This is a genomic window from Pandoraea fibrosis (assembly GCF_000807775.2).
Lineage (GTDB): Bacteria > Pseudomonadota > Gammaproteobacteria > Burkholderiales > Burkholderiaceae > Pandoraea > Pandoraea fibrosis.
On record NZ_CP047385.1, the window covers coordinates 3281715 to 3339385 of the forward strand.

At 64.3% G+C, this 57671-nt stretch carries 43 protein-coding genes (2 of these 43 cut by a window edge); 26 read left to right on the top strand and 17 right to left on the bottom strand.

The features are described from left to right. The 3 genes from PI93_RS14510 to PI93_RS14520 all read left to right on the top strand — a co-directional run. Positions 1–65, top strand: the final stretch of a protein-coding gene (locus tag PI93_RS14510) for a hypothetical protein (RefSeq protein ID WP_144400167.1). Its footprint begins 511 nt before the window's first position; only the last 65 of its 576 coding nucleotides appear in the window; its start codon lies beyond the left edge, outside the window; it ends in the stop codon at positions 63–65. Positions 66–296: 231 nt separating this feature from the next. Next, positions 297–971: a response regulator transcription factor gene (locus PI93_RS14515; RefSeq protein ID WP_039365914.1), complete on the top strand. Its 675-nt coding sequence runs from the start codon at positions 297–299 to the stop codon at positions 969–971. Positions 972–1015: 44 nt separating this feature from the next. Further along, positions 1016–4387, top strand: a complete 3372-nt coding sequence (locus PI93_RS14520; protein ID WP_039365912.1) for a hybrid sensor histidine kinase/response regulator — start codon at positions 1016–1018, stop codon at positions 4385–4387. Between the two features lie 49 nt (positions 4388–4436). On the opposite strand, the gene PI93_RS14525 is transcribed toward PI93_RS14520, so the two are convergent. Next, on the bottom strand, positions 4437–5342 hold the full coding sequence (locus tag PI93_RS14525) for a LysR family transcriptional regulator (protein ID WP_039365910.1): 906 nt from the start codon (positions 5340–5342) through the stop codon (positions 4437–4439). A 113-nt stretch (positions 5343–5455) separates the two neighbouring features. Here PI93_RS14525 and hmgA point away from each other — a divergent pair, with 113 nt between their 5' ends. Then, positions 5456–6775, top strand: a complete 1320-nt coding sequence (gene hmgA, locus PI93_RS14530; RefSeq protein ID WP_039365908.1) for a homogentisate 1,2-dioxygenase — start codon at positions 5456–5458, stop codon at positions 6773–6775. A 106-nt stretch (positions 6776–6881) separates the two neighbouring features. Next, positions 6882–8171, top strand: coding sequence for a fumarylacetoacetase (fahA, locus tag PI93_RS14535; protein ID WP_039365906.1), 1290 nt, complete (start codon positions 6882–6884; stop codon positions 8169–8171). 473 nt (positions 8172–8644) lie between these two features. Here fahA and ydiK read toward each other — a convergent pair whose 3' ends face one another. The 3 genes from ydiK to astE form a co-directional block, all read right to left on the bottom strand. Beyond that, positions 8645–9814, bottom strand: coding sequence for an AI-2E family transporter YdiK (ydiK, locus tag PI93_RS14540; RefSeq protein ID WP_039365904.1), 1170 nt, complete (start codon positions 9812–9814; stop codon positions 8645–8647). 130 nt (positions 9815–9944) lie between these two features. Further along, positions 9945–11834, bottom strand: coding sequence for a hypothetical protein (locus PI93_RS14545; protein WP_144400166.1), 1890 nt, complete (start codon positions 11832–11834; stop codon positions 9945–9947). A 268-nt stretch (positions 11835–12102) separates the two neighbouring features. Beyond that, complete coding sequence (gene astE, locus PI93_RS14550) at positions 12103–13146, bottom strand: succinylglutamate desuccinylase (RefSeq protein ID WP_052240384.1); 1044 nt, start codon at positions 13144–13146, stop codon at positions 12103–12105. 210 nt (positions 13147–13356) lie between these two features. On the opposite strand from astE, the gene astD reads away from it, so the two are divergent. The 6 genes from astD to PI93_RS14580 all read left to right on the top strand — a co-directional run bounded on the left by astD (position 13357) and on the right by PI93_RS14580 (position 18151). After that, positions 13357–14838 (top strand): succinylglutamate-semialdehyde dehydrogenase, encoded by a 1482-nt coding sequence (gene astD / locus PI93_RS14555; RefSeq protein ID WP_039366180.1) that lies wholly within the window; start codon positions 13357–13359, stop codon positions 14836–14838. A gap of 45 nt (positions 14839–14883) precedes the next feature. After that, entirely contained in the window at positions 14884–16248 is a 1365-nt protein-coding gene (gene astB / locus PI93_RS14560) for an N-succinylarginine dihydrolase (RefSeq protein WP_039365900.1), read from the top strand. A 67-nt stretch (positions 16249–16315) separates the two neighbouring features. Beyond that, on the top strand, positions 16316–16885 hold the full coding sequence (locus PI93_RS14565; RefSeq protein ID WP_039365898.1) for an NADPH-dependent FMN reductase: 570 nt from the start codon (positions 16316–16318) through the stop codon (positions 16883–16885). Positions 16886–17084: 199 nt separating this feature from the next. Further along, complete coding sequence (locus tag PI93_RS14570; protein ID WP_052240410.1) at positions 17085–17387, top strand: DUF1488 family protein; 303 nt, start codon at positions 17085–17087, stop codon at positions 17385–17387. A 173-nt stretch (positions 17388–17560) separates the two neighbouring features. Further along, complete coding sequence (locus PI93_RS14575; RefSeq protein ID WP_039365896.1) at positions 17561–17770, top strand: DUF2964 family protein; 210 nt, start codon at positions 17561–17563, stop codon at positions 17768–17770. Between the two features lie 189 nt (positions 17771–17959). Next, positions 17960–18151, top strand: a complete 192-nt coding sequence (locus tag PI93_RS14580; RefSeq protein ID WP_039365894.1) for a DUF2964 family protein — start codon at positions 17960–17962, stop codon at positions 18149–18151. A 65-nt stretch (positions 18152–18216) separates the two neighbouring features. Here the strand turns inward: PI93_RS14580 and PI93_RS14585 are convergent, their stop codons facing one another. After that, the gene (locus PI93_RS14585) at positions 18217–18954 is read right to left on the bottom strand and encodes a class I SAM-dependent methyltransferase (protein ID WP_039366177.1); all 738 of its coding nucleotides are present in this window, start codon (positions 18952–18954) and stop codon (positions 18217–18219) included. A 401-nt stretch (positions 18955–19355) separates the two neighbouring features. On the opposite strand from PI93_RS14585, the gene PI93_RS14590 reads away from it, so the two are divergent. Continuing rightward, on the top strand, positions 19356–20543 hold the full coding sequence (locus tag PI93_RS14590) for a TIGR03862 family flavoprotein (protein ID WP_052240409.1): 1188 nt from the start codon (positions 19356–19358) through the stop codon (positions 20541–20543). A 63-nt stretch (positions 20544–20606) separates the two neighbouring features. Here PI93_RS14590 and PI93_RS14595 read toward each other — a convergent pair whose 3' ends face one another. The 4 genes from PI93_RS14595 to PI93_RS14610 form a co-directional block, all read right to left on the bottom strand. Continuing rightward, positions 20607–21770 carry a methyltransferase gene (locus PI93_RS14595; RefSeq protein ID WP_039365892.1) on the bottom strand — a complete coding sequence of 388 codons (1164 nt, stop codon included), beginning with the start codon at positions 21768–21770 and terminating at the stop codon, positions 20607–20609. A 102-nt stretch (positions 21771–21872) separates the two neighbouring features. Next, positions 21873–23816 carry an FUSC family protein gene (locus tag PI93_RS14600; RefSeq protein WP_052240383.1) on the bottom strand — a complete coding sequence of 648 codons (1944 nt, stop codon included), beginning with the start codon at positions 23814–23816 and terminating at the stop codon, positions 21873–21875. Positions 23817–23847: 31 nt separating this feature from the next. Beyond that, positions 23848–24498 (bottom strand): HAD-IB family hydrolase, encoded by a 651-nt coding sequence (locus PI93_RS14605; RefSeq protein ID WP_039365890.1) that lies wholly within the window; start codon positions 24496–24498, stop codon positions 23848–23850. Between the two features lie 6 nt (positions 24499–24504). Next, positions 24505–24771, bottom strand: coding sequence for a hypothetical protein (locus PI93_RS14610; RefSeq protein ID WP_144400165.1), 267 nt, complete (start codon positions 24769–24771; stop codon positions 24505–24507). A 424-nt stretch (positions 24772–25195) separates the two neighbouring features. Here PI93_RS14610 and bcsB point away from each other — a divergent pair, with 424 nt between their 5' ends. From bcsB to PI93_RS14655, 9 genes are all read left to right on the top strand, one after another. Next, positions 25196–27424 carry a cellulose biosynthesis cyclic di-GMP-binding regulatory protein BcsB gene (bcsB, locus tag PI93_RS14615; RefSeq protein WP_158453250.1) on the top strand — a complete coding sequence of 743 codons (2229 nt, stop codon included), beginning with the start codon at positions 25196–25198 and terminating at the stop codon, positions 27422–27424. Next, the gene (gene bcsZ, locus PI93_RS14620; protein ID WP_039365884.1) at positions 27425–28648 is read left to right on the top strand and encodes a cellulose synthase complex periplasmic endoglucanase BcsZ; all 1224 of its coding nucleotides are present in this window, start codon (positions 27425–27427) and stop codon (positions 28646–28648) included. Next, the gene (locus PI93_RS14625; RefSeq protein ID WP_158453249.1) at positions 28633–30396 is read left to right on the top strand and encodes a tetratricopeptide repeat protein; all 1764 of its coding nucleotides are present in this window, start codon (positions 28633–28635) and stop codon (positions 30394–30396) included. The genes bcsZ and PI93_RS14625 overlap by 16 nt, the downstream gene beginning before the upstream one ends. Before the next feature lie 3 nt (positions 30397–30399). After that, the gene (locus PI93_RS14630; protein ID WP_039365880.1) at positions 30400–32490 is read left to right on the top strand and encodes a cellulose biosynthesis protein BcsC; all 2091 of its coding nucleotides are present in this window, start codon (positions 30400–30402) and stop codon (positions 32488–32490) included. Positions 32491–32567: 77 nt separating this feature from the next. Further along, positions 32568–33344 carry a cellulose synthase operon protein YhjQ/BcsQ gene (locus PI93_RS14635; protein ID WP_039365878.1) on the top strand — a complete coding sequence of 259 codons (777 nt, stop codon included), beginning with the start codon at positions 32568–32570 and terminating at the stop codon, positions 33342–33344. Next, positions 33341–35998 (top strand): UDP-forming cellulose synthase catalytic subunit, encoded by a 2658-nt coding sequence (gene bcsA / locus PI93_RS14640; protein ID WP_039365875.1) that lies wholly within the window; start codon positions 33341–33343, stop codon positions 35996–35998. The genes PI93_RS14635 and bcsA overlap by 4 nt, the downstream gene beginning before the upstream one ends. A 125-nt stretch (positions 35999–36123) precedes the next feature. Beyond that, positions 36124–37776, top strand: coding sequence for a cellulose biosynthesis protein BcsG (gene bcsG, locus PI93_RS14645; RefSeq protein ID WP_039365873.1), 1653 nt, complete (start codon positions 36124–36126; stop codon positions 37774–37776). A 118-nt stretch (positions 37777–37894) separates the two neighbouring features. After that, complete coding sequence (locus PI93_RS14650; protein WP_039365871.1) at positions 37895–38893, top strand: aldo/keto reductase; 999 nt, start codon at positions 37895–37897, stop codon at positions 38891–38893. 47 nt (positions 38894–38940) lie between these two features. Continuing rightward, positions 38941–39876, top strand: coding sequence for a universal stress protein (locus PI93_RS14655; protein WP_039365870.1), 936 nt, complete (start codon positions 38941–38943; stop codon positions 39874–39876). A 59-nt stretch (positions 39877–39935) separates the two neighbouring features. Here PI93_RS14655 and PI93_RS14660 read toward each other — a convergent pair whose 3' ends face one another. Together PI93_RS14660 and PI93_RS14665 are read right to left on the bottom strand one after the other, a co-directional pair. Beyond that, the gene (locus PI93_RS14660) at positions 39936–40937 is read right to left on the bottom strand and encodes a cation diffusion facilitator family transporter (RefSeq protein ID WP_080759010.1); all 1002 of its coding nucleotides are present in this window, start codon (positions 40935–40937) and stop codon (positions 39936–39938) included. Positions 40938–41001: 64 nt separating this feature from the next. Next, positions 41002–42261: an NAD(P)/FAD-dependent oxidoreductase gene (locus tag PI93_RS14665; protein ID WP_039365867.1), complete on the bottom strand. Its 1260-nt coding sequence runs from the start codon at positions 42259–42261 to the stop codon at positions 41002–41004. 296 nt (positions 42262–42557) lie between these two features. On the opposite strand from PI93_RS14665, the gene PI93_RS14670 reads away from it, so the two are divergent. Next, the gene (locus PI93_RS14670) at positions 42558–43814 is read left to right on the top strand and encodes an MFS transporter (protein ID WP_052240382.1); all 1257 of its coding nucleotides are present in this window, start codon (positions 42558–42560) and stop codon (positions 43812–43814) included. Between the two features lie 63 nt (positions 43815–43877). On the opposite strand, the gene PI93_RS14675 is transcribed toward PI93_RS14670, so the two are convergent. Genes PI93_RS14675 through PI93_RS14690 form a run of 4 tightly spaced genes read right to left on the bottom strand, consistent with a single transcriptional unit; the run spans position 43878 to position 50477 of the window. Continuing rightward, positions 43878–44528 carry a TetR/AcrR family transcriptional regulator gene (locus PI93_RS14675; protein WP_080759009.1) on the bottom strand — a complete coding sequence of 217 codons (651 nt, stop codon included), beginning with the start codon at positions 44526–44528 and terminating at the stop codon, positions 43878–43880. Then, complete coding sequence (locus tag PI93_RS14680) at positions 44525–46102, bottom strand: efflux transporter outer membrane subunit (protein ID WP_080759008.1); 1578 nt, start codon at positions 46100–46102, stop codon at positions 44525–44527. The genes PI93_RS14675 and PI93_RS14680 overlap by 4 nt, the downstream gene beginning before the upstream one ends. After that, on the bottom strand, positions 46099–49296 hold the full coding sequence (locus PI93_RS14685; protein ID WP_052240380.1) for an efflux RND transporter permease subunit: 3198 nt from the start codon (positions 49294–49296) through the stop codon (positions 46099–46101). The genes PI93_RS14680 and PI93_RS14685 overlap by 4 nt, the downstream gene beginning before the upstream one ends. Then, the gene (locus PI93_RS14690; RefSeq protein WP_039366161.1) at positions 49293–50477 is read right to left on the bottom strand and encodes an efflux RND transporter periplasmic adaptor subunit; all 1185 of its coding nucleotides are present in this window, start codon (positions 50475–50477) and stop codon (positions 49293–49295) included. Before PI93_RS14690 ends, PI93_RS14685 begins: the two co-directional genes overlap by 4 nt. A 660-nt stretch (positions 50478–51137) precedes the next feature. Here PI93_RS14690 and phbB point away from each other — a divergent pair. Beyond that, positions 51138–51881, top strand: coding sequence for an acetoacetyl-CoA reductase (phbB, locus tag PI93_RS14695; protein WP_039365865.1), 744 nt, complete (start codon positions 51138–51140; stop codon positions 51879–51881). Positions 51882–51932: 51 nt separating this feature from the next. Then, positions 51933–52523, top strand: a complete 591-nt coding sequence (locus PI93_RS14700; protein ID WP_039365863.1) for a hypothetical protein — start codon at positions 51933–51935, stop codon at positions 52521–52523. Here PI93_RS14700 and PI93_RS14705 read toward each other — a convergent pair. Continuing rightward, complete coding sequence (locus tag PI93_RS14705; protein WP_039366159.1) at positions 52505–54280, bottom strand: PHA/PHB synthase family protein; 1776 nt, start codon at positions 54278–54280, stop codon at positions 52505–52507. The two genes, PI93_RS14700 and PI93_RS14705, sit on opposite strands and share 19 nt — an antisense overlap. A gap of 331 nt (positions 54281–54611) precedes the next feature. After that, a complete protein-coding gene (locus PI93_RS14710; protein WP_039365861.1) occupies positions 54612–55292 on the bottom strand; it encodes a phosphatase PAP2 family protein in 681 nt (226 codons plus the stop codon). 261 nt (positions 55293–55553) lie between these two features. On the opposite strand from PI93_RS14710, the gene PI93_RS14715 reads away from it, so the two are divergent. Next, positions 55554–56705, top strand: coding sequence for an acyltransferase family protein (locus tag PI93_RS14715; protein ID WP_039365859.1), 1152 nt, complete (start codon positions 55554–55556; stop codon positions 56703–56705). A 239-nt stretch (positions 56706–56944) separates the two neighbouring features. After that, positions 56945–57671, top strand: the 5' portion of a protein-coding gene (locus PI93_RS14720) for a M23 family metallopeptidase (protein ID WP_080759006.1). The gene runs 215 nt beyond the window's last position; the window shows 727 of its 942 coding nt (coding positions 1–727); the start codon lies at positions 56945–56947; its stop codon lies off the right edge, out of view.

Consider the following 57671-nt stretch of genomic DNA (forward strand, 5'->3'; position numbering starts at 1 on the left):
GGCACAAGACGTGCTCCGCGTGGACGACGGTAGACAGCACAAGAGCGGCAGATGTCGCCGGATAACGATGGGACTGCTGGGTACCGGTGGGTCGCCCGGAGCGCGTGGTGGAGACGGCGATACGTCGGACCGTCAGGTCCAGCCAAGGTCGCACAGTAACAAACGAGGTCACCCTTTTCGTGACCAATGCGTGTGTCGACTCGACGCACCTTCCTCTTTTGGGAAGCCATGACGCGTAGACACGGCGAAGGATCGCGCGCGCCCACGGCTGACTTCTTTTAAAAGGATTCTGCAAAATGATGGTAAAGATTCTTATCGCGGACGATCACCCGATCATCGCCTCCACGCTGCGTGAAATGCTCTCGCCGGACCCGGGCTTTCATGTGCTGCCCCCCGTCACCAACTCGACGGAACTGTTCAAGGCATTGGAGACCAATTCGGTCGACGTGCTGATCACCGACTACTGCATGCCCGGCGGCACCTTTGGCGATGGCCTGGTCATGATCAACCGGGTGCGCCGCAAATACCCGGACGTGAAGATCATTGTGTTCACGTCGATCGAACAGCCCGCCATCATCCATGCGCTCGATAGTTGCGGTGTGCTCGGTGTGATGACCAAGTCCGACGACCTGCGCGAGATCACGGTGTGCGTGGAGCGTTGCCGACGCGGCATGAGCTATCGCGGCGGGCGCGCGGAGCAGATTCTCGAAGAGCAGATGCGTCGCAAGCCGACCGCGCGTCGCCCGTTGTCGCCCAAGGAAATGGAAGTGTTGCGTATGTATCTCGACGGCCTGAATGTGTCGCAGATCGCCGATGCGCTCAAGCGTTCCGCCAAGACGATCAACAACCAGAAGCGTATGGCGATGAGCAAGCTGGGATGCCGTACCGACATGGAACTGTTCAAGCTCCACGTATCGAGCCCGGTTCAGTTTTCGCGCGACGGCGAAGTTGAAGCGCCGAGCGCCGTCTGAGTTCGTCTCGATACCCGACGTTGGAGTCTATGCCCGACAGAACGATGACGCGTGACATCGCGATTGCCGGCCGCCTGCTCCGTGGCGGGGGCCTGTTGGCATTGCTTTTTGGACTGTCTGTCTGGGCTGCGGCCGTCTCATACGGATTGTTCGGCATGGTGTGGCAAGGCGCCCAGAAGACGGCAGCCTTTTTCGCCACCGTCGGGCATGAGGTTCGCGATGTCGAAATTTTCAACGAGCAGGCCAGCAGCATGGCGCAAGCCACACTGGCAAGTTCGGTTCGCCCGGGCGGCGTCACGCAATCGCTCACTGAGAGAATTCTGAAGCCGCTGCTCGCGATGCCGGAGGGCACCGCGAAGCGCGTTGTCGGCGCCGGTTGGGACGATGAATTTCAGATCGTCAAGCTGGCGGATATTGCCCCTGAACGTGCGGAGGTATTGGCGCGACTCACGCTTCGGCTGATGAATCTCGACGCCAATTTCTGGAGCGCACTCGGCGGGCAGGACGAAACCTTCATCATCTCGGCGGACGGTGCTTTTGCCGCATACCGAACGAGCACCGATATGACGTCGGTGAGTGCAGACGGTCTCGCGCAAGACGCACGGTCGATGCTCTCGGAAATCAACAAGGTCGAACGTTACGCGGCACGTGTGCATGCCGGGCAAGATGGTCCCTTCTGGACCTACAACTACCAAAATGTCATCACCCACGAGACGGTCGTTTCGAGCTTCGTGCCGATCCGTGATCTCGACGGGCATTTGATGCTCTATGTCGGCACCAGCATGGCGCCCGACCGAATCATTCCCCCGCGTCTGCGAACGCTGGAGCACACGGGCGAAGCGCTCCAGTTGGTGTCGCCAGACGGCTTCGTCGTGGCGAGCGCCGGCGCGTCACTCTCGCCGTTGGGGCCATTGCGCACGATCGTCACGTTGCCTATGTTCGGCGATGCGCAAATGGTCTTGCGGCATGACGGCGAACGCGTCGTCTTCGAGCGCCATCTCGCGTCGTCGCCGTGGTTCGTGCGCTACGCCGTTCGACCCGTGGACCTGTTGCAGCAAAGCGCCACGCTGCTGATTGGCGCAACGTTGCTGCTGTTTCTGTATGCGGCTGGAATTTACGCGGGGATGCGCTACATGCGCCAGCGAATTATCGAGCCGGCCCGCCGCCGCACGACAGCGCTTCTGGAGCGCGATGCGTTTACGCAAACCCTCATCGAGACAGCTCCCGTTGGCATGGCGATCATCGATCCGTTCGAACCCGCCATGGTGATGAGCAATCCGGCGTATGCCGGCACGGTCGATCTGCTGCGGCATCTGGGCGACGGTGAACTGGCGCGCATGTACCGGCAATTGCACAGTGGTGTGGTGGCGCGCCCGGTTCGGCGTTTGCTCAGTGCGCTTGACGACGCGGGCGAGCGCCACTATGCGGTGAGTTTCGTTGACACGGTGTTCCGCGAGCAGCCGGTGCTGATCGGCACGCTGTCCGACGTCACGGAGCAACGCCGCTTCGAACTTGAGCAACGCAAGGCGCGTCTTGCTGCCGAGAGTGCCAACCGCGCCAAAGACGTCTTCCTGACGACGGTGAGCCATGAAATGCGCACGCCGCTGTATGGCACGCTGGCGTCGATCGAATTGCTGAGTGCGCAAAATCTCGGTGACGATCATCGCTATTACGTCGACGTGATGGAAAGCTCGACACGTAACTTGCTCGATCTCATCAACGATCTGCTCGATTATTCGCGTATTCAGGTCGGTCGTTTCGAATTGAATTCCCGCGACTGTTCGCTGCTCAAGGAGCTCGAAGCGGTTGGATTGTCGTTCACGGGGCGTGCGCGATTGCAGGGCCTCACCCTCGATTGGATGATCGACCCTCAACTCTCACGGGCGGTCCACACCGACGCGCTGCGACTGGGACAAGTCGTCACGAACCTCGTCGGCAACGCCATCAAGTTCACCGAGAAAGGTCATGTTGCGTTCAGTGCGATGGTCTCGCGCGCGGACGCGCAGGGCTGCGATGTGGTCTTTACGGTGAGCGACAGCGGTGTCGGGATCGCGTCGGCTGATTTGGCCGATTTGTTCCGGCCGTTCGGCAAGAGCACCAATGAGCCCGGCATGCAGCACGGCACCGGTCTGGGACTGGCGATTTCGCATCAGTTTGTCGGCATGCTGGGCGGGGCGTTGCAGGTCGAGAGTCAGGAAGGGGCGGGCACCACGATGCGCTTCACGCTCCATCTGCCCTGGGCGCCGGACAGCACGGCGGTACTGGCACCGGCCACCGGAGAGACGTTCGCTTATGTCAGCGGGCTCGTTCGCCGGCATTGGTATCTCGATGCCCTGATTCGCCGTGCCGGCTACACGCCGGTGAGATACGACGACGCCGTTGCGTGGTCCTCCGGCAGTGGCCGCATGCAGGATGCGGGCTTGCTCATGTTCGCCGATGAGTGGCCGGTACGTGGCATGGCCGGCGCCGAGGTCTATTTGTTGCGTGCGACGCCCGTCGATCGTCTGAGCGGTAGCGCGCCCGTCTGGCCGCGCGATATCGCGTTGTTCCAGCAGGCAGAGCTTTGGGATGCGTTGGGCACGGTGACATCGCCGGGCGACGCCGAGAGCGAACTGACGGCATCAGGGGGTGGGAGTGCGCGCACGCGCGTCAAACCACTGGCCGGTTGGTACGTGCTCGTTGCCGACGATCATCCGATCAGCGGCATGTTGCTATCGCGCCAACTGGAGGGGTTGGGCGCGATGGTCGATTGCTATCACGATCCGCGTGAGGCGCTGGACGCCTTCGACGCCGAGTCGCACATGCTGGTGATCACCGACGCGAACATGCCGCATTTGTCCGGACATGCACTGGCCACCGAGATCAAGGCGCGTGCGCCGCACGTCCCCGTGGTGGTGGCAACGGCCGACGTGACCTTGCGTCACGACCGCGAAGCCGACTCGCCGTTCGATGCCGTCGTCTACAAGCCGGTCGATGCGCGTTCTTTGTTGCGCGTCATTGAACTGGTGCGAGGTCGTTATCCATCGCTTTGCGTCGAGATTGCGCCACTGCCTGCGTCGTCACGCGTGCTGGAAGGAGACGCGACGGCGCCTCCCGATACGACGTCGACGAAGGACTGGCGGTTGCCACTGCCGGAAATGCTCGACACGTTCGTCAAGATTGCAGATCAGGACATTGCCAACTGCCGCACTGCGCTGGCCGAGTTATCGCGGGACGAGTTGCGTCACTCAGCGCATCGTCTGCGCGGTGGTTTCATGGCGTTTGGCCTGAGTCCGCTGGCATCGCTGGCGGCGCAGGTGGAGCATCTGGCGCCGCAGGCATCGGCGGGACAGATGGAGGCTGCGTTCGACGCGCTCGATGCGGCATGGAATGATTGGTTACGCGCCCAAGGGCAAGCCATTGCCAGCGACGCCTGAGTAGGATTTCAGGCGTCGCATCTCGTTATTCGACTATTTAGCTATCTGGCTATTCGACGAAGTGTTCTGAAATCAACTGGCGCAGCCATTGATTTCCGGCGTCCTGATGGTAGCGACGGTGCCAGAACACATTCGTTTGCAGCGCGGGCAGGCGAAGCGGCGGCTTGACGAACCGAAGGCCGAACGGCGCGGCCGCGCGCTCGGCAAACTTCTGCGGCACGGTGACCACCAGATCATTGGCGCTCACCACATACGGCACAGCGATGAAGTGAGGGACCCAGAAATTGGCGTCTGCGCCAAAGCCCGCTTGCGCGAGGAGTTGATTCACGCGCGCATACGGGTTGTCGCCGGTGGCCACGAACAGGTGACGCGCCGCCTGAAACTCCGCCAGCCCCGCCCGGGGTGTGTCAAGCGCATGTCCAATGCGGAACATGCTCACATATCGCTGACTAAACAACCGGCGTTGGAAAAAGGGCCCGGTGAGATCGTCGAACGCACCTACCGCAAGATCGATGCGACCTGCCGCCATGGCCTCTTTCAGATCGGGCAACGTCGTGCGCACGGTGCTGATCCGAACACCCGGAGCCAGTCGCGTACACAGATCGACGAGCGCAGGCATGAAGTACACCTCCCCGACATCCGTCATCGCCAGCGTGAACTCGCGCTGACTGCTCGCAGGATCGAATGCCTCCCGGTGATTGATGGCCCGGGAGATGCCGGCCAGCGCGACCGAGACCGGCTCGGCCAACGCCTCGGCAAAGGGCGTGGGCTGCATCCCGTTGCCAGTGCGCGTGAACAGTTCGTCCTCGAACGTCTGCCGCAGGCGCGCTAATCCGTTGCTCACGGCGGGTTGGGACAATCCCAACTCCCGTGCCGCCTGCGAAATGCTCCGATGGGTAAGCACCGCATGAAAGACGACCAGCAAGTTCAAATCGACGTCGCGTAAGGAAATCATGGGGGAGTCGTATTATTCATGTTGTGAATATAGTGGATTTGTCTATTTATATCGCAAAATGTGGTCGCTTGTCGGACAATGATTCCATTCGAAATCAGGAGACGAGGCCATTCATGCGCCAAGCAGACCAAATTCAGGGGGAACTGGGCTATCTGTCCGGTTTTGCCAACGAGTTCGCGACTGAGGCGTTGCCCGGCGCGCTGCCCATCGGGCAGAACTCGCCGCAACGTGCGCCCTACGGCCTCTATGCGGAACAACTCTCGGGTACGGCGTTCACGGCACCGCGCGGTCATAACCGCCGTTCGTGGGTATACCGCATTCGTCCCGCCGCGATGCACAAGCCGTTTGTCGCTGTCGAGCAGTCGCGCTGGCTGAGCCGATTCGACGAGGTGCCTACGCCGCCGAACCAGATGCGCTGGGACCCGCTGCCGATGCCGGAGGCGCCGACCGATTTTGTCGATGGCATGGTCACAATGGCCGGCAACGGCAGCCCGGCCGCCGCACACGGTTGCGGTATTCACCTGTACGCCGCCAACAAATCGATGGAAGGGCGTTTCTTCTACAACGCCGATGGCGAACTGCTGATCGTGCCGCAGGAAGGGCGCTTGCGCATTGCCACCGAGTTTGGCGTGCTGGACGTTGAGCCCTACGAGATCGTCGTGTTGCCGCGTGGCGTGCGTTTTCGCGTCACGCTGCTTGACGGCCGTGCACGCGGCTACGTTTGCGAGAACTACGGCGCGTTGTTCCGTCTGCCGGATCTGGGACCGATCGGCTCGAACGGTCTGGCGAATCCGCGCGACTTCCTGACACCGGTTGCGGCTTATGAGGACATCGAGGGCGACTTCGAACTGGTGGCCAAATTCGCAGGGGCGTTGTGGCGCGCGGATATCGGCCATTCGCCGCTCGATGTCGTGGCATGGCATGGCAACTATGCACCGTACAAGTACGATTTGCGCCGTTTCAACACGATCGGGTCGATCAGCTATGACCACCCGGACCCGTCGATCTTTCTGGTGCTGCAATCGCAAAGCAATGCGCCCGGTGTCGACGATATCGACTTCGTGATCTTCCCGCCGCGCTGGCTGGCGATGGAGAACTCGTTCCGTCCGCCCTGGTTCCACCGCAATGTCGCCAGCGAGTTCATGGGCCTCATTCAGGGCGTGTACGACGCCAAGGCCGAGGGTTTCGTGCCGGGCGGCGCGAGCCTGCACAATTGCATGTCCGGCCACGGTCCCGATGCAGACACGTTCGAGAAGGCCTCTGCTGCCGACACGAGCAAACCGCATAAGGTCGATGCGACGATGGCTTTCATGTTCGAGACGCCGGCGGTCATTCGTCCGACGCGCTTCGCACTGGAGACCAAGCAGTTGCAGGACAACTACTACACGTGCTGGCAAGGTCTGAAGAAGCACTTCAACCCGAACCAGAAGTAAGTCAACGCCATCGCGCCACGACTTCACCCATATTTCTGATGCGGCCGGCCTCGCGCACCCGATGCGCAGGGCCGGCCGACGCGCTACCTCGAACAAGGAATTCCACATGTCCGCACTCCCGCAAAGCTGGGTCGCGTCTGCCAACACCGGCGTGACCGACTTCCCGCTGCAAAATCTGCCGTATGGCGTGTTCAGCACCGCATCGCAACCGACGCCGCGCGTTGGCGTGGCCATCGGCGATCAGGTGCTCGATCTGGCCGCCCTCGAGGCCGCTGGCGTGCTCAAGGCGGGCGATACCGATACGGCCGTCTTTGCTCAACCTTCCATCAACGCCTTCGTTTCGCTGGGCAGTGCCGCCTGGCGTGCCACGCGCGCGCGACTGACGTCGCTCCTCGTCGCGCAGGGGGACGGTGCCCTGCGCGATAACGCTACGTTGCGCGCTCAAGCGCTCGTGCCGCTTGCCGATGCCACGTTGCATCTGCCCGTGCAGGTGCCGGGTTACACCGACTTTTATTCGTCGAAAGAGCATGCGACCAATGTGGGCACAATGTTCCGTGACCCGGCCAACGCGCTGTTGCCGAACTGGTTGGAGATCCCCATCGGTTACAACGGCCGCGCCAGCTCGGTGGTCGTGAGCGGCACGCCGCTGCATCGCCCGAACGGACAGATCAAGCTGCCCGACCAGCCCCGCCCGATTTTCGATGGCTGTCGCAAGCTCGACTTCGAGTTGGAAACCGGCTTCATCGTCGGTCGCGACACGTCGCTGGGCGAGTCGCTGAGCGTGGAAGCCGCCGAGGCCGCCATCTTCGGCATGGTGGTGCTCAACGACTGGTCGGCGCGCGATCTGCAGCAATGGGAATACGTGCCGCTCGGCCCCTTCAACGCGAAGACGTTCGGTACGTCCATCTCCCCGTGGGTGGTGACAATGGAAGCCCTCGAGCCATTCCGCGTCGCCGGTCCTGTGCAAGACCCGCAACCGTTGTCGTATCTGCAGCAGCAGGGCAAGCATGCATTCGACATCGAACTGGAAGTACTGATGCAGGCCGAGGGCGACGCCCAACCGACGTCCATTTGCCGCACCAATTTCCGCCACATGTACTGGAGCATGGCCCAGCAGTTCGCGCACCACACGGTGTCGGGCTGCAATGTTCGCGTTGGCGATCTGATGGGCTCGGGCACGATCAGTGGCCCGACGCCGGATTCCTTCGGAAGCCTGTTGGAGTTGACCTGGAACGGTAAGCACCCGATCACGCTCTCCGGCGGGGCGAAGCGCACGTTCATCGAAGACGGTGACACCGTCGTGATGGCGGGCTGGTGTCAGGGCGACGGCTACCGCATCGGCTTCGGTGAGGTCTCGGGCAAGATCTTGCCTGCGAAGGCGAAGTCTGCGGGGTAAGCGCAGTCGGCACAGCGCCCGGGATCGCACCGGGCGCGCCGAGACAAGCCCTTGAAACGCGTTGTGCCGGTTCGCCGGCCGACGCGTTTGTCTTTGGTGGCTCGCTTCAGGGTTCGCATGCACCGTGACGACCCGGACATGGCATTGGCAAGCGTTGCCACCAGGGATCGGCGCGCCTCGCGCTCAGGCCCGCACTCACGCGACAGCGAGTGGGAGTGTAGGCGAGTTCGTTGCCGACCCGGCGCAACAGGGGCGGATCGCCCAGCCGGGCGCGGCGGGGCACACGCAACGAGCGCCGCGCGGATGTCGAAGCGGTATGTGTGGGGGCAACCTGTCGCATTTGATATCTCCCGAGATCGCGTGGGTACGGGAGATATTTAGCCATGCGGCGACGGCGCGCGACAGGTGAAGCCGTCCGAAAAACAGGCCCTGTTTGCGTGACGGGGCCGTGTCGCGCAGCGCCGTGCTCGGATTCAGGTGCGCTTGTCGCCGGGCGCTGCCGGTCCCTTTGCCGCAGTTTCCGCCACTGACGTCGCAACCGTCGCCGGAGCGACGGCCGGCGGCGCTCCGCTGGGCGCCAGCGGTGGACGATTCAGCCCTTCATTGATCCACGCCGTCAGCAACGTGTAGGTCACCGCAAGAATCACGGGGCCTACGAACAGGCCGACGATGCCGAACGTGAGCATCCCGCCAAGGACACCTGCGAGAATCAAGATCATCGGAAGATCTGCGCCGCGCCGGATAAGCATCGGACGCATCACGTTATCCAGCATGCCGATAAATATCGAGAGCACCAGCAGCAGGGTGGCGAGGGTCGGACTGTCCTGCCAGTAAAGCCAGGCAACGCTCGAGAGCAAGACGGGGAAGGGCCCGATCTGGGCGATGCACAGCACCAGCATCAGTGCCGTCAGGAAGCCCGACAGCGGTACCCCCGTCAGCCATAGTCCCAGACCGCCGAGCAGCGACTGGGTGACGGCCGTGACCACGATCCCGAGCGCCACCGCGCGAATCGACATGCCTGCCAGACGTACCGATTCCTCTCCACGATCGCCGCCGAGGCGTCTTGCCATGCGAATCAGTGCCCGCGCGGCGTGTTCGCCTTGCATGAAGAGAATGCCGGAAATGATGAGCGTGAGCCCGAGGTGAACCACGAGCAGACCGACAGAGCCGAGCTTCGAGAATCCCCAGGACGCCGCTTTGACGGCATAGGGTTGAACCTTGGCGACAAGACCGCCAGGACCGGCGACGGCCAGTGCCTGCCACTCGTCGCTGGCTCGCTGACCGATCACCGGGATGCGCGCGAGCCAGTCGGGGGGCATCGGCAGGCCGCGTTGTCCGATGGAGTGCACCTGGTCGCTGATGTCGGACGCGTGTCCGACCAGCGTGCCGATGGCGGCAGACAGTGGGGCAACAACGATCACCAGCATGCCGACGATCATGACCGTGGTGGCCAGCCATCGTTTGCCCCACAAACGGCGTTGCAGCCCGATGAGCAATGGCCAGGTAGAGGCGACGATCGTGACCGCCCAGATGAATGCCGGCAGAAAGGGGAGCAGGACCCATAGCGTACCGATCATCAGCGCACTGAGGACGAGGATGATCAGCAGGTTACGGGCGAGTTCGCTCGGGGTGGTGGAAAGCATGGGCGCTCCGGCTGGCAGGGGGATAGACGCATATTGTCATGCGTCCGGTCGTACATGGCGCACACGGCGTGTGCGTGGGAAACACGATGCCACGCCAACGCTGGCACGGCAAGTGTGTCACGCCGCCAGCCTACAGGGGCGTCGATTGTTGTATCTCGTCGTCCGTGCTATCGGGCGGCGGGCTGCGCCACCAGGGAAGGTCCCTCGGCCGGCATAGTGCGCTAGGGACGGTCGTCGTGCCATGGCGCCGGCCAGTGCCAGCGGTTTTAGGGGGAGAGGGTGGCCCATCGTCGATCCCGTGATCGGGGGAGACTGGCGCAGAGGCCCCATGGGCATCGGGCTGCGGAAAGGTGAACGACGCGCTCGAGGTCGTATTGTTGTTCACCTCGGTCACCTCAGGGCTGCCCGGGCTGTCGAGATGCCTTGGCGACGAATATCCCGAGGACACGCCCGAATCGGCAATCGTGACGACCGTGCTGGTACTGATCTTCTGTTGGGGGGCGCGCCGCTCGTGTGCGGTGCGGATGTCCTCGCGTTGTGCGGCCGACTGGCTTATCGAAAAAATGAGTCCGATGACGCCGTAGAGCACGTCAAGTACCGCAAAGACATGCGCTTCCTCTGCTGCCGTCGGGGTGTGCGTGCCGGCAGTCTGCAGCGTCGCGTTGCGCCCGTAGAGGTCGTCGTCGAGCAGACTATCGTCGGTACTGCCGTGAGCGTGCGCCGCATAATCGCCCATCCACGCCAGATAGTAGAAGGTGACCGTGAGCGCAAACCAGATCAGTCTGGGTGGGGTGGATTGGAGCAAGGTGGAGAGATCGCGGAAGAAGTCCCTGGCCAATGAACGCTGATCCGCCGGTGCTGGTGCGTGTCCCACGGCTTCGATCAATTCCGCAAAGTTGTGCTGGGTCAACACCTGCAGGCTGGCACTGTGCCGTGTCATGCCCAACTGGTGGATGATCGGCAGCAGCAGAAAGCCGGGAATCGGCGCGAGAGGTACCTCTAGGCTCGCGTGCAGCGTATCGCCGAAGCGGCGCGTGAGGATGCCCGGCGAGAAGTGGGAGACGACACGCTCGATGCCGTAACGGGCGCCGTTGCGTAGCACCCCGTAACAAAAGACGAAACCGAGGACCTGCGCAAACGCCGCCCGATAGGGGGTGGAGAGAATCGCGCTCAGTCCTTCCAGACCCGGTGCCGGGGTAGTGCGAGCGATCCGATTCCGGTGACGCACTTGCGTAGTATTGAAGCCGGCCATGCCAAGCAGGTTGATCAGCACGACGCCCAGCGCGGCCAAGGGGGGCCACAGCCACGCCTGTGAACGCGTGGGGTCAGTCGATTCCGCCAGTAGCGATACGAGGGCGGAGCCGACCGCGAATGGCATGGCGTCGCGCAGCGTGCCGATGTAAAACGAACGCCACGAGAAGCCGGGCCGTTGTTCGCGCAACAGCACTTCGAGCCGTTCGAACACGTCGGCCACGTCGAACCCGTGGTGGGCGAGGATTCGCGCCTGTTTATGCAGATGCGAATGCAACGTGTCGTGCCAGGGGTGTGTCGCCTGATCGGCGGGCGCCTGAGGCGTGTCGTCAGACCCTCCCGCCCCCGCTGGTCTGAGTGGCTCGAAGCGAGGCCGGCGACGTCCGGACGCGGACGATGTCCCCATGGCGCGTAGCGCCGGCATGGCGACGTCCTGCCAGAGCGAGTCGAAAATGCGCCGTGTGCGATCCGCGCCGTAGCCCATGAGCATATCGATCGAGAAGACGGGAGCGTCGACGGTCGACGTGCGTGATGACGGGGCGGCGGGCGCCGACGATCGACGTCCTGCCGATATCGGTGCCAATGCCGTCAGCTCACGCTGCACGCTCGCGGCAGCGTGCGTTTGCAACTGCGCCGAGAGCCATGGCAACGCATGAGGCGTCATGCTGGCCTGCGCCGCGGCTTGCTGCGCGCGAGCGAAGTCCTCGGCGAGTGGCGTCGCGGGTTCGTTTGCTGATGGGGTGACGCGGGTGAGGCTAGAGGCGGTCAAGCAAGAGAAGCATCCGTAGGGCATGGCGTCGATAGCGGGACTCGGCCCACAGCGAAATGCGGGGCCGCAGGCGTGAAAAGACGGAATGAAGCGGGCGATGCTACGCGCATCGACTCGCTGCGGCCACGCCTGGACAGCCGTTTGAAGTCGTTAATTCGCGATGCTGCGTAGCGTTGCCGCGTCATTTAGCGAGGCGCTGTCGCCCAGTCCGAGACCGCCCGGCACACCGCGCACCGGGAATCACGCGCGATGTGTCGCAGGACGCGCATCAGGCGTCGGGGACGACCATGACCCCGGCGCGCAAACCGTTCGCGACATTGGGATTCGGGAACACGATGCGTTCCTCCGGGTGCGACACCGTATAGGTATTTTCGCCATCGCGGGCGAGAACGGTACCCGCGGCGTAGGGCGTAAAGTTTGGCGTGTCGGCCGGCACGTCGAGCACGAAGGCGTCGGTTCGCCGCACGATTTCGGCGGCCACGCGAAAGCGTTGCGCATGCGGGACCTTGCCATCCTCGCGTTGGCCCATCTCGCCGCCGGACAGCCAGCGTCGCAGCGCGGCGTCGATGCCCGAGAAGTCTGCCAGGCGGTTCTGTCCGAACGGCGCCACCTTGCCTAGCTCCAGCGTGCAGCTTTCGGCGCCGAATCGGGCGCACGTGTAGTAAGAAAACGTGACGGAGGGCTGTTCGGTGCGCATCACTGCCTCGATTTCGGCGGCGGCCAGCGTCTCGATCCAGTCGTCGGTCGGTGGATGCTCGGGCGTGCCCGGCACGACCGCGAAGCGGGGAAATAGCGACGGGCGAATGGCGGTGTGCATGTCGACGTGCCGACGCTGTCGGCGCACACCATCGATCCCCGCAAAGAATTGCGCCACGATCACTTCGAGTTCGCGAGCGCGCTGCACGGCAGGCGATTCGGCCCGCTTGGCGTGGGCCCCCTGAAACAGGCGGTTCAGGTCGTATTCGAGGTATCGCTTGCCGGCGCGCACGGCGTCCGGGTTGCCGAGGATGACGAGGACCCGCTCGCGCAACGTCAGGCGGCCGTCGGCGATGTCGCGCAGAAGGCCGTCGACGATTTCGATCGGGGCCGTTTCGTCCCCGTGAATTCCACACGACAGAACGGCGTCGAAGCGAATGCCCCGAGAGGTTTTCGCCTCGTCGCCGGTGCCGACCGGGGTAAGTTCGAGCACGCCTTCAGCGTGTCGTTGCCAGCGCACGCCGCAGGGATCGATACCCTCGTCGTGGGCGGCATCGCGCGATTCGCGCACATCGCTTAGCCAGTGGCGCAGGGCCGAACGATTGGCGTCGGTCATGGTGATAGCTCTCCGGAAAACTCAGATTCGTATTCTATGCGTGTCGCCGGCATGACCGTCACATGACAACGCAGATGCGCGGCAACGCCCTGTTGACGGGGCTTCGCCGGAACGTTCGACGCAATCGCGTTGTTCCGTCTGCCGAATCCGTGTCATCATGATCCGCATCGCACGCCGTTCCATCGGGCGTGGCCTCCGGGATTGCCGTTCATGACCGATCTGTACATCGAAGGTGTCTGGCGCACCGCCAAAGGAGCAGAATTTCGTTCGCTCGATCCTATGTCGGGCGATGGGGTGTGGAAGGGGCATGCGGCCGACACCACGGATGTCGCCGATGCGGTTCAGGCGGCCCGTCGCGCCCAGCGGGATTGGGCGCGGCGCAGCGTCAATGAACGTCTGGCGGTGTTGCAGCGTTTTGCGGCCATCGTCAGCGCCAAAGCCGAGACGCTCGCAGACGCCATCGGTCGGGAGACCGGCAAGCCCTTGTGGGAGGCGCGTACCGAAGTGGCGACGATGGCCGCCAAGGTAGCCAACTCGGCGAAGGCCTATCTGGAGCGCACCGGCGAGCGGCGCAGTGCGGTGGCGGATGGACAGAGTGTCGTGCGCCATCGCGCGCATGGCGTCATGGCAGTCTTCGGGCCGTATAACTTCCCCGGTCATTTGCCCAACGGGCATATCGTGCCTGCATTGCTCGCGGGCAACACTGTCGTCTTCAAGCCAAGCGAACTGGCGCCTGGCGTTGCCCAGCGCACGCTCCAATGCTGGATAGAGGCAGGCCTGCCACCGGGTGTGCTCAATCTCGTGCAGGGCGGGCGCGATACGGGGGCGGCGCTCGCGGCGCACGACGATATCGACGGTTTGTGCTTCACCGGCAGCTCCGCCACGGGCCGGGCTCTCCATCAACAGTTCGCCGGGCGGCCGGGCAAGATCCTCGCGCTGGAGATGGGTGGCAACAATCCGCTGATCGTCGATGGCCCAGCCGATATCGACGCTGCCGTGCATGTCACCATCCAGTCGGCTTTCCTCTCGGCGGGACAACGATGCACCTGTGCGCGGCGTCTGCTCGTGCCGCATGGCGTGTGGGGCGATGCCTTCCTCGACCGCTTGACGTTTGTGACGCAACGCATCAGCGTAGGTCGCTACGACGCGGAGCCGCAGCCGTTCATGGGCGCGGTGGTGTCGTTGCAGGCGGCGCGTCGCCTGACGGCGGCACAAGCCGATCTCATGGCGTTGGGTGCCCGCGTCATCCTGCCGCTCGCCCAGCCCGATGGCCGGTCTGCATTGCTCACGCCGGGGTTGATCGACGTGACGTCGATTGCCGCGCGCGATGCGCTGCCCGACGATGAGTATTTCGGCCCGTTGCTGCAAGTGTTGCGCTACGACACGTTCGACGAGGCCATCGCGCTTGCCAACCGCACGCGCTATGGACTGGCGGCAGGTTTGCTCGGCGACGATCCGGCACGCTACGAGCAGTTCCTCGCGGAGATCCGCGCAGGTGTCGTGAACTGGAATCGACCGACGACAGGGGCGGCAGGCGCGGCACCGTTCGGTGGTATCGGCGAGTCCGGCAATCATCGCCCCAGCGCATGGTATGCCGCGGATTATTGCGCTTACCCGATCGCGTCGATGGAGAGCGAGCGTGTGGCGATGCCCGAACAGCTCGGCCTAGGGTTGGACTTTGCCTCGCCCTGAGCGTCGTATCGACTTCATCGGATTTTTGTTTTCTCAGGAATTGACATGACGGGTTCTGCCCTCGAAGCCAACTTCGACGGATTGGTCGGCCCCACGCACAACTATGCGGGGTTGTCGTTCGGCAACGTCGCTTCGGCAAACAACGCCAATCGCGTTTCCAACCCGCGTGAGGCAGCGCTGCAAGGGCTGGCCAAGATGAAGGCGCTGGCCGATCTCGGCTACGCGCAGGGCGTATTGCCCCCGCAGGAGCGGCCATCGGTGGCATTGTTGCGCACGCTTGGATTCGCGGGCGACGACCGCACGGTCATTCGCGAAGCGGCGCGTACCGCCCCCGCATTGCTGGGGGCTGCCTGTTCGGCAGCCAGCATGTGGACGGCCAATGCCGCCACCGTAAGCCCGTCGGCCGATACGACCGATGGTCGCGTGCATTTCACGGCGGCCAATCTATGCAGCAAGCTGCACCGCGCCATCGAGCACGACACCACATCACGCGTGCTGCGCGCGGCGTTTCCGGACGAAGCGCACTTCGCGCATCACGACGCATTACCGGGCTGGCCGTCTCTCGGGGACGAGGGGGCGGCGAACCACACGCGGTTTTGCGCGGCTTACGGCGAGCGGGGCGTCGAGTTTTTTGTCTATGGACGGGACGATCTGGCCAGCGGCACAGCCCCAAGCCGGTTTCCCGCGCGCCAGACATTACAGGCGAGTCAGGCGATTGCCCGTCTTCACGGACTGGCCGACGAGGACGTGGTGTTCGCTCAGCAGCATCCCGACGCCATCGATGCGGGGGTCTTCCATAACGATGTGATTGCGGTGGGCAATGGCAATGTGTTGTTCTGCCATGCGCTGGCGTTCGTCGATCAGGCCGCGGTGCTGGCAACGCTGCGCGAGCGACTGGCCGCCAGAGGCGCCCGCCTGGAGGTGATCGAGGTGTCCGAAGCGGACGTCTCGATCGAGGACACTGTCGGCAGCTATCTCTTCAACAGCCAGTTGCTGGAACGGACCCCGGAGGCGGGCGGTGGCATGCGGCTGGTGGTCCCGCAAGAATGTCGTGAACGCCCGGCGGTATGGCGTTATCTCGAATCGCTGGTCGCCGGCAGCGGCCCGATTCGTGAGCTACAGGTGTTCGATTTGCGCGAGAGCATGCGCAACGGCGGCGGTCCGGCATGTCTGCGGCTGCGGGTGGTGTTGACCGAGGCCGAACGCAAGGCGGCGCACGCGGGGTTGTGGATCGACGATACCCGCTACGCGGCACTGACCGACTGGGTGACGCGTCACTATCGTGACCGGCTGTCGGTGAGCGATCTGGCCGATCCGGCATTGCTCGACGAATGCCGCACGGCCCTCGACGAGCTGACGCAGTTGCTGGGGCTGGGCAACAACCTTTACCCGTTCCAGCGCGACGCTTGAGTGCAATACACCGATGGCGGCATTGCGCTCTGACGAATTCCCATCCGTAACGAAAGGAGTCGACTCGATGACGACAATCATTGGTTTGTCCGGCAGCCTGCGCAAGGGCTCATACAACACGGCGCTGCTGGCTGCGGCAAAGGCGGTGGCGCCTGCGGGCGTGACACTTGACGTTCGCACGTTGCACGGCATTCCGCTTTACGACGGCGATGTGGAAGCCAGCGAGGGGATTCCGGATGCGGTCAGCGCGTTGAAAGATGCCATCGCGAAGGCCGATGGTTTGTTGCTGGCAACGCCGGAGTACAACAACGGCATACCCGGGGTGTTCAAGAATGCACTCGATTGGCTATCGCGACCTCCCGCCGATAGCGCACGCGTGTTCCAGAACAAGCCGGTGGCCATCATGGGCGCGTCGCCCGGCGGCTTCGGCACGATTCTCAGTCAGAACGCGTGGTTGCCGGTACTGCGCACGCTACAGACCGCCCCGTGGTGGCAGGGCCGCCTGATGGTGTCGCATGCAAACAAGGTCATCGATGTCGATGGCAACCTTCAGGACGATGCCGTGCGTCAGCAACTGGCAGCGTTTGTCGCCGGATTTGTCGCGTTCCTTAAGGAGAAGGAAACGGGTTTGCGGTGAAATGTGTTTTAAAACAAATGGTTATGTTGGTTTGTTGATGTCATGTGTTCAGTCTTGACGTCGACTGAACCTTCCCCAATCGAGAGTGACGAACCGATAAGCGACGCGATTCACGAATTATCTGGCGATGCACTATGCTGGATGGAACGTGTCGGCCGACACGTCGATCGCGTCCTTTCGTCAACCCGGGGGTGTCGCCATGCAAATCGAGTTTCCGGATCACCGTCCCGTGTTCAATTACGAAGATCTGACGATCGAATTTGCCGTTGTCGTCAATGGCCGGCCGTTTGATTGTGCGGTGTCGGCCGAAGCGCTGGAGGATCACTTCGGCGCGCACTCGGCCCGCGCAGACGATCTGCTGCATGCCTTCGAACACGGACGCAGCGATATTCATGCGCTCACGCGTCAATATCTGACGATGGGGCTCGCTGGCCCCGTGCTGCTGCGCAGCGGACACTTCCGCTGGGTGCGCGAGGCGAAGCGCCAGGAGGCGCGGCGTTGATCGCACATTCCAATGAGAGGAATGTTTTCGCGCAGGGGAATTGACTGACGTCAAAGCATGGATTGTTTAGGCATACGACTCAATTGGCGAGCCGTAGGGATCGGCGTACACTGGTGTTGCCGCTAAGGAAGTTACAGCAGCGGCACCCTCGCCGATAACGATAAGGAGTCGCCATGGGCTCGGAATTCCGCGTTGTCATCGCCTCGATTGCGGCCTTCATGACGTTGGCCGGGGCGTTTGCCACCATCCACGGTTTGCTTTACGACAAGACCCACGTCATGCACGGCGGTGTGGTCACGGTGTTGTTCGGCATTCTCTTCATTGTCGTGATGCTCACCCCGTGGCCGCGAGACGAAGAGAGCGAGACCAAGTCAAAGTCCTGAGGTCCTGCTAATCCCTGGGTCCCTCGATCCCCGGCTAACCGTTTGACGCGGCGCGTCCTACACTGAGAAGTGAGGGACGCCGCCGAAGCCATCCGAACCTCGCGCGGCCCGGCTGACTAGCCGCCGGTCGTGTCGACTTCCTGACCTGAGCCGCTTCGCAACGCGCGTGACCTCGTTGTGAGGTGACGTATGTGTTCCGATACCCGCGTCTTCATTGCCTCCATCGCCGCGTTCGTGATGCTGGGAGGCATTTTCGCCACGATCCACGGTCTGCTGTTCAACTTGCCGGAAGTGTCGCGCTATGGCGTGGCCGCCGTGCTGCTGGGCGCGACGTGCACGGCCACGATGCTCATTCCGTGGGGCGCGCACGAGAAGTCGTGACACGTCGAGAGGCGTGTCGAGCGTTGAGCGGATGCGTGTGTGAGACGGTCGCCGCAGTGCGCCGTTCAGGCAAGGCGTGCCCGCAGGCACATGAAGGCGGGGAGTTGCGACAACTCGTCGTATAGCCGCCGGTCGACGGATTTCATCTCGGGTAACGGCAGCGGTTCGACCATGCGCTCGATCTGCCAGCCTGCGTCGGCAGCGGCATTCAGAATGCCCGCCAGCGGGCGCCGGTACGATTCCACATACGGCTTCGGCTCCCCGAAGCCGCTCCAGTACATCCCGAAGCGCGTGGTGTCGAAGTACGTGCGGTTGCGCCGGGTGCGCTCGTCGAGCCAGTCGCGCATGGGGTGCCCCATGGACCAGACCAGCGTTGCACCGGGTTTGGCCACGCGCGCGAATTCGCGGAAGGTCGGCCCGAGATTTTCCACGTAATCGAGGGCGAGGGCGCTGACGATGGCGTCGAAACGATCGTCGTCCAGCGTGACGAAGGCTTCGCCGAGGTCCTGCACGTCGAACGTCGCCGCCAGTCCTTCGCAGCGCTTGCGGGCCAGCGCGATCATTTCCGGCGTGACATCGATGCCATGCACCGTCGCGCCTTGCTCGGCGAGCCAGGCGCTGTTGATGCCCGGGCCACAGCCCGCGTCGAGCACTTGTTGTCCGGAGGTATCGCCCAGCAGTGCGCGCGTGGCGGGACGCTCGTACAAGGCGTTATGCGGCTTGGTGACGGCAATCTCGGCGTAACGTTCGGCGAAACTCGCGTAGGCGGTGCGTCCTATCGACGCTGGATCGGATGACGACATGCGCGACTCCAGGATGACGCCCTGCGCAGTGCCGGTCGATGCGAATGCGTGACGGTGTCGGCGCCGCAGGGCGAAAGCAAATTGCGGGGGGAGCGATTGTAACGCCAAAGCGGCGAGTATCCGCCATGCTCTGCCGATCTGCGCGATCTGTGCCATGTGGAGCCTGATGAAAATCGCCTCTCCCCGGGTGTCGAGGTGACACCTATGTGGGACAATGACGGCCTTCGCCGCCGCGCCTCTCCCTGAAGCGGGCGTTGTGCGACAGCCGTTATTGCACGACCACATTCCCAAGCATGTCCGAATCCAGCCTGTCTGCCTCGCCGTCTGCGTTTGACGCTTCGACCCCCGAGGTCGCCGAGACCATCGATGTCGCCGTGATAGGCGCCGGTCCCGCCGGTCTGATGGCGGCCGAAGTGTTATCGGCGGCGGGTTGGCGTGTCCACGTCTACGACGCGATGCCGTCGGTCGGGCGCAAGTTTCTGATGGCAGGCAAGGGCGGCATGAATCTGACGCACAGCGAGCCCGTCGCGCCCTTCGTGTCGCGATACGGCAAGCGTGCGGACAGCGTTGCTCAGTGGCTGCGCCGATTCAGCGCGGACGACGTGCGATCGTGGGCGCATCGCTTGGGCATCGACACGTTTGTCGGGACATCGGGACGCGTTTTTCCCGTCGACATGAAAGCGGCGCCGCTATTGCGCGCCTGGCTCACGCGGCTACGCGCGGGGGGTGTCAGGTTGCATGTGCGTCATCGCTGGCTGGGCTGGGAGGCACAGGCCGCAGCGGGCCCGCACGACCTGCGATTCACCACGCCCGGTGGCGAGCGCCGGGTGCAGGCGAAGGCGGTGGTGCTGGCCTTGGGGGGCGCGAGTTGGCCGCAATTGGGATCGGACGCCGCCTGGGTCCCCTGGTTGCAGGATCACGGCGTCAGCGTTGCGCCGCTCTTGCCGGCTAACGCGGGTTTCGAGACGGACTGGACGCTGCACTTGCGCGAACGGTTCGCGGGGCACCCGGTGAAGTCGGTCACGATGTCGCTGCCGGATGGCACGACGCGGCAAGGCGAGTTCGTGATCTCGACGCATGGTATCGAGGGCAGTCTGGTGTACGCGCTGTGTGCGCCGATTCGCGATGCGATCCGTGCTAACGGCAGCGCGCAGGTCTATCTGGATCTGTTGCCGGACTGGCGTGCGGAGCGTGTGGCCGAGGAGGTGTCGCGTGCGCGCGGATCGCGCTCGATGGCAAGCCATCTGCAAAGCCGTCTGGGCATTGCCGGCGTGAAGGCGGCGCTGCTGCGCGAGTGCCTGCCGCGTGAGACGTTCAACGATCCTGCGGCCCTTGCCGCCGGCATCAAGCGACTGCCGTTGACGCTGTTGCGCACCCGGCCGATTGCCGAGGTCATCAGCAGTGCCGGAGGCGTTGCGCTCGAGGCACTGGACGCGAAGCTGATGGTGAAGGCGCTGCCTGGGGTGTTCTGTGCAGGGGAAATGCTCGACTGGGAAGCGCCGACCGGCGGGTATTTGTTGAGCGCATGCTTTGCGAGCGCCTGTGTGGCCGGCGACGGTGCGGCCGCTTATCTTCAGACGCTCCGCTAAGCGAGTTCCCGGCGGCTGTGCCGCCACCGGGTGTCGCTTCGTTTGTGCGCAGAGGCGGGGGCTTTAAGCCGGCCGAACGCCCAGACGCCACAGCGACGTCACTTCGAGGCGTCGTGCCGCATGCAGGGGGTCGTTGGCGTCACCCGCCTTTGGATGGTGCGGACGCACGTCGTGACGCGCGAGCACCACAAGGCCCGCACCGTGAATCCACGACAGCAACGTCTCGCGCGTGCGCAGCCCAAGATGTTCCGCCAGATCCGACAGCACCAGCCAACCTTCGCCGCCCGGGCTCAGGTGTGCCGCCAAACCGTTCAGAAAGCCCTTGAGCATCTGGCTTTCCGGGTCGTAGACGGCGTGTTCGATAGGCGCATTCGCCTTGGCAGGCAGCCACGGCGGATTGCAGACGACCAGCGGCGCCTTGCCCTCGGGGAACAGGTCGGCGTCGATGACCTTCACCGAACGCTCGTAGCCCAGTTGCGCGATATTCTCGCGAGCACACGCCAGCGCACGAGGGTCGCGATCCGTCGCGATAACCTGCTGCACACCTCGACGCGCCAGCAACGCCGCAATCACGCCCGTGCCCGTACCTACGTCGAACGCCAGCGATGTCGATGGCAGCGGTGCCTGATCGATCAACTGCAAGTACTCGCCGCGAATCGGTGAGAACACGCCGTACCACGGATGAATCGACGCGCCCAGTGCCGGAATCGTCACGCCCTTCTTGCGCCACTCGTGTGCACCGATCAATCCCAGAATCTCTCGCAACGACGCCACCGACGATACCTCGTCCGGTGCGCCCCACGCCTGCGTGCAAGCCTCTCGCACATCCGGCGCACGACGCAACGGGATGCCGTAGTCGGCATCCAGCGGAATCAACACCATGCCCAGAATGCGCGCACGCTGAGCCTGCGCCATACGATGCTTGTGGAACGCTTCCGCTGCACTTACGCTGACCGGAGCATCCTTCGCCGACGGCTTTCGACGCGGACGGTGCGGCGGCCGATCGACCCGGCGCGCCATCGCCTGCATCAATTGGCGCGCATTCTGATAATCGCCGCGATACAACATTGCCGTGCCGCCGCATGCCAAATGGTACGCATCGTCGGCGGTGAGGGTGTCGTCAACGACTTCGACGCGGCGCGGCGCGGCGACGGCCGCTTCTGAACGCCAACGGGCGGTGACGGGGCGACCGTCTTCGGTCCATTCGAGCGTCGGGGTAGTGTTCATGCAATGTCTTCTTTATCACGTGGCGGCGCAGCGGAGCCCTGTTTGCGCCGGAAGCCCGCATTATGCCTGCGTTGTCCCCTGCGACTCCGAAATGGCCCGCTTTCAGTCGGTTTGAGACGGCTCGGCGCCGGTCGTGGGCGGGCCGAACAGTACCTCGATTGCCGCTCTCAATGCGCCATCCAGCGCGGGGTCGACGCCCGGGATCGGCGCCTGCGGCATCGTCGGGACCGGACCGCCATGCCTGAGCGCCGCTGCCATGTGCGTCAGTATCGCCGCCCCCGGATGCACCGGCGCTTCGTGATCGTCCCCATGTGGAACTGTGTCGGTGATGGCATTCGCAACCCGCTCCAATCCCACCAACGCCGGCCACCAACGCGCCGCTCGTCGACTCACCAACGGCGGCTCCGATAAGGCGCGTTGCAACGCGATACGCGTGTCTTCCAGCGCTTTGTACGCCGCACGTCTCGCCGCGAACGCCGCATCGGTGTCGTGTGTGTCGGCGAGTGCTGCGTAACGGCCGAGTGCGTCGAGCGCATTGGCAACACGCTCGTCAAGCTGACGTCGTTCCCACTTCGCCCATGGCAAATACCCAACGAGCAGCACGATGGCACACGCGGCCACGGCGTCGATGAAACGCGCTATCGCAATGTCCTGACTCCCCGGCTGCAATGCGCCCATCACCAGCATCAGGATCGGTAACAGCAACGCGCTGAATAATCCATAGTTGCGGCGCAGAGCCCACGGCAAACACGCGGCAAGCGGGATCAAAACCGCCAGGCTCACCAGACCGTTGCGGTCGATGGCAACGACCGCCGCCGAGACCGCCACGCCGACAATGCTGCCCACGCCACTCTGTAGCGCGCGCGCAAATACGGAGCCATAGTTCGGCTTGAAAATCACCACGACGATCAGCGGCACCCAATACGAACGCGGCAATGCGGTGATCGCAATGAAGATCTGCGCGACGAGCACGCACAGGCCGATACGCACCAGATATCGCCACACGTCCGGCCACGGCCACTTGGGCATCCAGCGCGGATGCGCCGTGGCGCGCGCCTGATGCCTCGCCAAAGCCACTAGCGGTGCTTCTGCAGCATGCACGGTCCCCGTCAGCAACGGTTCGGCACGATGCAACGCCGACGCCAAGGTGGGGGCCTGATTGCCTTTTGCTGCGGCGACGGCGGCCTCGACGTCGACAGGGCGGTCCCGCGCAATGCTGCGGGCGATGGCGTACAAGGCCCGGCCGAGCGGCGCGGGCATGGGCTGGTCGCCCTGTGCAAGGCCGATGACAGCGGATGTGATGGGCTCGGCCGCCAGAATCTGCGCAGCCCGGCGCTCAAGGACATCCCAGCCGCTGGCCGTACTCGCCCGCGCGGTCAGCAGGGTGTCGTAGGCCGCGGCAATCGCGTTCTCGAGCGACCGGCGCGCGAGTCTGACCCGTGGTGTGCCACTCGCGTCGAGCACGTTGGCCAGTTGCTGGTAGATGGCTGCGACGGCGTCGCGCTCGGCCGCGCCGGGATGGCGCAGCCAATGCACCGCCATGAGCAGCACGCTGAAGACGCCACCCGCCGCGAGGATCAGCGGTGCACGCCATTCGGGCGGGGGGAGGGCCAGGCCCCAGCCGACGATGAGGTAGACCGCGCCCTGCAAGGTCGCCGCAGAGGCCACGTTACCGAACGTTCCGATGAAGCTGAACAGCAGAATGGCCAGTTGTAACAACACATGCGCGAGCCACGGACTGGAGACACCGATGTCGTGGATGAGCATGCCGGCAAAAAAGCCGACGACGCCGGTGGCAACGGTCAGCAGGATGGAGCGCGCCCGTGCGCGATAGGGACCGGTTCGGTCGCCGGTAATGACGGGCAGGGCGCCGAGAGCGAAGAGCGACGCGTCGGCGCCATGGCCGATGGCGACGCCGATGGCCGTGGGAATCGCCACGGAGAGGGTGGCATGGACGGCGTCCCAGCGCGAGAACGCCACGGGCTCGAGGCGCGCGAGCCGCGACATCCACGCGACGCGGCGGCCGGGTTCTGGCGTCATGGGCATGAGGGAGGAATGCCGGGGGTCGTCAGGATCGTCAGGGCGCGCGCGGTGGCGTGTCCATGTCCATCAACGGCATGAGCTTGCCCTGCCCGCGAATCCAGGCGTGATCGGCGCGCGCGGCCATTTCTTTGTCGCCACGGCTGTCGCCATACGCGAAAAGCACGCGCGGCGGCGAGGGTGACCACCATGCTTCAAGGCGTCGCACCTTTTCGGGCCCCCAACAATTCGGCTGCGCAAATTGTCCGGTGAACCGCCCCAGTCCGTCGAACGCGAGTTCGGTGCTCAGCACGGCCTCGAACCCGACGGAGGCAGCCCACGGGCGGAGGTACAGGCCCGGCGAAGCACTGACCAACACGATACGGTGTCCCATAGATCGGTGCTGCCGCACACGGGCAAGCATCTCGGGGCGAAGCAGACGTTGCAGCGGTCCTGCGACGAATCGTCGGGCGTCGTCTTCGAGTTGTGCCTGTGTCCGGCCGCCAAGCGACGCTCGCAGGAATGCCGCCTTGGCAGTGCCCCGGTCGACGAGCTTCAGCGCAGCGCCGATCAGCCACGGCGAGGCAAGCACGGCGCCGGTCACGAAGCGCGCGGTGCCGACCGTTTCGCGCACGAACACGCGCAGGCTGTCGGTAGTAGAAATTGTCCCGTCGAAATCGAAGGCGGCGATGATGGACGCGTCTCGCATGCGACGTCAGCCCTGGTTCGACGCGGGCGCTGCCGATAGCGTCGTGTCGCGCGAGTCGGCGACGGCGACGAGGTGCGGCCAGCGCTGGCTCGCCTGCTGGCTGGCAACGAAAGCTTGCTCGTCGCGATAGAACGGCAACACGTCTGAGCCGATGGCTTCGCGCAAACGGTCGATGTCCGAGGGATACCGATGCTCGATCATCGCGTCGGCCGCTTCCGGCGCGGGCACGAGGTTCGCCACGGCAATGGGGGACGAAGGTTCGTTCAGGCTCATGCGGGGCATTCTATACGTTGCGTTGCATTGACCGCAATTGCGCCGCTGACCGGCCGGCCGATGTACCTGTCGCCCGACACCTGGAGGCTAACGTCCGCTTGATTACTTGCCCTCAGGCAAGCTAGCATGGCGCAACGTGCTATTTCGAGACACACGGGCTGAGCTGTCCCGCCGGACCCTGGCGATCTTGGGATTGCCTGACAACGACGTGGTGAGACGTCGGGTCGATCGGGCGAGGCTCGTGTAGAGATGGCGATAATGCAGCACAAGAACAGATGAGGCATCGCACATGCAGCTTCAAGCGTCTTGGTCGCGTTACACGAAGGTCTCTGCCATCTGCCTGCTAGTGTTGGCAGCGATGGACCCCGGTGGTGCCAGGCTTGCGGGAGCGGCACCAGCGGGAGGTCGGACGGGTAAAGCCCCTGTGCCAGCCGGCACCGCGACCGTGCCGGACACTGCGTCCGGCGCCACTGCCTCGCCTGAGGCGGCTATCAATACCGTTGCGTCCGTGTCGGCACCGCCTGGCACGAGTCAGCGAACCGTGACGTTTGCCCAGTTGGGGCAGACGAATGGCTTACGCCTGCGTGGCACGGAAGGCGCGGGCGATGTCAATTTCGGAATCCGACTTGATCAGACGGTCGCTTCGGCATTGCTTAGGCTGCGCTACGCGTATTCGCCTGCGCTGATCCCCGATCTCTCGCAACTCAAGGTCTATCTGAATGAAGAGCTGATCGCCACGTTGCCGTTCAACAAACAGGACGGCGGCAAGAATCTGATCCGCGAAATTCCGCTCGACCCACGCTTGCTCTCGGGCTTCAACCGGATTCGCCTGGTGCTCATCGGCCACTACACGATGGAGTGCGAGGATCCGATGCACTCCAGCCTGTGGGCCGATATCAGCCCACAGAGCGAGATCGTCACCAGCACGCAACCGCTCACGCTGCGTAACGATCTGGCCACGCTGCCTGCCCCGTTCTTCGATCGTCACGACAATCGCGATCAGTCGGTGCCGTTTGTCTTCGGTGCGCCGCCGTCGCTGGCTGTCGTGCATGCGGCTGGCGTGGTGGCGACGTGGGCCGGGGCCATCGGCGACTACCGCCGCACGCGCTTTCCGGTCAGCGTGAATACGCTGCCGTCAAAGCACGCCATCGTATTTGCCACGAACGACACGCTGCCGCCGGCGCTCAATCTAGGGAAGGTCGACGCGCCCACGCTGCGCATGATCTCGAATCCGAACGACCCGTCGCTCAAACTGCTCGTCGTGCAGGGGCGTGACGCCAAGGATCTGGAGACGGCTGCCCTTGCGCTGGTATCGGGCCGCGCCGCGCTCTCGGGGGACGCGACGCGCATCGACGCGCTCGAACCGTTGCCGGCGCGTCCGGCCTACGACGCGCCGCGCTGGGTGCGCACCGACCGCCCGGTCAAGCTGGGGGAACTGGTCGACAACCCCAGCGATCTTCAGGCGAACGGCTATATGCCGTGGCCGATCCGCGTTCAGCTCAATTTGCCGGCCGACTTGCTGACGTGGCAGAACACCGGCGTGCCGATGGACCTGAAGTACCGCTACACGCCGCCGGTCAAACCCGACGATTCGTCGATGAGCGTGGCGATCAACGATCAGTTCGTGCGCGCCTATCGTCTGCGCGCGGCGGGGGCGAGCACCGATAAGAGCCACATGCTCGTGGAGTTGCTCTCGGATGGCACGATGGCCGACCGCAGAGAGGTTCGCATCCCTGCTTTCCAGGTGGCGTCGCGCAATTCGTTGTCGTTCCAGTTCGCCATGGAGCCGCACAAGGAAGGTCTGTGCAGCCAGACGATCACGAACGCGGCCCGGTCGGCCATCGATGCGGACTCGACCATCGACTTCAGCGGTCTGCCGCACTACGCCGAGATGCCGAATCTGAGCTTCTTCGTCGGCAGTGGCTTCCCGTTCACGAAATATGCCGATCTGGCGCAGACGGCCGTTGTCATGTCGAAGACGCCCGACACGGCGGAACTCGAAACGGTGTTCTCGACGCTCGGTCAGTTCGGCCGCTCGACCGGCACGTATGCCGATCGCTTCGAGGTGCTCGACACGACGCAAACGGACCGCTTCAAAGACCGCGACTTGCTGGTCGTCGGAGGGAAGGACGCCGCAGACCTGCTGATCAAGTGGGGCAAGAATCTGCCATTGATCATCGACAAGACACGTCGCGTGCTGAGCGCGCAGCCGCAAGGCTATCGGGGGGATGGCGCTACCGGCTCGGCACTCGCGGCCAGCCGTGTCGGCCCGGCCCGCATGGACGCGCTCTCGCAAGGACCGCTCGCCGCCCTCGTCGGTTTCGAATCGCCCGTGAGTCCGTCACGCTCGGTTGTCGCCATCAATGCGTCGAGCGACGACTCGTTGCTCAGCGTCGTCGACGCCATCGACGACAACACGCGGCGCGCCGCGATTCACGGCGATCTGGCGGTGGTCAACGGCGAGCGCGTCGAATCGTACCGGCTGGGACAGACGTATTTTGTCGGCGACGTGAGCTGGTGGACCCGCATTCGCTACCACCTCTCAAGCCACCCGGTTCTGGTCGGATTGGTGGCGTTGCTCGCGGCCTTCGCGATTGCGCTCAAGTGCTTCGGCTGGTTACAGCGCCGCGCATCGCGTCGTCTGGAGAAGTAAATGAAACGCGCCGATGCTTACGGCCGGCGCCGTCGTGCCGTGTTGCGTGCGCTCGCCGCCTGCAGCGCGGTGCCGATGCTCGCCAGTCTGATACCGCCGGTGCATGGCGCACCGGCGAAGGCGGCGTCCGCGCCCGCCGCAGGCGGCCGTGCGTGCGCGTCGGTCGACTGGCCGGACTGGACACGCTTCAAGGCAGGCTTTCTGAGTGACGACGGACGCGTGATCGATCGCAGCATGAGCGATCAGCGCACGGTGTCGGAAGGTCAGGCCTATGCGTTGACCTTTGCGCTGATTGCCAACGACCGGGCGACCTTCGACAAGGTGCTCGACTGGACGGTCAACAATCTCGCGCAGGGCGATCTCACCGCCCATCTGCCGGCGTGGCTCTGGGGCAAGAAGGACGACGGACAGTGGGCCGTACTCGACAGCAACCCGGCCAGCGATGCCGATATGTGGATCGCCTATGCGCTGGGCGAGGCGGGGCGGCTGTGGAACGTGCGGCGCTACTCCGCGCTGGGCGCCCTCGTCGCGCGACGTATCACCTCCGAAGAGAGCGATTTCGTGCCGGGTCTTGGCCGGACACTGCTCCCGGCCCCGGTGGGCTTTCATCCTGCCAAGGACCTCTGGCGCCTCAATCCCAGCTATGTGCCGATGCAGGTGGTGCGGCGTCTGGCGGGACTCTTTCCCGAGAGCGGCTGGGCACAACTCGTGACGTCCTCGCTCAAGCAGATCACGCTGACAGCGCCCCCCCTGGGATTCGCGCCGGAATGGGCGATGTACCGCGCCGGCCGGGGCTTCGAGATTGATCCCGAAACGCAGGGCGAGGGCAGCTATAACGCGATTCGTGTCTATCTCTGGGCGGGCATGCTCGCGCCCAGCAGCGAGGATTTTCACGCCCTGCGGCACAGCTTCGATGGCATGTTGAAGTACGTGGCGGCCCACGGTGCGCCGCCCGAACGAGTGAATACCCGCGACGGCACCGCGAAGCAGGACGGCGGTTCGGGCTTTTCCGCGGCACTGGTGCCACTGCTTCAGGCGGTAGGCAATACAGCGCTGGCGCAGGGGCAGGTCGCCCGCGCCCGATCACTCGATGCGCAATCGGCGCCGGGCTACTACAGCTCGGTACTTTCGCTGTTCGGTCTGGGCTGGCAGGACGGGCACTTCCGTTTCGCCGCCGACGGCACGTTGCAAGTGCCATGGGAGGCGGCTTGCGCGACACGTTGATCCGTTCCGCCTGCGTGACGTGCCTGCTGATGGCCACCGGTGGTGGACATGTGCGTGCCGCGCCCGCGTCGAACGCGGGGAACAGCAACGCCAACGCCGTGGCGCCGAATCGAGACGTGAGCAATCTGCTCGCGAGCGCGCATCTCTGGCATTCGCGCTATCGCAACGATCTCGCCCGTTCCGCGCTTGAGAAGGCGCTGCTCGTGCAGCCGGATCAACCGGACGCGCTCTCGCTGCTCGGTCAGATCGAGATCGAGGAGAATCATCCGCAGCAGGCGAACAAGGCATTGCAGACGCTACGCGCCAAGTATCCAAACGCCCCGGCGACGAAAGCGCTGGCCGACGTGATCCGGATCAATACCGTCGATAAATCGCGCATCGCGCGTGCCCGGATATTGCAACGCAGCGGGCAGGCCGATGCCGCGTTCGCCGAATATAAAGCGCTGTTTCCCGATGGCCCGCCCGCGGGCGATCTCGGTGTCGAGTACTACCGGGCGCAGGCGAACGCCACCAACGGTTGGTCTTCGGCGCAACAGGGGCTGGCGAATCTGGCGAAGGCGTCGCCGGAGGACTCCCGCGCCTCGCAGTCGTTGGCCGAGTTGATGATGGATCGGCCGGCGAGCCGCCTTGCAGGCACGCGGATGGTGGCGGAACTCGCGGCGCGTCCCAACGCCGATCTGAACGCTCTGCTCCCGCTGTGGCAGAAAGGGTTGTCCAAGGCGGACGGCAATCTCGCGTGGCTGCCGCTGTATCAACGTTATCTCGCGCTTGCGCCGAACGATGCCGATATTCGTGCGGCCTACGACAAGCTGAATGCGCAGCAGGCCGCTCGCACGCGCATGCTCAACGACCCATCCTACAAGGCGCGTCAGGCCGGCATTCAGGCGCTCGATCAGGGGCGTCTGGGCGATGCGGAGAAATCCCTCGATGCAGCGCGCGTCAAGCGCCCGAACGACGGGGAAGTGCTTGGCTCGCTAGGCCTGGTGAAGATGCGGCAGGGCGATCACAAGGGCGCGCAGGCGCTGTTCGAGCAAGCACTGCGCAAGGACCCGGACAACGCCGGCAAGTGGCGCGGACTGCTGCGGACGTCGCAGTTCTGGGGGGCGATGTCCGAGGCGCGCGACGCACGCGATGCGGGACGTCTCGATGAGGCCGACCGGCTCGTGCGCAGCGCGTTGGCCAGCGATCCGCGCAATCCCGACGGACTGGCGCTGCTGGGTGATATTGCGATGGACGACAAGCGCGACGACGATGCCGAGCGATTGTTCCAACAGGCGCTCAAGATCGAACCGGACAACGACACGGCCCTGCGCGGCATGATTACCCTGTACTCGCGTCAGCAGCGTCGCGCAGAGCTTGCGACCCTGCTGGGCGATCTGAGGCGGCGCTTCCCGCAGGACAAGGCACGTTTCGACAAGGCGGAAGCCGCCGCTTTGTCGGACGATGCCGAGCGCGAGATTGCGCAAGGCCACAACGGGCCGGCGCTGGCGGCGTTGGAGCGCGCCGTCGCGCTCGATCCGGGCAATGCGTGGACACGCTATTCGCTCGCGAGTCTCTACCGGAAGTTGCGTCTGCCGCAGATAGGCCGCGATGTGATGGCAGAGGGCATGCGCCAGCCGCTCGAGTCCGACGACCGCGCGCAGATGCTGTATGCGCAGGCGATTTACCTGAACGTCATCGACGATGAAGTGGGCGCACGGGCATCGCTCGCACAGATTCCGGCGGCCAACGTCACGCCATCGATCTAGGGCATGCGCACGACGCTGGCGATTCGCGAGGCGGCACGTCAGGCCCGTGAAGCACATGCCGCGGGCGACGACGCGCAGAGCGAGCAGCGTTACCGCGAGGCGTTGACGATGGCCGGCGACGATCCGGAACTGATCGGCGAGGTGGCGCGCGCACGCGTGTCGGCCGGTCAACCCGATCAGGGCCTGGCCCTCATGCGCGACTGGCTTGCCGCCCACGCAGTCAAGCCACAACCCGACGCACAACTACGCTATGCGGAACTGCTCAATACGGCGGAGCGCGACGCCGAACTCGGCACCTTCCTCACGGGCATCGATCCGGCCACGCTCGGGGCCGATCAGCGCGACGAATGGCAGGATTTGCAGGACCGGCTGGCGTTGCGTCAAGCCGACCGGGCACGTGCGCTGGGCGACTTCAAGACAGCGCGCGAAAAGCTCGAGCCGTTGCTCGCGCGACAACCGCCCGATAAGCGCGCGATGTCGACGTTGGGCGATATCTATTTCGACGAACGCCGCTATGACGACGCCCGCAGAATTGCGCAAGCACAGATCCGTCAGGACCCGAGCGATCAGGACGCGCGCCTGTCGCTCGTGCGCGTGCTTTACGAACTTCAGGACGACGAGGCCGCGAACCGAGAACTCGATCGCGCGCTGGCCGAGGCGCCGCCGGACGACGTCTGGACTCAACTCGCGGTCGTGCGGCGCCTTACCTCGATGGAGCGCTTCGACGAGGCCATCGCGCTCAACGACAAGCTGCGCGCCCAATTCCCCGAGACGTCTGCCGTGACGGTGCAACGCGGGCGCATCGCGCAGTCCCAGCGTCATTACAACGAGGCGAAGGGATGGTACGACCAGGCCCGCAAGGAAGAGATCGTGCAGGGCGCGCTGCCCGGCTATGACGGCATGACGTCGGCCGAATCGGCGATCGACTCGCTGGAATCGCGTCGCAACAGCTATGTGGCGGCGGGCTACGAAATCGATCAGAAGAAGGGCGACGGCGGCATCTCGATGTTCAACGCGCGCGCTGTGCCACTGTATGGCCAATACGCGCTCGGCTACGACGGCCATGTGTTCGCGCAGACCGACTACGTCAGCGCAGACTCCGGCGACTTGCCGTTGAACGGCACCTCGGAGTTCGGCACGCTGCCGTTCCTGAACGTGCAGTCGTTCCGGGCGGCGAACCCCGGTGTGTTGGGCGACTATGGCACGAAGCGTCAGAAGGCGCACGGTCAGGCGCTGATGCTCGGGTATGAGAACGACTGGATTCGGGCCGACATCGGCCATACGCCCATCGGCTTTCCCATCTCCTACGTGACCGGTGGCGTGCGCCTGTTCGGCAACCTTGGACGTTACAACTACTGGGTCGATGCGTCGCGCCGGCCGATGACGGGCAGCATGGTCTCGTATGCCGGTGCCTATCTGCCGTTGCCCGAGATTTTCGGCGACGGTAAATGGGGCGGCGTGCGGCGCGACGCCATTACGTTCCACGCGTCGCGCGACTTCGCGAAGTGGGGCGTTTTCGCCGAAGCCAGTGTGGCGCGGCTCACGGGCGAAAATGTGCTGAACAACTCGGAGGTGTCGGCGCGCACGGGTGTCGATCTGCCGCTGATCTACAAGCGCGACATGCGCCTGAACACAGGCCTTACGCTGTTCTTCGACAGTTTTGCGCAGAACGAGCGCTTCTACACTTACGGCCATGGCGGGTACTACAGCCCGCAAACGTATGTCTCGCTGACGCTACCGCTGGAATGGTACGGACGCACGCAACGCTGGTCGTACTACCTGCGCGGTTCGGTGTCGTTCTCTCAGAGTCAGGAGAAGTCCATGCCGTACTTCCCGACAGATGGCGCACTGCAAGCGGCCAGCGGCAACCTCACCTACGGCTCGGGGGGCGGCTTCGGTGTCGGCTTCTCGGTGCTCGGCCGCGCGGAGTACTGGGTCAACCGTCATTGGGTCATCGGCGGTCAGGTGCAGTTCGAGCGCTCCGACTACTACGCGCCGAATCGCTTCCTCGTCTACATGCGTTATCACTTCGACGGCCGTCGCGGTGACGTGCCGATGCCGCCTTCACCGGTACGGCCGATCTGGAGTTACTGACCCATGAGCGCTCGCGTCGATTTCGTTCTTACCGTTGCCGTTTCAGGGGCGCCCGAAAAGGCGGCCGGGGAGGGCGCATGCTGACGCTCATCGCCGTTGTCTCCAGTGCCGGTGGGGCAGGGCGCAGCACGGTCACAGCGCATCTGTCCATGCAACTCGCACAGGCTGCCCATCCCGTCGCAGTGCTCGAACTCGACGCCCAGAACAGCATCGGCGCATTGCTGGGGCTGCGAGAGACGTGTGGCAAAGGTGTGCTGTCGCCGGGTGTCGCACCGGACAGTTGGCGCAGCGTGTTGTGCGACACCCCGGCCGGCGTGTCGTTGCTGAGCGCCGGACGCACCGACGCGACGACGCTCGCGGCACTCGGCCAATGGTTGCAGCAGGACACCGGAGGGCTGCGGCGTCAGCTCGACGCGCTCGGGCTGGCCGCGGGCACACGGGTGCTCATCGACACGCAACGCTTGCCCGATGTGGTGGCGCAAGCGGCGATGGCGGCGGCTGATCTCGTGCTCGGGGTGGTACCCGTGACGACCACGGGCTATGTCACGCAGCCGGATCTGATGGCGGCCAGCGCGGGCCGGGCGCTGATGGTGCCCAATCTGGCGGCGGCCAGTTCCGCGCTCAACAACGATCTTTTGCATCTGATGCAAACGCGTGCGGGCGACGCCATCGTGCCGCTGCGAATTCACCGTGACGACGCCGTCGGTACGGCGGCGGCGAGCGCTCAGACGTTGGCCGCCGCAGGCCCAGGATCTCAGGCAGCACTCGATTTCGTGCATCTGGCGGCGTGGCTGCTGCGCGTGACAACGCCCGGCGAGACTTCGTCGGCCGGTGCGGGGAGGGAAAGCCCATGATCAGCGATGCGCTGCGCTCGCTCTATCGGCTCGGCCGCGAGATGCTGATCATGCGTCTCGAGGTGCCCCGGCGACCTGACGGACGCCCGCCACGTCTGCTTCAGTGGATGCTGGCCGCGACCCTGCGCTTCCCCGACCACCGGCTGTGGGTGTCGCGAGTCGGCGATCATGGCGTGGCGCGTCTGGCGATGCGGCTTGATGTGCGCCAAATCGATCAGTGGCGCGACTGGTGGCTGCGCATGCTGTTCCAGCCCGCACGCCGGGGCCGACCGGACTATCCGGGACGTGCGTTCGCGTGGATCAACGAACGTGTCACGCGTCGGATCGACGTGCCGGCCGACGCCAGCTTCTGGCAGATCATGGGCGCGCTGTGCTGGCGCCGGGCCGACCGCCGGCCGGCGTTCCCACCGTATACAGCTTGGCTTGCGTTCCGGAACAATAACGAACGCGTGCGGCTGTGGTTGGTGCAGACGCTCTTCGGCATTCCGCCCGACACGCCTGCGCAACTTGCGCATCGCTTCGACAAGCAGCTCGAGCGGGTGATGCAATGGCGGGTGACCTCGGCCGTCGTTGCCATACTCGGGCTGATCGGCGTGTTCTGGATCGTGACCACACCGTTCGAACCGTTCGAGCAATTGCTGTTCTCGATCTGCACGCTCACGCTCGCGCTGGTGTTCCGCCGACTCGACAGCCAGTACTCCGTCCTCGTGTTGATTGGCCTGTCGCTGATTTCGACGATCCGTTATGTGTGGTGGCGTCTCACCCAGTCGCTGGCATTCGACACGGTGGCCGAGGCGGTGGGCGGATACACCCTTGTCGCCGCCGAGGTATACACGTGGTTGATCCTGCTGTTCGGCTACGTCCAGACGGTCTGGCCGTTGCACCGCCGCATCACGCCGCTGCCGCCGGACACGCGGGAATGGCCTACCGTCGACATCTATATCCCGACGTACAACGAGGGGCTCGACGTGGTGCGTCCGACCGTTTATGCGGCTTGCGGGATCGACTGGCCGCCCGAGAAGCTCAACATTTATCTGCTCGACGACGGACGCCGCGAAGCGATGCGCGATTTTGCCGCGCAGGCGGGGGTGCATTACATGACGCGCCCCGACAACCGCCACGCCAAGGCAGGCAATATCAACCACGCGCTGGGAAAGACACAGGGCGAATTCATCGCCATTTTCGACTGCGATCACATCCCTGTGCGCTCGTTCCTGCAGACGACGATGGGTTCGTTCCTCAAGGACGCACGTTGCTCGCTCGTGCAAACGCCGCACCACTTTTTCTCCGACGATCCGTTCGAGCGCAACCTCGCCACGCGCGGCGCGGTGCCCAACGAGGGGCGTCTGTTCTACGGCATCGTGCAGGACGGTAACGACTTCTGGAATGCCTCGTTCTTCTGCGGGTCGTGCGCGGTGTTGCGTCGCACCGCCCTCGATGAAGTCGGCGGTGTGGCCGTCGAAACCGTGACGGAAGACGCCCATACCGCGCTCAAGATGCACCGCCGTGGCTGGAATACGGTGTACCTCAAGGTCGTGCAGGCCGCCGGTCTGGCGACCGAATCGCTCTCCGGGCATGTGGGACAACGCATTCGGTGGGCGCGCGGCATGGCGCAGATCTTTCGCGTCGATAACCCGCTTCTCGGACGCGGCCTGAAACTCGGCCAGCGCATTTGTTACGCGAGTGCGATGCTGCATTTCTTCTACGGCATTCCGCGCATCATTTTCCTGCTGGCGCCGATCTGTTACCTGTTCTTCGGTCTGCACATCGTGCAGGCCGCCGCACTTAGCATCTGTGCTTACGTGCTGCCACACATTGCGCACGCGAACATCGCCAACTCGCGTATTCAGGGCAAGTATCGTCATTCGTTCTGGTCGGATGTCTACGAAGCGGTGCTGGCCTGGTACGTGGCGCTGCCGACGACGGTGGCGTTCATCAACCCGCGTTACGGCAAATTCAACGTGACCGCCAAGGGTGGGTTGATCGAGCAGAGCTTTTTCGACTGGACCATCTCGAAGCCTTATCTGGTGTTGCTCGGCTTCAACCTGCTGGGCTTTCTCGCGGGCATCCTGCGTTACTTCTACGGTCCGGCGCACGAGACCGGGGCGCTGGTTTTCAATCTGGCGTGGGTGTCGTTCAATCTGGCCGTGCTCGGCGCTGCGGTGGCCGTGGCAACCGAGGTGAAGCAGGTGCGCCGCACGCACCGCGTGTCGATGCGCATGCCCGCGACGCTCTATCTGCCCGATGGGCGCACGATGGCGTGCCATACGCGCGATTTTTCGGGCGGCGGTCTGGCGTTGCAACTGCCGGTGCCGATCGATCTGGGCGTGGGCACCGAAGCACAGGTCGCGTTGGCGCGGGGAGTGAACGAGTACGGCTTCCCGGTGAGCGTGGTCGGTTCACGCGGACATTCCCTGTTCCTCTCGTTCCTGCCGCTCACCGCTGAGCAAGACAAGCATCTCGTGCAATTCACGTTCGGCCGCGCCGACGCCTGGCGTGACTGGGATGCCGAACGCACCCGCGACGAGCCGATCAAGGCGCTCTTCGAAATGTTGGGGATGGGGCTGCGCGGCTACCAGGTGCTGGCGAATTACCTGCTGAGCAAGCTCGTCACGCGTTGGCAGAATCGTCTGCGTGGTGTGCGTCAGATGTAGAGCGTGAGGCGCATGGCCGGCGGGGGCGTTTGGGCGGTACGTAGAATCGCAGGAAAACCGCGAAGCAGTCATTCGGAAGCAAGCGGGACGTGAGCCGGACGGAACCGGCGCCAAGGAACCATACGATGGGCATCTGGAACCTCTATTTCATCCTGAAGCTGTTGCTGCTGTGGGCGGGCATCATCGGTTTTCACATGCTGCCGAACTTCATCTTCGCGGTGTTGCTCACGATCCGGCTGCGTCCTCGTTGGGCGCGCATCGCGCGACAGGTCATCGCCATTCCTGCGGGCGCTGCACTCCTTTACTACGATTCGAACCTGCCGCCGTTCGCCCGCTTCATCGAGCAATTGCCCGCGCTGCTGCAATTCCGTTTCTCCTACATCATCGAACTGCTGGGCCGCTTCGTGTCGGCGCGGGACTGGCTGTTGCTTGCGATCATGGTGCTCGTGTACTGGATCGTGAATCGTTGGGTGCGCGTGACGACTTTCGTGCTGTTGGCCCTGCTGATCGTGCCGGGCGTGCTGCGCGTCGGCACGCTCGTATCGGTCTCGCCGGTAGTGGCCGCGCAGGGCGACACCTCGGCGGTGACGGCAGGGGCGGGTGCGGGAGCGACAGGTGCCGCAGGCGGGGGGGCGACAGCGGGGGCGGCTGGCGAATTCGTGGCGGGCGACGGTGAGGTGCCGCCCGGAGCGAACCCGAACGCGGCGCTCAACAGCTTTTACGCGCGCGAACTGACGCGCTCCGTCTCGTTGCCGGCGCAGGCCGGGGCCGGACCGGACTTCGACATCATCTTCCTGCATATCTGCTCGCTCGCACAAGACGATCTGGACGTCGACAATCTCAACAACCAGCCGTTGCTCTCACGTTTCGACTTCGTCTTCAAGAACTTCAACTCGGCGGCGAGCTACAGTGGACCGGCGGCCATTCGGGTGTTGCGCGCGGGCTGCGGCCAGCCGACGCACAAGGCGCTGTACGATCCTGCCGGCCCGCAGTGTTATGTGATGAGCGACCTGAAGCAACTCGGCTTTACGCCCACGCTCGCCTTGAACCACGACGGGCACTTCGACAACTTCATGCAGGAAGTGCAACAGAACTTTAACGTTCAGGGCATCACGCCATTCGACAACACGCACGCGCGAGTGGCGATGCGAGCCTTCGACGAAACGCCGATCCGCTCGGACGGCGACGTGTTGCAATCGTGGTGGAAGCAACGCACGGCGCAGCCGGACAAGCGCGTGGCGCTCTACTACAACACGATCTCCCTGCACGACGGCAACCGTCTCGAAGGCTCGAAGCTCTCCAGCGCACAGAGCTATCCGCTGCGGGCCAAGGCCATGTTCGACGACTTCAGTCAGTTCATCGACACCATTGCGAAGTCGGGCCGCAAGGCGGTCGTCGTGTTCGTGCCGGAGCACGGGGCCGCGTTGCGCGGCAGCAAGTTGCAGATCTCGGGGATGCGCGAGATCCCGCTGCCGGAGATCACGCATGTGCCGGTTGCGGTCAAACTGGTGGGCTTCGGTAACGATGCGACGGCGGCACACGGCACGCCGATCACGATTTCCACGCCCACGAGCTATCTGGCGCTCATGACGCTCGTCTCGCATCTGGTGGCGAACAATCCGTTCGCGGGCACGCCGGATCTGGCGCAGTATGCCAATGATTTGCCGCAGACGGCTTTCGTGTCGGCGAACGAGCAGACGACCGTCATGCGATATGACGGCAAGATGCTCATTCGCGGGGCTGACGGCGTCTGGCTGGACCTGAAATCGCTGGAGTAGCCGACGCTCACGCTTTTTTCCGGAATCGCGCATACTGTGTGTCTCGCCCGCGCAAGCGGGCAGCGCAGTCTTGTATCGCCGTTTGATATTGCCTGATTCGAACATTCCGGGAGTTACCGTGCAATACACGAAATTCGGCCGCACCGGCCTGACCGTTTCCCGCCTGTGTCTGGGTACCATGACGTTCGGTCTCCAAACCGAAGAAGCCGCGAGCCACGCGATTCTCGACCGCACGTCCGACGCAGGTGTCAACTTCATCGATATCGCCGACGTCTATCCGCTTGGCGCCGATACGTCGCTTGCCGGGCGTACCGAAGAGATCGTCGGCCGCTGGCTCAAGGGACGTCGCGACAAGTTCATCGTTGCCACCAAAGCGTGCGGTCAGATGGGACCCTCGCCGTGGGACAAGGGCGCGTCGCGCAAGCACCTGCTGGACGCCATCGATGCCTCGCTGAACCGTCTGGGCACCGACTACGTCGATCTCTATCAGTTGCATTCCGACGACACCGACACGCCGATCGACGAGACGCTCGAGGCGCTCGACACCATCGTGAAATCGGGCAAGGCACGCTATATCGGCGTATCGAATTACCTTGCCTATCGCCTCGCGCGGGCGCTGGGCCGTGCCGACGTGCTGCGCGTTGCGCGTTTCGTGTCGGTGCAACCCCGCTACAACCTGCTGTTTCGCCAGATCGAACGCGAACTGTTGCCGCTCGCGAGCGAAGAAGGGTTGGCCGTCATTCCTTACAACCCGCTGGCGGGCGGCTTGCTGACCGGCAAGTACCGGCACGACGCCGCGCCCAGCGAAGGGCGCTTCACTACCGCCACGGTCGGCAAGGCCGGCGCCATGTATCAGCAACGCTATTGGCACGAGCGCGAGTTCGAGACCATCGAGACGCTCAAGGGAATCGCGAAAGATGCCGGCGAGTCGTTGACGCGTTTGTCGCTCGCCTGGGTACTCGCGAATCCCGTCGTGACATCGGCCATCATCGGTGCCAGCCGCGTCGAGCAACTCACGGAAACGTTGGGGACCATCGACTACACGTTGGCGCCGGACCTCAAGGCGAAGCTCGACGAAGCGTCGCATGCCTATCGCTGGGGTGACGCGGCGCGGTAAGCATCGCAAACCTCACTGTAATTTCCACTCCTCACGCGAGGCCGATCATGACCAAACGCATTTTGCTGGCAACCGACGGTAGCGAATCTTCGCGCCGTGCGCTGCGTGAGGCTGCGGCCTTCGCGCGCAACGGCGACGCGATCCGCGTGATTCATACGGTGGAAGACCCCGTCAATTTCTTGACGTCGGCTTTCGGTAAGCTCATCGATCTGGAGCAGGTGCGCCGCGACATGCAGCGCGAGGGCGAAGAGCACCTCGCGCGTGCGGTGCTGTACCTGCGTGAGGAGGGGTTCGACGCGCAAGCCCATCTGCTCGATCTGCGCACGACGGGCGAAACCGTTCCCGAGGCCATGACGCGCGAGGCCTACGAGTGGGGCGCCGACATCATCATTGTGGGTACGCACGGCCGTAGCGGCGTGCGGCGCGCCATGCTGGGCAGTATTGCCGAGCAGATTCTGCGTAGCGCGGAGGTGCCTGTGATGCTGGTGTCGGGGGAGGCAAGGCCGCACCTGCCACTTCGCTCGGGCGGGCATTACGAGCGGCTTCTCGTGGCGCTGGACGACAGCGAGACATCGCGCCGTGCGTTCGAATACGCGCTAGCGCTTGCCCGGACACACGGAGCATCGTTGCGCGTTGTGCATGTCCTGGACCTGCCGGGACCGTTTCTGGCCGGCTTCGATCCGGAGCCATTGCTCGAGGCGGTGCGTGCGGTGGCGGAACAGGTGAAACGCTGGGCGACGCAGAAATTGCATGACGCCGAGGTGCCGAGCGAGGTCGAGATGCGGGAGATCCAGCCGGTGGGCGAGGGCGTTGCCGATCAGATCATCGCGGCGGGCAGGGATGCCGACGTCGATGTCATCGTCCTCGGCACGCATGGCCGCCGGGGTTTCCGCCGCTTCACGCTGGGCAGTGTGGCGGAAGACACGGCCCGTCACGCGGGCCGTCCGGTATTGCTATTGCCTGCGCACGCCCCCGTGGAGTGATGCTCCCCGGGCGTGGCGTATCCGGCGGCGGGCCGTCGAACTCACCGTGCCGCCGCCGATTATTCGTGAGAATGCTGCCCGGACGAGGCACGCCCGCAATGCACGTCGTCATGCCCATCCGGGCACTCCCCATCTTCGATCTGAATCGTGGCGTGCTCGACATTGAAGCGCGTCGCCAGCCGCTGTTGCACCGCAGTCATGGCATCGCTCGCGCTCACCCCGAGGGCCGGCACCGCGTGCAGGGTAATCATGTGACGCTCGCCCGTAATCGACCACGCATGAATGTGGTGAACGCTCCGCACTTCGGTGACCGTCGACTCCAGATCCGTCTTGATGTCATTCGGGTTGAGCGAGTCGGGCGTGCCTTCGAGCAGAATATGTGCGGACGACTTCACGATCCCCCACGCGCTCTTCAGGATGATCACTGCCACGAAGATCGATAGCAGCGGGTCGATTGGCATCCAGCCCGTGAGAAGAATGACGCCGGCTGCGACAGTGGCTGCCGCCGAGCCCAGCATGTCGCCCAGCACGTGAAGCCACGCGCCGCGCATGTTCAGGTTCTCGCGGTTGCCGCCATGCAGCACCATGAACGCGGCAATATTCGCAAGCAGTCCCGCAAATGCCACGATGAGCATTGTCTTGCCGACAATCGGTACGGGTGCCGTAAAACGCCGGATTGCCTCGATCACGATCCATGCGGCGATGACGAAAAGCGCGCAGCCATTCACGAACGCTGCCAGCACTTCAAGCCGCTTGTAACCATACGTCAGTTGCAAGGTTGCCGGCCGCTTGCCGTAATGGATGGCGATCCAACTGAAAGCGAGTGCAGCGGCGTCGCTCACCATATGACCGGCATCGGCCAGCAGCGCCAGCGAGCCCGAGAGCAGGCCCCCGACGATCTCGACGATCATGAATAGCGCGATGAGCACGAAGGCAATGCCGATCCGTTTCTGATCGGTCACACCGTCGGCATGGCTATGCCCCGCGTGGCGATGTCCTGCGTGCGCGTGACCATGCCCTTCGTGGCTATGGTGGTGTGTGTCGTACGGTGAGTTTGGCATGGCTCGCCTCGCGTCGGGATGGCAGGATTGTAATCCTGCCTCGCCGATCGCGTGCCTTGCCGTCTTAGACCGCCGGACCCAGTTCGGCGAGCAGTGTCTTGAGTGGTGTGGCGGGGTCGGCCAGACGAGCCGGATCGATCACCGCACGGCGGCCCACGAGTTCGCGCGCGGCGAGAAACTCCTGAGCGCGGTTGATGCTCGCCGCCGCGACGACCGCGCCATCGCGCAGATAGAACAGCATGAAAACGGCCGCCCCTTGCGCGTCGGGCAAGCGGCGTTCGACCACGGCATCGTGACCCTCGGTCATGCCAACCATCTGCAACTTCGCATTGAACTGGTCGGACCAGAACCACGGCGCCGTTGCGACGGCTTTCGGGGTGTCGCCGTGCACCACGCTCGCCGCGACTTTGGCCATTTCGCTGGCGCTCGGCACCGATTCCAGACGGATACGACGGCCCAGCGCCGGGTGTTCGTGATGTGCACAATCGCCTACTGCCAGAATGGCCGGATCGCTCGTGCGAGCAAATTCGTCCACGACGATGCCGTTGTCCACGGCCAGACCGGCCGCTTGTGCGAGCTCCGTGTTAGGGATCAGACCGATGCCGACGACCACGACGTCGGCCGACAGACGCTTGTCACCCGCCACGACTGCCACGACTTGACCGGCAGCGTCCTGCTCGAGCGCCGTCACCCCTACGCCGACCTGCACGTCCACACCGTTTTCGCGGTGCAGCGTAGCAAAGAACTCGGCGAGATCGGCTTCCGCCACACGCGCCAGCAGACGCGGGGCGGCTTCGAGCACAGTCACGCTGGCGCCTGCCTTGACAGCGCTTGCCGCCACTTCCAGACCGATGTAACCACCTCCGACCACAATCACACGCTTGCCCGGCGCGAGCGCTTCGCGCAGGCGCTGTGCATCGGCAATGTTGCGCAGGTAGTAGACGTTCGGGGCGTCGCCGCCAGGGATGGGCAACGGGCGAACACGACCGCCGAGCGCCAGCACCAGATGGTCGTAGCCGAGCGTCTGAGCGTCGTCGAACGTGACGGTGCGTGCGGCCCGGTCGATGGCCGTCGCCGTGACCCCGAGGCGCACGTCGATCTCGGCCTTCTCCCAGGCGTCGGCGGGACGAATCAGCAGGCTGGCTTCGTCGGCCTGGCCGGCCAGAAAGGCCTTCGAGAGCGGCGGGCGACGGTAGGGAAGGTGCGTTTCGCTGCCGGCGAGCACGATGCGGCCGGTGTAACCGAGTTGACGCAGTGCGAGAGCGGTTTCGCCGCCGGCCTGACCGGCGCCAAGAATGACAGTGGTAGAAGTAGCTTCGGACATGAGGATGAGTGGGAGAGAATTCGGCCGTCAGTGTAATGCATCGGCGCACGGGGGCGTCTTGAATACCGCGAGGATGGCCGTTCCGTCAGGTGATTTGGCGCGATGCAGCGCAGCTTCGCACTGCCCGGAGACCGACCCGAATCCGGGGTGTTTGGTCAGGTAAAACCTTCGTCGCAAAGCTGTCTGTCAAGGATTTATGCGGGTTCTCGGCCGGTTTTTTCCGACTTGCATGGCTTCCCGAATTAAGGCGTAGAGTCATTTCGTCGCGCAACAGTGCCGCACACGGAGGAGACGCCATGTCCTGGACACGTGAACAGAAGCATGTGGTAACGGCAAGCTATCTTGGGTGGACGCTGGACGCGTTCGATTTCTTCCTGATGGTGTTCGTACTCAAGGACATCGCGAAGGAGTTCAACACCGAACTCGGCAGCGTGGCATTTGCGCTGCTGCTCACGCTGGCCATGCGTCCGGTGGGTGCCTTTATCTTCGGTCGCCTGGGCGACAAATTCGGGCGACGACCGGCCATGATGGCGAGCGTGCTGCTCTATGCCTTGCTTGAACTGGCCTCGGGCTTTGCGCCAAGCCTGACCGTGCTGCTGATCCTGCGTGCGCTGTTCGGGATTGCGATGGGCGGCGAGTGGGGTGTGGGCGCGGCGCTCACGATGGAGAGCGTGCCGACACATTCGCGCGGCATCGTCTCGGGCCTGCTGCAGGCGGGCTACCCCAGCGGGTACCTGCTGGCTTCGGTGGTCTACGGCCTTTTCTACGACAGCATTGGTTGGCGCGGCATGTTCTTCGTCGGCGTGTTGCCGGCGTTGCTCGTGCTCTACATCCGGCGGCATGTGCCGGAGTCGCCTGCCTGGAAGCGCGGTGCGGTGGAGCGCGCGGCCCCGCGTGCCAACTTCGTGCAGGTGCTGACGCGGGACTGGAAGCTGGCGCTGTATGCCATTGTGCTGATGACCGCCTTTAACTTCTTCTCGCACGGCACGCAGGACCTGTATCCGACCTTCCTGCAAGTGCAGCACAAGTTCGACACGCATACCGTGAGCTGGATCGCGATCACATACAACATCGGCGCAATCATCGGCGGGCTGTTTTTTGGTGCACTTTCCGAGAAAATCGGCCGTCGCCGGGCGATCATCATCGCCGCGCTCATCGCACTGCCGGTGCTTCCGTTGTGGGCATTCTCCAGCGGTGCCGTGCTGCTCGCGATCGGTGCTTTCCTGATGCAGATCTCGGTGCAAGGTGCTTGGGGGGTGATCCCGGCGCACCTGAACGAGTTGTCGCCCGACGAGATTCGCGCGACGTTCCCGGGACTCGTCTACCAGCTCGGGAATCTGTTCGCGTCGGTCAACGGCAACCTGCAGGCGAGCATTGCCAAGGCGCATGACGGCAATTTCGGTCTGGCGATGGCGCTCGTGGCTGGCATCGTGGCTGTCGTGATCGCCGTGATGATCTATTTCGGACGTGAACGGCGCGGCGTGGTGCTGGGCACGGGCGCCGAAGGTGCGGCAGCCGGTGGGTTGCCACCGGGCGCGTCGACGGTGCGCTAGGCGGCGTGAGCGCATGGTGATGGCGTAATGCGATGCGCCGCGATGGGCGCCCACGCCGGGGTGTCAGCGTTTTTTGTCCGGCGTTGCGAAGAACACCATTTCGACTTGCTTGAGCAGCGCAGGGCCGAACGCCTCGCCGCCGACTTCCGGCGCGATCAATTGCATCAGCACAGGAGAGCCGGGCGGCGGATGCAGCGCGTTCACGAGCAGGCAGAAGTACATCTCCGGATGCTCGGCGCGCACGACCCCCGCCGCAATGCCCTCGGTAATCAACGGCGCCAGGCATTCATAGACCGGCATGACCAGATGCCGATGCAGGATCGCGCCACGCTCGCCGGTTTCCGCCGCGTGCTGGGAAATGAACGCCTTGTGCTCCGGGTGATGGATGGCATGCGTGGCGATGACGGCAATCGCTTCCTTGAGCCGATCGGTCACGGAGCGCGACTTGTCCAGCGAGAGGGCGCACAACCGCTCGCCCGGTTCCGCCAGTGCGGCTTCGAGCGCATCGACGCATGCCCGCCATAACTGTTCCTTCGAGCCGAAATGCACGCGTACCAGGCTGGCGTCGACTTTCGCTGCGCGCGCAATGCCGCGCAGGTTGGCGCCGTCGTAGCCGAGCTGGGCGAAGGCGTGGATGGCCGCGCTCAGCAACGCTGCACGGCCGTCTGGCAGGTGTTTGGGCCGTCGGCCCCGGGTAATCGGTGTGGCTGTCATCGTCGGGCAACATCTTGCGCGGGGCGTACCGGCGGCGCGGCCGCGTCCGGCGCCTGTGGCGGCACCACCGTTGAAGGTGACGCAGGCCCGGCGGCGTCGGATGTCGGTTCCGGCGGCACCCCCATCGCATAAAACAGGAGCGCAGTATCCGACAAACGCGCGCCGGTTGCACGTACTGTCGTCATATAGGCGTTCCAGTACTGCTGTTCGCGTGCCCGCACGGCCGAGACGGGCAGCGCGCCCAGCCGCACGCGCGCCGCCGTGTCGCGATAGATCTGCTCGGCCGCCGCGCTCGAATTGTCGGCATGTAGCAGCGACGTGTTGTCCGCTTCGAGCGACGCCAGCGTGTCGGCCACATTCTTGAATGCGGTGAGTACGGTCTGTTTGTACTGGTCGACGGCGGCCTCATAGGTTTCCTTGGCTGCGCGTCGCTGGGCAAGCAGCGCACCGCCGTGGAAGAGAGGCTGCGTGAGCGACCCGGCAATGCTCCAGAGCGACCCGGCGTTCGACATCACGGTGGGCCAGTTGAAGCCGCCTTTGCCCATCGACGCTGTGAGCGACAGGCTCGGAAACATCTGCGCTGTCGCGACGCCCACTTCGGCCGACGCCGCCTTCAACGCCATTTCGGCCGCCTGAATGTCCGGGCGCGTCTGCAACAGTGTGGACGGCACGGCCACCGGTACCTTCTCCGGCACCTTCAACTCGCCCAGCGAGAGATCGTCGGGTGCCTGATCCGGGGTGCGGCCGAGCAGCACTGCCAGCGCGTGGCGAGTGGACTGCCATTGCGCCCGCAAGCCCGGTAGCGACGCCGCGAGCGATTCCGCGTTCTGTGCCGATGCCAGCGCATCGGATCGCGATACCGCGCCGAGGGCTTCGCGTCGCGCCATATCGGTGGCATCGGCCTGCGCGAGTTCGACGAGCCGCTCGGTCGCCTTGACCTGCGCGCCAAGCACCGAGGCACTAATGGCGCCGGAGACAATGTTCGCAGCGAGCGCCTGACGCGCCGATTCCAACTGAAACGCCTGTTGATCGACCTGCGCCGCCAGCGAGGCGTTTGCAAAGCGCGAGGCGCCGAAGAAATCGAACGTGTAGCGCGCCTGAATCTGTCCGACGAACATGTTGTAGAGCGCGGTCGGCGGCCCGAACGTCGGAATCCCCAGATTGCGCTCGCGCGCCGCTTCGCCGCCGATATCGATCGACGGGAAGAGCGACGAACCGATTTGCGCTTTCAACTGCTCGCGTGCTGCCTGCAACGCATGGTTGGCGGACGACAGGTTGGGACTGTTACGCAGCCCTTCGTCCACGAGCGCGTTGAGCTTGTCCGAGCGATAGGCCTGCCACCACGCTTTCACCGGTGCAGCGCCCACATCGAATTGCTGCGATGTGCCCTGGGCACTGACGGTGTTCGTGGGCAACGCCTTCACGCCGTAGTGCGCGGGCGAGGGCATTGCGGGCGGCTTGTCGCTGGGCGCGAAGGCGCAGCCGGCCAGCACGAGTGGCACCAGCGCGGCGAGGGGCGAGAGGCGCGCGACGAGAGGACGGCGCGAGCGCCGACGTAGGGCGAGGCGCGTCATGAGCGATCTCCTTGCGAACTGCCTGACGACGTATTGTCGGCCTGCGGCGCGCGCTCGTGGTGACGCACGCGGAACGCCGTGGCATACAACGCCGGCAGGAAAAACACAGTCAGGATGGTGGCGCTGGTGATGCCCCCCATCAGTGCGGTGGCCATCGGGCCGAAGAAGTTGCTGCGCAGCAGCGGAATCAGTGCCAGCACGGCGGCGGCTGCGGTGAGCGTGATCGGGCGGAAGCGTCGCACGGTGGCGCTCACGATGGCGTCGAAGCGCGGGTGGCCGGCCGCGATGTCCTGCTCGATCTGATCGACCAGAATCACCGAGTTGCGCATGATGATGCCGAACATCGCAATCACCCCCAGCATGGCAACGAAGCCGAACGGTTTGCCGAACAACAGCAACGTGGCCACCACACCGATCATGCCGAGCGGGGCGGTGAGCACCACCAGCATGGTGCGCGCGAAGCTCTGGAGCTGGATCATCAGCAGCGTGAGCACCGCAATGATCATGATCGGCATCTGCGCGTTGATCGACGATTGTCCCTTGCCGGACTCCTCGACCGATCCGCCGATCTCGATGCGATAGCCGACCGGCAGCGCGCGGCGAATGTCGTCCAGCTTCTTGTAGACGGCCTCGGTCACGTCGATCCCTTGCTTACCGGCACGCACGTCCGAGCGCACGGTAATGGTCGGTTGACGGTCACGTTCCCAGATCACGCCGTATTCCAGATCGTTCACCACATGGCCGAGCGTGGCTAGCGGCACCGGTCCGTTCGGCGTGGGCATCGCGAGGGTGGCGATCTTCGCCGGGTCGACGCGTTCCGCTTTCGGTGCACGCAATGTAATGGCGATCAGCTTGTCGCGTTCGCGATACTGGCTGATGTCGTAACCCGTGAGCGTCATGGCGATGAAGTTCGCGATGTCCGTCGAACTCACGCCCAGCGCGCGGGCCTTCTGCTGATCGACTTCGAAGCGCACCGAGCGTTGCGACGGCTCGTCCCAGTCGAACTGCACGTCGACCGTGTCGCCGTTGGCTCGCATGACGTCCGCCACTTGCTCGGAGATCTTGCGCACCGTGCCGATGTCGTCGCCGCTCACGCGGAATTGCACCGGAAAGCCGACCGGCGGCCCGTTTTCCAGTCGCGACAGACGCGTGCGCACGCCGGGCATGGCTTCACGCAACTTCGGCTCGAGCCATTGTGCGAGCGCCTCGCGCGCTTCCACGGACTTGGCGGTGATCACCAGTTGTGCAAAGTTCGGCGTGGGCAATTGCTGGTCGAGCGGCAGGTAAAAGCGCGGTGCCCCCGTGCCGACGAAGCTCACCGTATGGTCGATTTCCTTGCGGCCTTCGAGGATTTTCTCCAGACGTTCCGTCTCGCGAAGCGTCGCCTGGTATGACGCGCCTTCCTGCAAACGAAGATCGACCATCAATTCCGGCCGGTCGGAACTCGGGAAGAACTGTTGCGGCACAAGCGAGAAGCCGGCCATCGAGATCAGGAACAGCACCACGGTGATGACGAGTACGACGATCTTGCGCTCGATGCACCACGTCAGCCAGCCGCGCAGGCGGTTGTAGAACTTCGTGTCGTAGACCTCATGCTCGTGATCGTCGCCGTGATGCGCTTCGCGCGGGCGCTCCGGCAGCAGCTTGTAACCGAGCAGCGGAATGAGGACAACGGCAGCCAGCCACGACGCGAGCAGCGCGATGGCCGAGACCTCGAAGATCGAGCGCGTGTATTCGCCGGTGCTCGACTTGGCGAGCGCAATGGGCAGGAAGCCCGATACGGTCACCAGCGTGCCGGTCAGCATCGGGAACGCCGTGCTGGTGTAGGCGAAGGCCGCCGCGCGTTTTCGATTCCAGCCCTGCGCGAGCTTCACCGCCATCATTTCGACGGCGATGATGGCGTCGTCCACCAGCAACCCGAGCGCCAGAATCAGTGTGCCGAGCGACACCTTGTGCAGGCCGATGTCGAAGATGTACATGAACAGCGAGGTGACGGCGAGCACGACCGGAATCGAAATCACCACCACCATGCCGGTGCGGAATCCCAGCGAGACAAGGCTCACGATCAGCACGATGGCGACGGCTTCGGCCACGGCTTCCAGGAAGTCGTCGACCGAATGCGAGACGGATTGCGACATGCTCGCCACTTCCGTCAGCGTGAGACCGGCCGGCAACTGGGCGCGCAGATCGCCCATCGTGCTGGCCAGCGCCTTGCCGAGGTGCACGACGTCCTGCCCCTTCTGCATGGTGATGCCGATGCCGAGTACGGGTTTGCCGCCGAAGCGCATTTCCGACACGGGCGGATCGACATAGCCTCGCTTGATCGTGGCGATGTCGCCCAGACGGAAGGTGCGGTTGTTCACCCGAATGAGCGTGTCGGCGAGTTCATCGACATTGCGGAACTGGCCGCTCGGGCGCACGACCAGCCGATCGTTGGGCGTTTCGACGGTGCCCGCCGCAGAGACCGCGTTCTGAGCGCCCACGGCCTGCGCAATCTGATTCGGCGAGATGCCAAGGCGCGTCAACTGCGTATTGTTGATCTCGACGTAGATGCGCTGGTCCTGATCGCCGAAGTAATCGACCTTCGCCACGCCGGGCACGCGCAGGAGCACGGTGCGCAGCGCGTCGGCGTAGTCGCGCAACTGGGCCGGGCCGAAGCCGTCGCCTTCCAGCGTGAAGATATGCGTGTAGACGTCGCCGAACTCGTCGTTGAAGAACGGCCCTTGTACGCCTTGCGGCAAGGTGTAGGCGATATCGCCGACCTTCTTGCGAACCTGGTACCACTCCTCAGGGACTTCGCTCGCGGGCGCCGAATCCTTCATCGAGAAGAACAGCAACGACTCGCCCGGGCGCGAATAGCTGCGCTGGAAGTCGATGGACGGCATTTCCTGAAGCTTGCGCGCAATCCGGTCGGTGACCTGTTCCTGCACCTGTTTGGCCGTCGCGCCCGGCCAGAACGTGCGGATCACCATCACTCGGAACGTGAACGGCGGATCTTCCGATTGTGCGAGGCGCGAGTACGCGAGAATGCCGAATATCGTGGCCATCCCGATCAGGAAGACCATGAGTGCGCGGTGACGAAGCGCCCAGGCGGAGAGGTTGAAACGCCCCTCTTCGTGGCGGTAGTCCTGCGGCTCAGTCGTTGGCTCGGCGGATGGCTGGGGCACGGGCGGCTTCCCGTCCTGCGTGCTCATGACGCGATATCCTCGGCGTGCAGGGGCGGAATCACGCGGACTTTTTCGCCGGCCGTGACGGTGTGGACACCTTGCCAGACGATGCGCTCGCCGGGTTGGATGCCGCCGGCGACCGTCACGGTGCGCTCACCGTATCGGGCGATTTTCACGCGTCGAAGCACCAGTGTGTCGTCTTGCTTCACCACCCACACGGCCGGTTGGTTGCCATCGTGGAAGAGTGCGGTCGACGGCAGCGTGATGGGCTGAGCGTCGGCTACGGTCGTCTGTGCTGCCGATGCTGGAGCGCCTGATGCCGGTGCCGCAGCCACAAACGGTTGGGCGAACGCCACGTTGGCCGTCATGCCGAGCTTGACGTCCGGTCCGGGGGACAGCAGTGAGAGCTTGGCGCGATAGGTGCGACTCATGGGATCGGCCGCCGGGGCGATTTCGCGCACGCGCGCCTGCCACGTCTTGCCGGGCACTGCCGGCAGCGTGACGGTCGCGGTCTGCCCAATACGGAAAGCACTGAGGGCGACTTCGGGCACGTCGGCAATCACGTCGACATCGCCCGTCCATGCCAATTGATACACCGGCTGACCGGCACTGACGTTCTGGCCCGTATCCGCCTGCTCGGCGGTAATGACGCCGTCGCGATCCGCCTTGAGATTGCCGTAGCTCAACTGATCGCCCGCCAAGGCGGCTTGCTGGCTTGCCTGATTGCGCTGCGCCAGCGCGCTCGCGTAAGCGTTCTCGGATTGTTCGAGTTGCGCCGGCGCGATCAGGTTTTCCCGTGCCTGCGCACGATCGCGAGTGACGGTTTGCGTCGCGTAATCCAATTGGTGCTGTGCGGCGTCGAGCTGCGCGCGGGCACTGGCCGCGTTCTTCGAGAGATCCGCAGGATCGAGGCGCGCGACGACCTGTCCCGCTTTCACGGCGTCGCCAAGCCGCACCGACCGGTCGATGATCTTGCCTGCGACGCGAAACGACAGGGGGGTGGCGTAGCGGGCCTCGATTTGCGCGGGCAGCGACGCGATTGGCGTCTGCTCGGCAAGCTTGGCCGCAACGGCCACGACCGGGCGCGGTGGCGCCTCCGGCGGGGCTTTGCGCGAACAGGCCGCCAACGATGCGGCGGCGATGGCGGTAGTGGCAATGGCCAGCGCAAGCCGGCGGCGGCGTGGGGCGGTATCGGGCAGAAGAGGCATCATGCGCTCGTGACTCTCAAAGTGAGACATCCGGGAGACAAGACAACGAGTTCGCGACACGTTCGCCGGGCAAGCGGAAAGGGCAGCATGACCGGCAAAACGACGCGATCCGGAAAAAATCTACGGGCGATGATATATGGATTGCCAACGCCCTGCAACGGGGCGTTGCAGGGAAATTTCGATCCCCTATGACTATCGATAGGGGCGCGTCATTGGAATGTTTTTGACGGCCGGAGAAAGGCCAACCGGCGAATTATTTTGGAGTACGATTCCTATGGAGCGTACACGCGGCGCATCCCGGTCTTGCCTACCAAACGCAATGTGACAAAGGCGAGGCGCTGCGGGCCCAGGGGAAGGGGCGTCCGGGAAAAATTGTCATATCCGAGGAACATTGTCGCGCGCATTGAGTCGCACTGGGGCCAGTTGCAACGACTGGCGACATCGTAGCGAAGACCCCCGGCATTTCATGACGTACACGGCACTGCAAGCGCAGGCCGCCGGCGAGCCTTTCGCGCAGGCAGTGCAGTGTTGGCACGGGCGCTTGACCGAGATCAAGCGAAGGGCACGTCAGGGGGCTTACGCAGCAGCAAGTCGGAAGTTCGGGACTATGCTGGATGTATCCGAAGTTTAACGATCGACGTTAACCAGAGACGGATAGCCATGACAACACGAATAGCATTGGTCACAGGAGGCATGGGCGGTTTGGGCGAGGCGATCAGCATGCGTCTTGTCGATGCCGGATACCGCGTCGCGGTGACCTGTTCCCCCACGAATCAGGACTGCGACGGCTGGGTCGGGCGTATGCGCGAGACCGGCCGCGACTTTGCCGCCTATCGTGTCGACGTCGCCGACTTCGCGTCTTGCGAGGCCTGTGCAAAAGCCGTCGAATCTGACACGGGGCCGGTGGACATTCTCATCAACAATGCGGGAATTACGCGCGACGCCACGATGCGCAAGATGACTGCCGAAGATTGGCAGTCGGTATTGCGCACGGATCTGGATAGCGTGTTCAACATGACCCGGCCGCTCTTTGGCGGGATGGTCGCGCGCGGCTGGGGCCGTGTCATCAACATCTCGTCGGTCAATGGCAGCCGCGGCGCCTTCGGGCAGGCGAATTACGCTGCCGCGAAGGCGGGCATGCACGGTTTTACCAAGGCGCTGGCGCTCGAAGTCGCCAAGGCGGGGGTCACGGTGAACACGATCTCGCCGGGGTATCTCGCGACAAAGATGGTGACGGCGGTGCCGCAGGAAGTGCTCGAATCGCGCATTCTCCCGCAGATTCCGGTCGGTCGATTGGGGCAGCCGGACGAAGTGGCTGCGCTGGTCGCCTTTCTCGTGTCGGACGACGCAGGTTTCATCACCGGCAGCAACCTTGCCATCAACGGTGGCATGCATATGGAGTAACGCGCAGCGACAGCGCATCGGCCAGCTAACCCACTATTCAGGAGATTCACGATGTCAAAGGAAACGAACCCGGCACTGACGTTGGTCAAACTCGGTACCGCGAGCGCGTTGGGCGCTTATGGCATTTTTCTCGAAGCTGCGCAACGCACGCATCAGTTGCAGGCGGCGCGTGACGGCGAACTGCTCAAGGCGCATGCCGAAGCGGCCAAGTCGCTGGGTGGCGCGAAGGACTTCAATGCGCTCTTCACCGCGCATCTGCAACTCCTCAACGGTCAGCTAGCGCAGCAAAACGAGTTCTGGCGGGAGTGGCTGGCGGTGTGTGCCAACAATCAACTGCTGTGGGCCGAGCATTGCCGCAAAACGGGCGAAGAGCTTCAGCACGGCATGGCGGGCGCGATGACACTGCCCGATCTGATGGGCGTCGGCACCTCTGCGGGGGAAGCGGCGAGGGCGGCTGAAGCGCCTCTGCAGAAGTGGTTCCAGGCGTTCAACGACGCCACGCAAGGCACCATGGATGCATGGCGTCGCATGTCGACGGAAGCCGCACAGGCAACCGAGGCGGCCGTATCACAGCAGTCGCCGCTCAACGGCCGTGTGCCGCCCAAGCGTGGCGGCGCTCACGCTCATCGCTCCAGCACGTAAGTTCCGGGCGCGTCGGCCAGCGTCCGTGCTGGCGGCCAGGGGGCGGCAACGGATTTGCCGCTGCCCTGCGCCAGAAGCCAGGCCTGCCACGCCGGCCACCACGAGCTTTGCATGGCAGGTGTCGCCGCGAACCAATCTTCCGGTGCGCGATAGGCAGTCCCCGCTGCACGCGTTGCTACCCGGTGGTGACTGCGCGCGTGTCCCGGCTCGCACACTACGCCGACGTTATGCCCGCCCGAGACGAGGGCGAACGTGAGATCGCCGTGGTACAGCAAATGCATCTTGTAGACGGAGCGCCACGGCGAAATGTGGTCGCGCTCGGTCGCCACGACGAACATCGGTACGCGAATATCCGACAGCGCCACAGGCTGGCCGCCGACCTGAAGCGTTCCTGTCGCCAGCGCATTGTTCAGATATAGCTCGCGCAGGCACTGGCTATGCAGCCGCGCCGGAATGCGCGTCGTGTCGGCATTCCATACAGTGAAGTCTGTCGTCTGGGCCGGCTTGCCGAGCAGATAGTCGCGCATGAGCCGTGACCAGATCAGATCGCGCGAATTGAGTAGTTGAAACGTCCCCGCGAGTTGTTCCCCGCCGATGAAACCCTGACGCCACATCATCGCTTCCAGATACGCCACCTGACTCGCATCGATGAACAGGCCCAACTCGCCCGGTTCGCTGAAGTCGGTCTGCGCCGCGAGCAACGTAACGCTGGCGAGTGGATTGTGCCCCTTGTCCTTGCCGTTCTCGCGCGCCAGTGTCGCGGCCGCGATGGCGAGCAGCGTGCCCCCGAGACAATAGCCGCACGCGTGCACCGGTGCGTTGTGCGTCAGACGACGCACCTCGCGCAACGCCGTGAGCAACCCTTCGTTCAGATAATCTTCCAGCCCGCGGTCGCGAGCCTCCGGGCCGGGGTTGTGCCATGACACCATGAAGACGCTATGGCCCTGTGCGACGAGATAGCGCACGAGGGAGTGCTGAGCTTCCAGATCGAGGATGTAGTACTTCAGCAGCCACGACGGCACGATCAGGATTGGCTCGCGCCACGTCTGCGGTTGGGTCGGCGCGTATTGCAGCAATTCGAAATACGCATTGCGATAGACGACTTTGCCGGGCGTCGCGGCGATCTCGTGACCGACACGAAACGCCTTGCATGCCTCGGGCCCCGCTCCCGGCGCGTGGCCCGCCGCCATGTCGTGCAAGTCGGACCACCAGCGTTGCGCCCCCTGGATCAGGCTTTGGCCTTGCGTCTCACGCAGGGTGGAGAGCACTTCAGGATTCAGGCACCCGAGGTTGCTTGGCGAGAAGACGTCGAGCCATTGCCTCGCCATGAAACGCACCACGTCGCGGTGATGCGGATCGACGCCGGGAATGTCTCCGGTCATCTCGTCGACGAAATGTTGAGTGCGCAGAAAGCGATCGCGCCACCAGGAAAACGGCGGGTTGTCCCACAGGGGATCGCGAAAGCGCCGGTCTGCCTCGGGTGGTCCGCTGACTGACGTCGACTGAGCTGCCGCCGGTTTGTCGATAGCGGCAAAGGCTTTGAAAACATTGAGTTGATGGCCGGGGGCCGTGGCGGCGTGCATTGCCCAGTCCGCCCACGCGAGCGCCACGGCGGCCGGCGAGACGTTGCCTGTGAAGCGTGCGGTCGTGGCCATCGCCGCCCGGTCGAGGTGATCGGTGAACGTTGCCGTTGAGGGCAGCGGCGCAGCCGCGGGTGGCGCCGATGGCTGATGCGGCGTGGGACTGGCCGCAGGCATGGGCGCTGCGCCGTTCGGTGCAGCACGGCGCGTTCGCGGGCGGGTTGTCTTGGACGCGCCCCGCGCACGCGATGCGCTTGACGACGAGGAGGACTTCGACGCGGACGTCTTGGCATTGCGAGCCGGCATGGCGAACTCCGTTCTGGCTTGCCGCCGGCAGGGAGTGCGCGCCGTATGCGGCAGAAAGAGGAGGCGGCGAAGGGCCGGTCGGCCCCTCGCCGTTACGTCAACATGACATCAGGCGTTTCGAAGAATATAACGCACGCCACGTATGAGTCCCGTGATCTACGACAAGTTGCGTGCGGACGTTGTCATCGGACGCGAAGTCGATTCACCGAGAGGGCGCGGGAATGCCCGATGCCGGCGGGAGCGCGGGGACTGCCGGGGGCGGCGAGGGCTTGCGCGCGTGCCAACTGATTCGCCGGAATGGTTGTTCGCGACCGGAGAGCGTCAGCGCGATGTGGGTGATCCAGCGTTGTGTCGGCACCCGTTCGCCGTGCAGCCACATCACGAGGACGAAGAGACTCGCCGCCATCGGCAGGGTCTTGAGGTTGGGCGCCTCGTCGTGCCGTGTGAACCACGCAAACGCTGCGCAGACGGCAAAGCCCACCGCGCAGCCGGCGACCGACTCCGAAATCGAGTGTGCCGAGAGCGCTACCCGTGATGCACCGACGGCTATGCTGGCCACGACCACGGCGGCCATGCCGAGCACACGCCAGAGCCAGGTGAGACGGCGCAAGAGCAGCCAGAAAATGACCGGGTATACCGTCGCGGCGAGCATCGTATGACCGCTCACGCCGGTGAAGTCGAGTTCGCGCACGCCGAGGCCCCAGCCGAGGAACATGACTTTGGAGGCCGCGACGACGAGCGACGCCACGCCAAACAGCGCCACCCAGGTGAACGCCATGCGCCACGCGCGGGCGCAGAGCAACCAGAGGGTCAGAGCGGCAGCGGCGGGCACTGTGACGGCCGCGCCGCCGAAATTGGTGATAGTGATCCAGGAGCTAGACATGACTACCGTAAAACGGCCCGATGGCAGAGGGCTTCGGGCGAAAGCGCTATCTTACGCGCGCCACTGCACCGGCAACAAATCGTGACCCAAAGCAGCGCGGACTGACGTTGTCGGACACCACTTGTTGCGGATCGTTCGATGAGGTCTTACGGCGCGTTGCGTCGAGGGCCACCCCTGCGCAATTCGAGAGCTGCTCCGACGGCAATGGCATAGTACGATGGCCGCGGATGTGGCCCCCGACACATCGCCCGAGGAGATTTCATGGTTTTTCAAGCGGCGCACGAGACGCCATCCCGCTCCCGCAACGACGCGATCGATCTGTTGCGCGGCCTGTCCATTCTGTTCGTGGTGGTTCATCACCTCGCGCTCAGGTTTCGGTTACCTCTCGGGCCGAGCCTGTTGGGCGATGTGCTGCCAGAACGCGTCATCAACGGCCTGAGCTTCAACGGTTACGAAGCGGTGTTCGTGTTCTTCGTCATTTCCGGTTTTGTCATCACACGTCGTTCGCTGGCGCGTTATGGCTCGCTTGACGCGCTGCGCTGGCGCAATTTCTATGCCTTGCGCGCCGTGCGCATCTTCCCGCTGCTGTTGTTGCTGCTGGCGTTGCTTGCCGTCATGCACTGGATGGCGGTGCCGGGCTTCATCATCAACAAGCCGGGGCAATCGCTCGCGGGGGCATTGGGCGCCGCACTCACCATGACGCTGAACTGGTACGAGGGCCGCACGAACTGGCTGCCCGGTGCGTGGGATGTGCTCTGGTCGCTGTCCATCGAAGAGTGTTTCTATCTGGCTTTTCCGTGGTTCTGTCTGGTGCTGCGCGGCCCGTGGCGCGTGCTTGCCCTTGTGGTGCTGGCCCTGTCGCTGCCGTGGACGCGCGCCGCGCTGCAAGGCAATGACATCTGGCAAGAGAAGGCGTACCTGCCCGGCATGGCGGCGATCGCGTGGGGCGTGCTCACCGCATTGGCAATGCACCGCGTGACGCTGCCGCGCGGTGCGGCGCGCGCGGTCGGTGCGGCGGGCGTGGCCGGCCTGATCGCAGTGGTTTTTTTCGGCGATGTATTGGGGCGGTGGCTGCACGACTACCTCATGCTGTTGCTCTGCGCGAGTGCCGCGCTCTGGCTTGCTGCCGCGCATGGGTCGACGCGGGCGGTGCCGGGCGGTCTGCGCTGGCTCACACAAATGGGGCGGTGGAGTTACGAGATTTACCTGAGCCACATGTTTGTCGTGTTGGCCGTAACGCCGGCCTACCTCGCGGTGGCGGGCGGCGACATGCGCTGGACTTTCCTCGTCTACCTACCGGTCCTGGTGGTATGCACGGTCCTCGGCGGCGTGCTGCACCGCTATGTCAGCGGCCCGGCAGCCCGGCGCCTGTTACGTCGCCAAGCCGTGCCAACGGTGGCCGGCGCGATGTGATTTGGCGACAGTCGGCTTCGTTCCCTTATGACGAAGGCGGTGACATGAGGCGCACTGATGGATTGTGCCAAAACGGCCATCAAGCGCTTGCGTCATCGCGGATTCTCTCAACTACGCTGGGAACGTTCACAAATGGCGGCACTTTGACGACTATTGAAGTACCTATTGGGTGATTTCCCGTTAATTTTCGCCCGTCCGCCCCGTAGACTGCGTCGTTTCCGAATTTGTTTCTTCGAGCGATGTCTTTCTCTTCTCCTTCCTTCAAGCGTACGTGCGCCGCGTTGGACGGCGGTGCACGCGGCCTGCGGAAGCAGGGCGAAGGCCGCCGCTCTCGCTGGCCTGCCTTGTTCGTCTGGCTATGCATGGCCTTGCCGTTGTCCGCGATGGCCAGCGTGAGCGATACGAACGACACATTGCGTCAGCATCCGCGCCTGACGCCGTCATTGGCGTCCTCCCATGCCACTTCTTCCGCATCGGGGGCGAGTGCGTCGTCGACGAGCGGCGCCACCACGCGCTATTCCGTTTGCAGTCAGGCCATGCCGCTGTATCCCGCCTCGGTGAGCGCCAACGCTTTGCGTTGCCAGACGGTGGCGCTCACCGCGCGATCGAACACGCTCAGGTCTACGCCGAGACCCGCGCCGATGCTGCGTGCCTCGCGAGCCCTTGTCATGCCGGTGACCTATTCGCGCATTTCGTCCGATTACGGCACGCGCTATCACCCCGTGCGGCGCGTGAAGCATTCGCATACGGGCATCGATCTTGTAGCCCCGCACGGCGCGCCGGTGCGTGTGATAGCGCAGGGCGTGGTGAAGACGATCGGTTATGAGAGACGAGGCTTCGGGCGCTACGTCGTGATCGAGCATCGCTACGACAACGAGACGATCTACGCCCACTTGTCGGCCACCGCGCGAGGGCTGCGCGTCGGCCAGACGGTCAAGGCGGGGGATGTGATCGGCGCGGTCGGCA

Bases quoted from the DNA above. Each gene is read 5' to 3' on its own strand.
- PI93_RS14515 (WP_039365914.1), top strand. From the start codon at position 297: ATGATGGTAAAGATTCTTATCGCGGACGATCACCCGATCATCGCCTCC.
- PI93_RS14520 (WP_039365912.1), top strand. From the start codon at position 1,016: ATGACGCGTGACATCGCGATTGCCGGCCGCCTGCTCCGTGGCGGGGGC.
- PI93_RS14525 (WP_039365910.1), bottom strand. From the start codon at position 5,342: ATGATTTCCTTACGCGACGTCGATTTGAACTTGCTGGTCGTCTTTCAT.
- hmgA (WP_039365908.1), top strand. From the start codon at position 5,456: ATGCGCCAAGCAGACCAAATTCAGGGGGAACTGGGCTATCTGTCCGGT.
- fahA (WP_039365906.1), top strand. From the start codon at position 6,882: ATGTCCGCACTCCCGCAAAGCTGGGTCGCGTCTGCCAACACCGGCGTG.
- ydiK (WP_039365904.1), bottom strand. From the start codon at position 9,814: ATGCTTTCCACCACCCCGAGCGAACTCGCCCGTAACCTGCTGATCATC.
- astE (WP_052240384.1), bottom strand. From the start codon at position 13,146: ATGACCGACGCCAATCGTTCGGCCCTGCGCCACTGGCTAAGCGATGTG.
- astD (WP_039366180.1), top strand. From the start codon at position 13,357: ATGACCGATCTGTACATCGAAGGTGTCTGGCGCACCGCCAAAGGAGCA.
- astB (WP_039365900.1), top strand. From the start codon at position 14,884: ATGACGGGTTCTGCCCTCGAAGCCAACTTCGACGGATTGGTCGGCCCC.
- PI93_RS14565 (WP_039365898.1), top strand. From the start codon at position 16,316: ATGACGACAATCATTGGTTTGTCCGGCAGCCTGCGCAAGGGCTCATAC.
- PI93_RS14570 (WP_052240410.1), top strand. From the start codon at position 17,085: ATGCAAATCGAGTTTCCGGATCACCGTCCCGTGTTCAATTACGAAGAT.
- PI93_RS14575 (WP_039365896.1), top strand. From the start codon at position 17,561: ATGGGCTCGGAATTCCGCGTTGTCATCGCCTCGATTGCGGCCTTCATG.
- PI93_RS14580 (WP_039365894.1), top strand. From the start codon at position 17,960: ATGTGTTCCGATACCCGCGTCTTCATTGCCTCCATCGCCGCGTTCGTG.
- PI93_RS14585 (WP_039366177.1), bottom strand. From the start codon at position 18,954: ATGTCGTCATCCGATCCAGCGTCGATAGGACGCACCGCCTACGCGAGT.
- PI93_RS14590 (WP_052240409.1), top strand. From the start codon at position 19,356: ATGGCGGCCGAAGTGTTATCGGCGGCGGGTTGGCGTGTCCACGTCTAC.
- PI93_RS14595 (WP_039365892.1), bottom strand. From the start codon at position 21,770: ATGAACACTACCCCGACGCTCGAATGGACCGAAGACGGTCGCCCCGTC.
- PI93_RS14600 (WP_052240383.1), bottom strand. From the start codon at position 23,816: ATGCCCATGACGCCAGAACCCGGCCGCCGCGTCGCGTGGATGTCGCGG.
- PI93_RS14605 (WP_039365890.1), bottom strand. From the start codon at position 24,498: ATGCGAGACGCGTCCATCATCGCCGCCTTCGATTTCGACGGGACAATT.
- PI93_RS14610 (WP_144400165.1), bottom strand. From the start codon at position 24,771: ATGAGCCTGAACGAACCTTCGTCCCCCATTGCCGTGGCGAACCTCGTG.
- bcsZ (WP_039365884.1), top strand. From the start codon at position 27,425: ATGAAACGCGCCGATGCTTACGGCCGGCGCCGTCGTGCCGTGTTGCGT.
- PI93_RS14630 (WP_039365880.1), top strand. From the start codon at position 30,400: ATGCGCACGACGCTGGCGATTCGCGAGGCGGCACGTCAGGCCCGTGAA.
- PI93_RS14635 (WP_039365878.1), top strand. From the start codon at position 32,568: ATGCTGACGCTCATCGCCGTTGTCTCCAGTGCCGGTGGGGCAGGGCGC.
- bcsA (WP_039365875.1), top strand. From the start codon at position 33,341: ATGATCAGCGATGCGCTGCGCTCGCTCTATCGGCTCGGCCGCGAGATG.
- bcsG (WP_039365873.1), top strand. From the start codon at position 36,124: ATGGGCATCTGGAACCTCTATTTCATCCTGAAGCTGTTGCTGCTGTGG.
- PI93_RS14655 (WP_039365870.1), top strand. From the start codon at position 38,941: ATGACCAAACGCATTTTGCTGGCAACCGACGGTAGCGAATCTTCGCGC.
- PI93_RS14660 (WP_080759010.1), bottom strand. From the start codon at position 40,937: ATGCCAAACTCACCGTACGACACACACCACCATAGCCACGAAGGGCAT.
- PI93_RS14665 (WP_039365867.1), bottom strand. From the start codon at position 42,261: ATGTCCGAAGCTACTTCTACCACTGTCATTCTTGGCGCCGGTCAGGCC.
- PI93_RS14670 (WP_052240382.1), top strand. From the start codon at position 42,558: ATGTCCTGGACACGTGAACAGAAGCATGTGGTAACGGCAAGCTATCTT.
- PI93_RS14675 (WP_080759009.1), bottom strand. From the start codon at position 44,528: ATGACAGCCACACCGATTACCCGGGGCCGACGGCCCAAACACCTGCCA.
- PI93_RS14680 (WP_080759008.1), bottom strand. From the start codon at position 46,102: ATGACGCGCCTCGCCCTACGTCGGCGCTCGCGCCGTCCTCTCGTCGCG.
- PI93_RS14685 (WP_052240380.1), bottom strand. From the start codon at position 49,296: ATGAGCACGCAGGACGGGAAGCCGCCCGTGCCCCAGCCATCCGCCGAG.
- PI93_RS14690 (WP_039366161.1), bottom strand. From the start codon at position 50,477: ATGCCTCTTCTGCCCGATACCGCCCCACGCCGCCGCCGGCTTGCGCTG.
- phbB (WP_039365865.1), top strand. From the start codon at position 51,138: ATGACAACACGAATAGCATTGGTCACAGGAGGCATGGGCGGTTTGGGC.
- PI93_RS14700 (WP_039365863.1), top strand. From the start codon at position 51,933: ATGTCAAAGGAAACGAACCCGGCACTGACGTTGGTCAAACTCGGTACC.
- PI93_RS14705 (WP_039366159.1), bottom strand. From the start codon at position 54,280: ATGCCTGCGGCCAGTCCCACGCCGCATCAGCCATCGGCGCCACCCGCG.
- PI93_RS14710 (WP_039365861.1), bottom strand. From the start codon at position 55,292: ATGTCTAGCTCCTGGATCACTATCACCAATTTCGGCGGCGCGGCCGTC.
- PI93_RS14715 (WP_039365859.1), top strand. From the start codon at position 55,554: ATGGTTTTTCAAGCGGCGCACGAGACGCCATCCCGCTCCCGCAACGAC.